28 protein-coding genes and 2 pseudogenes (2 of these 30 only partly in view) are annotated in these 57,671 nt (G+C 46.0%); 26 read left to right on the top strand and 4 right to left on the bottom strand.

Annotated features, from left to right (window positions below; translation table 11 throughout):
• Window positions 1–2,582, top strand: the 3' portion of a protein-coding gene (locus tag MH117_RS06750) for an ABC transporter permease (protein WP_239327918.1). 10 nt of this gene lie to the left of the window's left edge; only the last 2,582 of its 2,592 coding nucleotides appear in the window; its start codon lies off the left edge, out of view; it ends in the stop codon at window positions 2,580–2,582.
• Window positions 2,583–2,644: 62 nt separating this feature from the next.
• Here MH117_RS06750 and MH117_RS06745 read toward each other — a convergent pair whose 3' ends face one another.
• Window positions 2,645–3,652, bottom strand: coding sequence for an alpha/beta hydrolase family protein (locus MH117_RS06745; RefSeq protein WP_239327917.1), 1,008 nt, complete (start codon window positions 3,650–3,652; stop codon window positions 2,645–2,647).
• A gap of 640 nt (window positions 3,653–4,292) precedes the next feature.
• Window positions 4,293–4,874: an NAD(P)H-dependent oxidoreductase gene (locus MH117_RS06740; protein ID WP_239327916.1), complete on the bottom strand. Its 582-nt coding sequence runs from the start codon at window positions 4,872–4,874 to the stop codon at window positions 4,293–4,295.
• Window positions 4,875–5,022: 148 nt separating this feature from the next.
• Between MH117_RS06740 and MH117_RS06735 the strand changes: the two genes are divergently transcribed.
• The 13 genes from MH117_RS06735 to MH117_RS06675 all read left to right on the top strand — a co-directional run bounded on the left by MH117_RS06735 (window position 5,023) and on the right by MH117_RS06675 (window position 17,463).
• On the top strand, window positions 5,023–6,051 hold the full coding sequence (locus MH117_RS06735) for an AraC family transcriptional regulator (RefSeq protein WP_239327915.1): 1,029 nt from the start codon (window positions 5,023–5,025) through the stop codon (window positions 6,049–6,051).
• A gap of 58 nt (window positions 6,052–6,109) precedes the next feature.
• Window positions 6,110–6,508, top strand: coding sequence for an Rrf2 family transcriptional regulator (locus tag MH117_RS06730; protein WP_239327914.1), 399 nt, complete (start codon window positions 6,110–6,112; stop codon window positions 6,506–6,508).
• Between the two features lie 123 nt (window positions 6,509–6,631).
• The gene (locus MH117_RS06725; RefSeq protein WP_239327913.1) at window positions 6,632–7,555 is read left to right on the top strand and encodes an NAD(P)/FAD-dependent oxidoreductase; all 924 of its coding nucleotides are present in this window, start codon (window positions 6,632–6,634) and stop codon (window positions 7,553–7,555) included.
• 168 nt (window positions 7,556–7,723) lie between these two features.
• A complete protein-coding gene (gene trxA / locus MH117_RS06720) occupies window positions 7,724–8,044 on the top strand; it encodes a thioredoxin (RefSeq protein ID WP_239327912.1) in 321 nt (106 codons plus the stop codon).
• 244 nt (window positions 8,045–8,288) lie between these two features.
• Window positions 8,289–9,041: a class I SAM-dependent DNA methyltransferase gene (locus tag MH117_RS06715; RefSeq protein ID WP_239327911.1), complete on the top strand. Its 753-nt coding sequence runs from the start codon at window positions 8,289–8,291 to the stop codon at window positions 9,039–9,041.
• A gap of 339 nt (window positions 9,042–9,380) precedes the next feature.
• Window positions 9,381–10,697: a beta-propeller domain-containing protein gene (locus MH117_RS06710; RefSeq protein ID WP_239327910.1), complete on the top strand. Its 1,317-nt coding sequence runs from the start codon at window positions 9,381–9,383 to the stop codon at window positions 10,695–10,697.
• 175 nt (window positions 10,698–10,872) lie between these two features.
• Window positions 10,873–11,724 (top strand): metallophosphoesterase family protein, encoded by an 852-nt coding sequence (locus MH117_RS06705; RefSeq protein WP_239327909.1) that lies wholly within the window; start codon window positions 10,873–10,875, stop codon window positions 11,722–11,724.
• A 226-nt stretch (window positions 11,725–11,950) separates the two neighbouring features.
• Window positions 11,951–12,625 (top strand): hypothetical protein, encoded by a 675-nt coding sequence (locus tag MH117_RS06700; protein ID WP_239327908.1) that lies wholly within the window; start codon window positions 11,951–11,953, stop codon window positions 12,623–12,625.
• 92 nt (window positions 12,626–12,717) lie between these two features.
• On the top strand, window positions 12,718–13,062 hold the full coding sequence (locus tag MH117_RS06695; protein ID WP_239327907.1) for a hypothetical protein: 345 nt from the start codon (window positions 12,718–12,720) through the stop codon (window positions 13,060–13,062).
• Between the two features lie 30 nt (window positions 13,063–13,092).
• A complete protein-coding gene (locus tag MH117_RS06690) occupies window positions 13,093–14,385 on the top strand; it encodes a DUF1963 domain-containing protein (protein ID WP_239327906.1) in 1,293 nt (430 codons plus the stop codon).
• A 47-nt stretch (window positions 14,386–14,432) separates the two neighbouring features.
• Window positions 14,433–15,140 carry a DUF4274 domain-containing protein gene (locus MH117_RS06685; protein ID WP_239327905.1) on the top strand — a complete coding sequence of 236 codons (708 nt, stop codon included), beginning with the start codon at window positions 14,433–14,435 and terminating at the stop codon, window positions 15,138–15,140.
• An 84-nt stretch (window positions 15,141–15,224) separates the two neighbouring features.
• Window positions 15,225–16,892, top strand: a complete 1,668-nt coding sequence (locus tag MH117_RS06680; RefSeq protein ID WP_239327904.1) for a DUF6138 family protein — start codon at window positions 15,225–15,227, stop codon at window positions 16,890–16,892.
• A 127-nt stretch (window positions 16,893–17,019) separates the two neighbouring features.
• Window positions 17,020–17,463 (top strand): DMP19 family protein, encoded by a 444-nt coding sequence (locus tag MH117_RS06675; protein WP_239327903.1) that lies wholly within the window; start codon window positions 17,020–17,022, stop codon window positions 17,461–17,463.
• A 127-nt stretch (window positions 17,464–17,590) separates the two neighbouring features.
• Here the strand turns inward: MH117_RS06675 and MH117_RS06670 are convergent, their stop codons facing one another.
• On the bottom strand, window positions 17,591–18,145 hold the full coding sequence (locus MH117_RS06670; RefSeq protein ID WP_239327902.1) for an SMI1/KNR4 family protein: 555 nt from the start codon (window positions 18,143–18,145) through the stop codon (window positions 17,591–17,593).
• A 406-nt stretch (window positions 18,146–18,551) separates the two neighbouring features.
• On the opposite strand from MH117_RS06670, the gene MH117_RS06665 reads away from it, so the two are divergent.
• The 5 genes from MH117_RS06665 (at window position 18,552) to MH117_RS06645 (ending at window position 25,458) form a co-directional block, all read left to right on the top strand.
• Window positions 18,552–19,289: a hypothetical protein gene (locus tag MH117_RS06665; protein WP_239327901.1), complete on the top strand. Its 738-nt coding sequence runs from the start codon at window positions 18,552–18,554 to the stop codon at window positions 19,287–19,289.
• Window positions 19,290–19,495: 206 nt separating this feature from the next.
• A complete protein-coding gene (locus tag MH117_RS06660) occupies window positions 19,496–19,906 on the top strand; it encodes a BlaI/MecI/CopY family transcriptional regulator (RefSeq protein ID WP_239327900.1) in 411 nt (136 codons plus the stop codon).
• Window positions 19,906–21,816, top strand: coding sequence for a M56 family metallopeptidase (locus tag MH117_RS06655; RefSeq protein ID WP_239327899.1), 1,911 nt, complete (start codon window positions 19,906–19,908; stop codon window positions 21,814–21,816). Before MH117_RS06660 ends, MH117_RS06655 begins: the two co-directional genes overlap by 1 nt.
• 387 nt (window positions 21,817–22,203) lie before the next feature.
• A complete protein-coding gene (gene ppsA, locus MH117_RS06650) occupies window positions 22,204–24,819 on the top strand; it encodes a phosphoenolpyruvate synthase (protein WP_239327898.1) in 2,616 nt (871 codons plus the stop codon).
• Between the two features lie 36 nt (window positions 24,820–24,855).
• Window positions 24,856–25,458, top strand: coding sequence for a class I SAM-dependent methyltransferase (locus tag MH117_RS06645; RefSeq protein WP_239327897.1), 603 nt, complete (start codon window positions 24,856–24,858; stop codon window positions 25,456–25,458).
• A gap of 186 nt (window positions 25,459–25,644) precedes the next feature.
• Here the strand turns inward: MH117_RS06645 and MH117_RS06640 are convergent, their stop codons facing one another.
• Complete coding sequence (locus MH117_RS06640; RefSeq protein WP_239327896.1) at window positions 25,645–26,343, bottom strand: DUF4386 domain-containing protein; 699 nt, start codon at window positions 26,341–26,343, stop codon at window positions 25,645–25,647.
• A gap of 965 nt (window positions 26,344–27,308) precedes the next feature.
• Between MH117_RS06640 and MH117_RS06635 the strand changes: the two genes are divergently transcribed.
• The 7 genes and pseudogenes from MH117_RS06635 to MH117_RS06615 form a co-directional block, all read left to right on the top strand.
• Complete coding sequence (locus MH117_RS06635) at window positions 27,309–38,222, top strand: SDR family NAD(P)-dependent oxidoreductase (RefSeq protein WP_239327895.1); 10,914 nt, start codon at window positions 27,309–27,311, stop codon at window positions 38,220–38,222.
• Between the two features lie 16 nt (window positions 38,223–38,238).
• Window positions 38,239–39,054: a hotdog family protein gene (locus tag MH117_RS06630; protein ID WP_239327894.1), complete on the top strand. Its 816-nt coding sequence runs from the start codon at window positions 38,239–38,241 to the stop codon at window positions 39,052–39,054.
• 86 nt (window positions 39,055–39,140) lie between these two features.
• On the top strand, window positions 39,141–42,530 hold the full coding sequence (gene fabD / locus MH117_RS06625) for an ACP S-malonyltransferase (protein WP_275444554.1): 3,390 nt from the start codon (window positions 39,141–39,143) through the stop codon (window positions 42,528–42,530).
• 60 nt (window positions 42,531–42,590) lie between these two features.
• Window positions 42,591–47,489, top strand: a pseudogene (locus MH117_RS26805) (type I polyketide synthase); the annotation flags it as partial.
• 339 nt (window positions 47,490–47,828) lie between these two features.
• Window positions 47,829–49,412 (top strand): annotated as a pseudogene (locus tag MH117_RS26800) (type I polyketide synthase); the annotation flags it as partial.
• Window positions 49,392–51,167, top strand: a complete 1,776-nt coding sequence (locus MH117_RS26795; RefSeq protein WP_481857256.1) for a KR domain-containing protein — start codon at window positions 49,392–49,394, stop codon at window positions 51,165–51,167. The pseudogene MH117_RS26800 and the gene MH117_RS26795, both read left to right, overlap by 21 nt.
• Window positions 51,168–51,264: 97 nt before the next feature.
• Window positions 51,265–57,671, top strand: partial view of an SDR family NAD(P)-dependent oxidoreductase gene (locus MH117_RS06615; protein WP_239327891.1) — the beginning only. 10,168 nt of this gene lie beyond the right edge of the window; 6,407 of the gene's 16,575 nt are visible here — the first part of the coding sequence; the start codon lies at window positions 51,265–51,267; its stop codon lies off the right edge, out of view.

Here is a 57,671-nt window from a genome sequence, read left to right as displayed (position 1 = left end):
TCAATCGACTCACGATCAGACATCTGAAGCAAAATAAGAGGCGTACGTTGGTCACGATCATAGGTGTCATCATTTCGGTTGCCATGGTGACGGCTGTGGCAACGCTCGGCTTTTCTTTTTTGGATCTTATGCAAAGGCAGACCATCGCAGAGAGTGGAGAATGGCATGTCCTTTATAAAGATGTGAGCAAGGAACAACTCGCAGCTATTCAAAACGACGCTGCAACCAAAGTCGTCACGATCACCAAAGATCTGGGCTATGCCAGATTAGTAGGAGCAGACAACTCGACCAAGCCCTATTTGTTTATTCAGGCATACAACAAGCAAGGCTTCACGCAATTTCCAATTCAATTGAGCAAGGGGCGGCTACCCAGAACGGACAAGGAAATCGTGATTTCGGAAGCCATAGTGAAAAATGCAAAGGTAAAATATGAAATCGGTGATCATTTAACACTCCCAGTTGGTGAACGCTTCGAAAAGGGCAGCGATAAACCACTGGATCAATCTGAGCTATTGCGTCGTGAAGATGGAAAATTGAATGAATCCTTACAGCAAATCACAAACAGAGAACTTTCAGTGGTAGGTTTCATCAAACGTCCCGTCATGGAACCGGCGTGGGCCCCTGGGTATACGATCATAAGTTATATCGATGATACCAACATGAAGGCAACCGATCGAGTTAATGCGGCCGTCGCTCTGAAAACCCTTGATCGATCTTTGTTTGACCATGCAGATCAATTGGCGAAAATGAACGACATCGACTCTGTCGAATATAATCACGATTTGCTTCACTATTATGGCTTGTCAAAAAGCAAAGCCTCTAGCAGCACGATTATTTCCTTGGCGCTCATTATTATGGCAGTCATCATGATCGGCTCGATTTCGTTAATCTACAATGCGTTTGCGATATCTGTCTCGGAACGTTCCCGTCATCTAGGGATGCTTGCAAGCGTCGGTGCTACAAAGCGGCAGAAGCGGAACTCGGTGTTCTTTGAAGGTGTCATTATCGGATTAATTAGCATCCCCATCGGGATCCTATGCGGCCTTGCTGGGATAGGGATAACTTTCTTGTTCATTAATTCCATCATCCAAGGGGCACTGGGGACTACGGAAAAATTGACACTTATCATCACGCCAATGTCGCTCCTGATTGCCTGTGTTGTGTCGATGTTGACGATTTTCATTTCGACATTTGTCCCGGCAATAAAAGCTTCCAAAATCTTCGCGATTGACGCAATGCGCCAAACTGCCGATGTGAAACTTACACCGAAAGCCGTGAAAACGTCGAAGCTCATGCGCAAGTTCATCGGCATCGAAGCCGAGATTGGATTAAAAAATATTAAACGAAACAAGCGAAGATACCATGCCACCGTATTTTCACTCGTTATCAGTATCGTTTTGTTTTTAACTGTGTCCTTTTTTACCGCCAATCTAAAGCAATCTCTAGCACTCTCACAGGAAGGTGTTAATTACGACATTCAAATCTGGTACAGCAATTGGAAACCATTAGACGATTCGACAGTTCAATCGATTGCATCCCTGGACGATGTGAGCGAATACAATGTGATTGAATGGAACATGGTGAATGCCTGGTTTGATGAAGCAGCAATTGCTGATGAGCTGCGGAAGGCAGTTAAGCAGGATAGAAGTGCACTGAAGGAAGGGAAATACCTTTATGGCATAAAGATTAATGCAATGAACGATTCGAGTTTGCAAGCCTATGCCAAAGCGGTTGGCGCAAATTACGAACAGCTGACGAATCCAGATCATCCCGCCGCGATCGTTGTGGATACGATTCACTATAAAGACGAGACGTCTGGTAAATTTGTAAACACGAAAGCCATTCATGCAAAAACTGGTCAAAGCCTCAATTTGAGCTATATAAACGAAGAGACAAATAAAGAAACGCAATTAAATAAGGTAACCATCGCTGCGATGACGGATCAATTGCCTATGGGAATGCGTTCAGCAGAATTAGGGACCTTAGATATTATCGTATCCAAGCGTGTCAAGGAGCGACTCATGGACGAAAAGAGTATGTCATTCGTTCACTCTCAATTATTTTTAAAAAGCAAAAATCCTATGAAAACACAGCAGGAGATTGAAGAATTCAGAGCGTCTAACCTGTTCTTTTTAAATGAATACGAGTCCAGAGTAATGGAAGAACAAAGGATTTTGATCATGTCTGTCTTTTCGTATGGCTTTATTGTGTTAATTTCAGCTGTCTCAATCGCGAATATCTTCAATACGATCTCGACGAGCATAACGCTTCGCAAGCGGGAATTTGCGATGCTGAAATCGGTTGGCATGACGCCTAAAGGCTTTGCGAAGATGATGAACTACGAAAGCATTTTTTATGGGTTGAAGTCGCTGTTGTTTGGGCTTCCCATCAGCTTCGTTGTGATGTATCTGATTTACAGGGCATTGGCCAACAAATTCAGCTACGGATTTGTGTTTCCATGGATGAGCATTCTTTCTGTCATTGCTGCCGTTTTTGTTATTGTTAGTGCGGCTATGTTATATTCCAGTGCGAAAGTAAAAAAGGAAAACATTATTGATGCACTTAAGCAGGAGAGTATATAAATTGCAGGCTCACAAATTTGTGCAACCAGCCGTCGACCACAAATCGACGGCTGGCTATGATGTTATTCAGGAAGTTTCCTCAGAAACTGCTCGATCTCATCCATATACCCCGGTATCGTAATTTGTCTGGGAGCAAAAAGACTAATGAGGGTTGCCCGCAAATTCGAATTCGCTGTTTGCTTGGCAAGCATGGAGTGATCAGCGTCAGGGAAGACAGCTACACGCAGCAGTTCAGGTTTTACAACATTTCGATAAACCCGCTCTGTATCCTTCACATCGACATTTATATCATCTTCACCTAGCATCAATAATACAGGCGAGTTGAAGTTGCGAAGATCATCCGTAGCATCTGACAATAAATTTTTACCGGCGAATATCCATCTGTCTCTCGACATCAAGCTATTTTCACGTGCGATTTTGACATATTCTTCATAGGAGGCATGTTTCTCTAATAATTGTCGCACTTGTTGGTTATAAGCCAGTTTATCTTGAATTTCTGCTTCCGATTTTCCTTCAGCCAGCATTTCACTGCGTGTATTGTATTGACCTTGACTAATCCAGTTGATCGCCGGAGATAGAAGTAGGCTAAAAGCAAGCGTCTCCTGTTTGGCAAGCCTCGGAATGACCCAGCCCGCTTGACTCGCCCCCCACACCCCAATTTGCTTCTCATCAATCATTGGCTGCTCTTTTGCCCAAGCAATAGCCTGACGGGCTTCTTCCACACGGTCTTGTATGTTTTGATGCTCCCAATTGCCTTCCGAACCGTTAATGCCTCTTTTGTTAAGAGACAAAGAAGCATACCCAAGGGAAGCCAGCCGCTCCCATAGCGGCTTATAGCCATCATCATGAGAGGCGTCAATGGGGCCGTCACCATGAATAAACAATACTAATCCCAGCTTACTCGTGTAGTTTTTTGGCAGTACTAAGGTGCCGGTCAGTTTGCCTTGAGGCGTTTGGATTTCAACCGCTTGCTCAACCATGTTAAAGCTGTTTTGCATCATAATATAAAGTCCTGCACCGCCAACCAGCAGGAAGATGATTAATATAGAAATGGTAACTTTATGTTTCATATGATGGCTCCTTCGTTATGTGCTGATTACTATTTGTTACAATACCATGTAATTCCATTTTAATTCATTTAACACAAGATGCTGCACGAAGCAATTCTCATACAAATCCTTGGCACGTAGGTTAATCCCTACGACATCAAGGCAAGCAGATCTGAGTGTGGCTTGGTTTGCACTATATGCTGCGTCTACTGTCAAAATAGCTTTTCAACTTATGGAAGCTTTTGTTTTAAAAGAGATTTGAGCTTTGAATACCTCAACGATACACTTTAGGCCAGACCTAAGGTCAAGTAGTATTTGTCTTAATGATTAATTTTATAGAGAGGACATAGAAATGAACACGCTTGGATATGAGGTTAGGGGGATGTGCGGTATTAAAGGGAGGTGATACTTCTGCAAGAGTGGCGACAATCGAACAAATTTAATTCATGCATAAGGTATCAGTATTTTCAAGAAATCGAAAGGCATCTATCGTTCAGGAATGATACTTGCCTTTTTCATTCGCCAGTACTGTGGTATAAGGGGGAGCAAAAGGAGAATAAGGAAGCGATCGCAATATCGCTTCCTTATTGAATATGCACTTGAGATCTGAATTCAATCCTACGTAGATATTATTTAACGTAACTACATGACTATTGCCGTTTCAAGCTAATTGCGACCCGAGCTGACTCACTTTCGCCAGCCACTTCGCTCGCGCTTTATCTGATGATCCTCTGATCGGCCCCAACTCTGTAACCCGTACAGGCGATACTCCGCAAAATTTCAGTATGTTGCGTTTCATCACATTGTATTCTGCGTTTTTATATGCTAGCTTATTGTACCAGAGCGGAGTATCAGCAGTGACGATCAAACGCGATGACTTACCGGCTAAAAGCTTGTCCACTGCATAAGAATTTTCTCGATATTTGTAAGCAAAGCCAGGGAGAAAAATCCGATCGATAAATCCTTTAAGGATAGCCGGCATTACCCCCCACCATGTAGGATAAATAAATACGAGGTGATCCGCCCAGCGGATAAGGTCTTGCGCTTCTAGCAGATCTTTCTCTAATTCCGTTCTTTTTCGATATCCAAACTTTAAGTTCGGATCAAATTGGATCTTGCTCAACTCTATAGAGCGAACCTGAGCTTTACTGGCCACAGCCCCCTTCATATAGGCATCGGACAAAGCTGCGCAAAAGCTTTGTGGGTCGGGGTGTCCATTAATAACGAGAATTTTTGATTTCATAACCAGTTTCCTCCTGTTGTAACGAATTCATTTACGGTTTGCGATATAATATAATGCATGACTTCAATTAGAATAGTACGAATCGAAAGATAAATGTATCATCAAAAGCGCAATAAACTTGCTTATTTACGCAAAGGGAGAGTGGATATTGAAGAACCCGGGAGTTCCCATTACAGCGGTATATCCGATTATGAAGTCAATTGTTCATAAAGGATTTGATATAGAGGAATATTTTAGGTATTCTTCGTTTGACTGCAATTTATTGCAGGATACGGAGGCTCGTATTACTGAAGAGGAATTGGAGCGATTGATGATTGCTGCCGCAAATTACACGCAGGACAATCATTTTGGCTTGCACCAAGGACAAATCATAGAGCTTGCCGATATGGGCATTCTCGGTTATGTGATCCTTCACTCGAAAACCGTAGTTGATGCGCTGAGTGCTTATCAGAGATACAATGTGATTCTATGCAGCGTTTTCACTTTGAAATGGGAAATGGAGGGCGACGATGTCCTTATCTTTTTTTCTTTACAGCTTCCCGGTCACATTTCGCGTCATGTCGTAGAAGAGATGGCGAGTTCGCTGTATCATTTGATCAACAAGCTTAGTAACCAACACATCCTGTTGCATGAAATTCGGTTTGTACATGAGGCGTCGGCAGATTTACGACCCTATATGGAGGTATTCGGCAAAGAACCCTGTTTTGGCGGGAAAGATAATGTTCTGCGCATGAGTAAGGACGTGCTGAATTATCCGATTCTGTACTCTGACTCAAAACTGCTGGGTGTTTTTGAGAAAATGGCGCGAGAAACCAAAGATGAGCTGACCCAGTCAAGTCTGTTTTCAGATCGGGTAGTTCTGTGGATGAAAGAAAGTGTTCCTTCCTTTTTTCCGACCTTGCTGCAAGCAGCGGAATATTTCACAATAAGCATAAGAACACTCCAAAATAAACTAAAGGCTGAGCAAACATCCTATAATGAGTTATCTGTACAGGTACGCAAGGAACTGGCCATGAGTTATTTGCAAAAAAGAGAGTATTCCGTTGGCGATATCGCCTATTTGCTGCATTTTTCGGAGCCAAGTGCATTTCAAAGCGCTTTTAAGAAGTGGACGGGTTTAACACCAGGACAATATCGTAACCAAATACGTGTACTAGATAAAAAGAGTATAACTTGACACCTAATCGAATTCGGAGATATTATAGATACAATAAGTCTTTAAATGAGGTGTAACCGTGAAATTTACTAAAGCAACCAATTACGCTTTGCACACCATGCTTGCGCTTAATGAGGCTTCTCAGGTTAAGCCGATAGGTGTTCAGCAGTTAGCAGAATTACAAGGTGTTTCACCAACCTATTTATCCAAAATTTTAACAAGGCTTGTGAAAGCAGGGATGATCGAGTCCGTATCTGGGGTCAACGGAGGTTATCGCTTATCTCGCAAGAAAGACGATATTACGTTTTTGGATATAATCCATGCGATCGAGGGCAACGCATCTTTATTTGAATGTGATTTTGTCCACGGCGACGAATGCACGATTCAAGCTGTAATGAAGGAAGCGGAAGAGAAGATGGAAAGCCATCTTAAAAATACAAAGTTAACAGATCTGATTCAAAAGCAAGCGAAAGTTTAAGCTCACGTTATTTTATGCGGAAAGGAGGTATAGTCGGTTGCACACTGCTGCGTAGTACAAGATTTTTTTAATTCAATTAAAGATATAATAAGTCTGTAATATCTATATAAGGGGGTTGTGTATATGATTTACGATTGCGCCATTATTGGTGGTGGACCAGCCGGGTTGAATGCAGCCCTCATCCTTGGAAGAGCAAGGAGAAAGGTGGCTATTATGGACAACAATCAACCCAGAAATGCTGTTACACATGCGTCTCACGGCTTTATTACGAGGGACGGCGTAACGCCAGCCGAGTTTCGCAGAATTGCGCTTGAGGAGGTAAAGTGCTATCCGTTAGTGGATCATCTGCAATCCGAAGTTGTGTCCGTTGACACTACCCCATTCGGGTTTGAGTTAGTTGATTCTGTTGGCCACCGTCTGCAAGCACGAAAGCTAATCTTGGCTACAGGTGTAAAGGAGATATATCCAGAGATTGAAGGCTTTTATCCGCTTTACGGGAAGAGCTTGTTCAATTGTCCCTATTGCGACGGATGGGAACTCCAAGATCAAGCGCTTGTTGTTGTTTCTGAATTTTCAAACCTGTTCCATATGGCCAAATTGCTGCTCAATTGGAGCAAGGATTTGGTTGTCTGTACGAACGGAAAGGCATCTCTGACGGATAAGCATAAACAGCAGCTTCAATCAAAAGGGATTGTGGTCATGGAGCAAGCGATTGCAGCTTTCATCGGCCAGAATGGGCGGCTTGAACATGTTCGCTTTGCAGACGGCACTCAAATTCCAAGAGCTGGTGGCTTTGTGACTCCTACCTTTGTGCAAAGCGCCCCGTTTGCAGAACGATTAGGCTGTGAAATGTTGGCCGGGGGTGGGATTAAAACGGATGAAAAGGGGAGGTCCGCAATACCTGGATTATATATCGCTGGAGATACTTCTTACGTAGCTCCCTCACAAGTGGTTTTTGCTGCAGCAGACGGCAGCCAAACGGCTATGAGTGTGAATTTGGATTTGACGGAAGAGTATTTTACTAGTAGTAGTTTACCCCATGTCTAATTGTGGATATAAAATGCCTTTAATATCTCATAAAAGTTGAATTAGGCATATACGTCCTATGCGCTTTCGATTTCAAACGTGTTAATTAAAGGAGGTGGTGAGATCCAGAATGGATAGTTAGCTGTTATTTTACGTGTGTGAAAAGTATTGAAATGGAGGGAAATACACATGACGATTTGTCACTCTACGGATTCAACCTTTAAAAGTGATTTGCAAAATGATGGTTTTACATTGGTTAATTTTTGGGCGCCTTGGTGTGGGCCCTGCCGCGCTTTTGCACCTATACTCGAGGGTTTCGATCAGGAGTATCGCAAATCAGTGAGGGTATTGAAAGTCAATGTAGATGAACACCCGGATATTTCTTCTCATTATGGGGTTATGAGTCTGCCAACTACGATTCTTTTTAAAGATGGTGAGCCGATCGATAAAATGATTGGGGCTGTTCCCATTGATAAATTAAAACAGTTCATAATAAATAAAATGAATTAAACAACGCAGAACACCAAACGAAAGCCGCCCACACAATCGGCGGCTTTCACTAGTTGAGCAGCGAAATTCTAAGAGCAGATCAAATGAATGAAAATGTTAGCTAAAACAGCACAATCTGTGGATAAACTTGTCACAGATCAGGAGAAATCAATAGCACCTTTATAGTACACTATAAGGAGTCCGCAATAGAAGCTGCTGTTATCGTTATATCTTTTCAGAATACTTATAATTGGTGGGTGATACTATGATAATTGAGCACAATAATCTCGAAGAATATCTAGACCCGATAAATTATGATCTAGAATTTGGTGGTGAGATTAAAAAATATCATTTTTATATTGAACTTGCTAAATCGAACCCAGGAGAAGTTCTAGAGCTTGCATGTGGTACAGGATTAACAACAATACCTTTATCACAGTCTGGAATAAATATGACGGGTGTTGATATTGCGACCACGATGCTAGAATACGCACGGATTAAAGCAAAAGGTTTGTCTGCCGTTTTTCTTGATGGGGATGCGCGGACATTTAAATCAGAGAAGCGTTTTTCCATGATTTATTTAACAGGAAATGCTTTTCAGGCCTTTCTAAGCGATGAAGATCAAATTTGCTTGCTCAAAACCGTTTATACGCATTTAGAACCCAACGGGGTATTTGCCTTTGAAACACGTAACCCGCTGGGAACGGACTTATCAAGCCAAGAAGAAACGACTTGGGGACAATTTATAGATAAGGATGGACATCATGTGAAGGTATCTGGAACGCAATCCTATGATGAAACAAATCATATTATGCACTGGGTCACCTTCCGTGATTGGGGACATAAGAAATCTACTTCCCGAATTGCCTGTCGTTTTACCGATAATGACACTCTTAAGTCTATGTTGACAAGCAACGGATTCTGTATCGAAAGCCAATATTCGGAATGGGATAAAACTCCGTTTTCTACTTTTTCTTCATCTATCATTACTGTCTGTAGGAAGGTATCACATAAATAGATTTATCGTCGTAGAAACGAATTACGAATTACTACTTCCTTTTGATGTGGTTATAAGCGTTTATAACTGAATTGTTTACCTTGATAGCCGATCCTTCGTATAGGGTCGGCTATTAAAGTAGCATGAGGTCTTTAGTCTTTTTGGTAATTTACACCTGTCGCTTCCAGACCTTTCAAGTGTATTATGAAAAGATAGAATTAGCTCAGTTATCTATTTACATTGATGGGGCAGTTGGCGAGTTATATCTATAATCAAAGGCATGGCGTGAAAGCATGTGATCGTGCCAATACGGGCATAAGCACTGCTTGCCTATTAACTTACATAAGGAGAATGTTCTTAATGACCTGGTTGAACAAAGAAATAGCAGAGCGTTGGCGGATTGAAGGAAAACGGTACGCCTCCGAAATTAATAAATACGTACAGATCGGCATGGAACAGGGTTGGTCGGAAAATTTAGAGACTCCGAAAGAAGATCAACGCAGCAGTTTCGCAACCAAGATCGTCGAGATGATTCGTGCGGCTAATCGTGCCGGAGAAACAAAGATATTGCGGGAGGAAATACCGCCTTCATCCTGGCCGATTACGTCCAAGTTTGAGGATCAATTGCAGCCGGTAAAACCTTTAGCTTTTTTGAAGGACGGGAGTTTGCTGGTGCATGCTGGAGGTTCAGGTCTACGTAGCACCGTGTACATGGTGAACGGAGAAAACCTTGATTTAGTTCCTGGAGTGAGCCACGCCGGAGGCTCACGGGACGGCGCTTACGTTGCGCTTGTTAATGAGCAGGGATTTCGGGTAGTCAGCAACATGGCTGCCGACTCAGAAGGAGAGGAAGTTACCGCTTACTCTTGGCAGGATGTGCAGCGCAATCTTAAAGAATCAATATCAGACCTTAAATCCTTGGCCGATGAGGAGCACCCCGAGAGCGTGATAGAGGAAGTCATTCCTTTTAACGAGGGAAGAAGTTTGCTGCTCGTAAGCAGATATGGAATTTATTTGCTGGGTGTCGGTGGAGAAGCCGAACTGCTTCATCCTGCACTCTCAGAGTTGAAAGAGTTCGAGATCGAGGACACGATCGTAGATATGGTTCATGGTGACGTATCCCCTGACGGGCGGTGGTTGGCGTACGGATCGCAGGGCAGCGAGCATTTGCTGAAGGATATGCGAAGCGGTGAAGTGTTTGTTTTTGAACCGACATCCAGCTATCCGCATTTTGCCCGCTTTTCCAAGGATAACGGAGAGGTGTGGTACAACGCTTGCCATTTTTATAATGGGTCGACGTTTAAGGTACCACTCAATAGGGTCGAAGAGGGATTTCCTGATGGCGCTGCAGAAGAATGGCCCGAAATGAACGAGGAGATGCGGGTTTATGCCGCTGCTGCTTTAAAAGAGGGACACATTCTAGGTGATGCCTACGGCTATCTTAAATTGATCGATGGAGAAGGACATGAAATCTGGCGTTATTTTGTGGGCAGTACGATCTTCGGGATGACGGTAAGCGCTGACGAAAAGATACTGGCGGTCGGGACGTACGGAGGCATGCTCCATCTCCTGAGACTGGATAGCAGTGAGAAGAGCGAGTACAGTATTGGAACAGCACCAATTCTGGAAACAGACCGCTGGCTGCTGTGGCAAAATCAGGAGCCGCTGCGTTGGTAGGCTAGCTTGCATGACATTTTAAAAATATACATTGATAATACGAAAAGCAAGCTTCGTATTCTTGTTAAATCGACGATTTAATGTGTTCATTCCATTTTCCGCCGATTCTTTTACATAGATCAGGACGGAAATATACTATCTGCCATAGGATAAAGACGAAATAAGGAGTGCCACGATGAACAAACGTGCCGGAGGACAAGCGCCCTTAAAGGTAATTTGTATTGCAAAGGAACCGATCGAACAGCTTGCCTACACCACCGCCTCATCGGGGAGCCAAGGCGTATCTTACGACTATTTGCCGATATACCTAGGAGAAATACTAGGACTTCCAGCCCAGTTAGATGCCTTGATCGTGACTTCTGATCTTCAGGGCATAGCAGGTCATGGACCCCGCGAGGAACAATCCCCCAAGCTAGTTGGTGAGGAACTGCCTGAAATAGTGGCATTGCTATTGGAAAGTATCCTGCCTCAATATGAGCCTGAACGAGTCGGTGTGCTGCTGTGCGGCGACTTATATGGCGATCCGGTTAAAAGAGGAGCGAGCGGAGATCCGCTTCCAGTATGGGAGGCCTTCCATCAGCATTTCGGTACCGTGCTTGGCGTGGCAGGCAATCACGATTTATTTACGGCGGAGGGAGCGGACTGGCTGAAGGCCGCTTCAGGCGTGAATTTATTTGCCGAGCCTAAAATAGCCACATATTGTGGCATGACCGTTGCCGGACTGGGTGGCGTTATCGGAAGAGCAGACAAGCCGAACCGTATGCCAGAAGAGAAGTACTTGGACACGTTACAAAAGCTGCTTCACCGTGGTCCTCAGGTACTCATGCTTCATCAGGGGCCCGACTTCCCTAGTCAAGGGCTTCCCGGCCACGCAGGAATGCGGCGGATGGTGGAAGCTTTTCCTCCAATGATAATCTGCTGCGGACACGTACATTGGGATCAGGCGATTGCAGAGTTAGACAACGGCACTCAGGTGATCAATGCAGATGGGCGTGTGCTCATATTCACCGCTGCTGAAATGGATTAGGTAACTGTAAGTGTAAGGTTTGCAGTGGTTAAACATAGCTAGACCGATTAGCAGACAAACGACCTAGAGAGGCGAAGATGGCTATTCTGCGGAGAAGCTTGCGTTCTATTTCGGGGAATATCTCTAGCCCTCTACGAGGAGAGTTAGTCATTTAGCCAGCTATCCTGATAGCGTGGATTAATTGGGTTACAAAACTGCGCTTACTTGCGAAAAGGAGAATGTACATATGGATAAGCAGTCGTACGCAAGATATCTACTCCGTCTTATGGATGAGGAAGTAGATTCCGATGATGCAGTCATCGAAGATAATGAGCTATATGGATATTTTCAAATGTACATGCCTAGTGGAGAAGGTGTAGAAGCTACCTTTGCGCCACTTGAAGATGGAGATGCCTATTTACAGCGGATTAAACGGATGTATGAACTGCTAGATCCAGAGGATTTCAACGGAGACACAGTGCCCGGCTATTTCAACAGCAAAACTGGAGATGTGCCTCAAGATGTGCTGATAAGATATGGTGAGCAGCTTATTAAAGGGCTGAAGGAGCTGCTTGATGAGTTTGAAGATTTGGATGGTGTGGCAGATGCTGCGGCATACCTGTCAGGAATAAAAGAAGTTCAGCTTCTACCGCATGGGAAAATAAACACGATCCGCCAAGCACATGATCCTCATGTGTACGAGGCGCTATTTGAAGTTGTGAGTGAGCACAAGGATTACGATGCACCGATTGAAATTCTGGATGAGGCCTATTACTCGATTGCCTGCGATTATTGGATCTCTTATTATTTGCAATGGCACCGTTACAGACTTAAGGGCGACCCATTCGACGCGTATTTCGAGCTGTATCGACTAGGGTATTTCGCAACCTTTTCAGAGCACAAGCTGTATATCGGATCGTGAACGGAAGTTGTATGTTGATGCGTGATAATATGTGACAAAAAAGAGTTGAAAGAGGCGAGGCTGCGTTGATAACACCGAATGAGATCTCAACTATGATTCGTGCTGACGGATTTTTTGAGCGTGTTTTCGAAAAAGAAGTGGATTGGGATGCAGAATTAGATGCTAGAGATTCTTCTGCATTCGATGAGGCATGGAACTCTAGCTACAAAACAGTACATGATTTAGATCCATCTGAGAATGAAATTATTAGGAATATTAGGGAGTTTACATTCAAGCAAACGTTTCGGCTCACGCAAAATCCCGAGCTGGCTGGTTATGTGTCTGATGACCTTGGCCTCATTGCCAAAGCTTTCGACAGCAATCATGATCATGAATTTATCAATAGCTTATGGGAGTCCTATCTTCAAGGGAGATTCCCGAAATTATGTAGTAAATGAACGTTCTATGTGACGGAGGTAACTTAGGCAATGATTGAACGGATTCCATGTAAAACGGAAGGCTGCGGCGCGACGATTCTGCCAACCACGGCGGCCAAAACAGGCGGGTTCTGTATGCCCTGCCATCAGGAGCAGGAACGGCAAAAACGGCAAGCGTATATTGAACAGCATCGGAGAACGGTGGATTTGTATGAAGATTTGACGGGCCGAGTGGACATTTTGAAGATCATGCATGAGCCGAGGCGGTATGACCCGCTGATTCAGTATGTTCCTTACCCGTTAAGTAAAGAGCAGGTATATGTATCAATAACGGCTGAAGAGGCAGGTCAAATGCTGAGGTATGCGGTGGAGCTATTGGATGCGGGCAATGAGGATGGAGCAGAGCAAATCCTATTATCGCTCGTATGTTACCGCAATGATGATATTTCAGGAGTTCTGCCCAAGCTAATAGAGCGTGATATGTATCATTCCTCGATCTTATTTAAGGATGTGCCGCCCGAGATCCGTAACCGGCTGCTGCAGCAGGTGAAATGGGACGATGATAACCGCAATCATCTCCTGCTCATATTAAGCTGGATTGGTGACGCTGAGGTTGTGAGACAGTTTGAGGAATGGCGGCTGAATCCGCCAAAGTGGGCGGAACAGTTATTCGTCAATCCTGACATGTATGCATTAGAGGGGGGATGGGAGCTTGCATCGAATGGGGAAAGACGCGAATTAATCAGTAATTTGTGTTATGCGATTCGGGCAACGGATGAACAACAGGATTGTACAGGAGAAACGCCTGATGCTCATTTCCTTAAAACGAGCAATTCGAATTGCCCATGGTGCGAGAGGAAGCTGACTGTTTTCATAGATGCTGACACCACTCATCCATCTTTGGCCTATCTCGGCCTGTCTATAGAACGCCTGCAAGTGGCATCATGCGAGCAATGCGGATGCTTCAACACCATTTACATGGAGCTCGATCATCAGGGTGTGCCGACTTGGAGCCAGTATAACGAGAAGCCCGATTATTTGCCTGGTTTGGATGATGAGGACAGCAGCGCTGCAGCAGCCTCAGCTAAGCTTAGCCTAGCATCCGAGCCGCAATCTCCGTACTTTGCTGCGAGTTGGGCATTGACTCAGCTGGATTCGCAAATCGGGGGGCATCCAAGTTGGGTACAGGATGCCGAATATCCGCTTTGCCCTTGCTGTGCCACAAGAATGCGGTTTATCGGTCAACTGGACTGGGCGGATTTCGACCAGTATGGTGAAGGCATTTTTTATATGTTTATTTGTACAGAGGATAGGTTGACGGCGACATTGTATCAGCAAAGCTGATTCATACATGCTCAATTCCCTGTCTTATAACAAGGGAGGATCTATTAGTGAATTGGAAGGAAGTCAGCAAGACGAAAGACCTCAATGTCGTTCGAACGGCTGCTGCCGAACTGGATGTGAATGAACGGGACGAGCGGGGCAGAACGCCGCTGATGCTGTTTCTGACGAATCGAATGCCTGTTCATGCAATCGAGGTATTGATTGAACAGGGGGCTGCGCTTGAGCTGGAGGACAAGCTTGGGGATACGGCATTGAAAAAAGCGATCAAGTTCAAGCAACCTGATGCGATAATGAAGCTAATCGAGGCAGGTGCCAAGCTCGACTCGCCGCGGGGCATCTTAGCCACCGCTTGGAATGCAGCTCGCGGCGACAACAGACTCGCTGATCTGCTGCTTGATACAAAGGGAGCGGTTCGTCTAACGTTGACGGCGCAAGAAGAGGAGACCGTTGATGAGATTTTATATGAGGAATCTCTGAGTATGATGAGTAAGAAGATTCGTCTCTTAGATTCTCCCGTACTGCTTCATGCTGTCGTGAATGGCTACAACTGGGACGATGGGTCGGAACCAATGTTGGCCGCCTTTCAGAATCCCGCTATCCTGGAGATCACTCTACTGGACATGTACGAGCTGCTGGAAGGGGATTACTGGCTGGAGAAGGATGAGTCGAAGCTCCAGAAATCAACAGAGGGGATGCGTTGGAAGGAACTTGCTGTAGGGTTGAAGGGGAGATTGGAGCAGACCTTAGCGAACTGAGGCCAGTTTTCATGTCGACATGTATGGTGGACAGCAGTGTAGAAGGTGAACATATATTTATGTTTTGAGCAGGAGGAGAAACCATTGAATCGAGCTGTTGAAGCATTTCTGAATGATGTATGGGAGGAAATTAATTCGATTTACGCAAAAGAAAGCAAAAGGCTCAACGAGTTTAAGGATAAAAGAAGTTTACAGGCTGGGGTCAAGGATTATCTTCGAATCGCATGGAGAAAAGGCAAGTTTACCTGGGCCGCGGGGAACATTCATATCGATGACTACAAGCCGTTATCCTGGAGTGACAATTCATATAAAGTCAAAGCAGGTGCATACATCACGGAGTTAACCGATGAACTTCTCATTGAGGAATTCTTTCCTGCTTTGTGCGATCGTGTAGAGCGACTGTTCCACTCTGAGGAGTTGGGAGCGCGTTTTTTTGATTATAAGTTTGAAGTTGTATTGGAGTTTGAATGGGAACAGTCGAAATTATCACTTAACGAACAGTTCATAAATGAGCCAAAGTTAAATCAACTGAAACAGACACTAGAGCAGTTTATTCAAACAAAGGTGTTATCTGATCCCCCTGTGCAACCCGCACAAGATGACTATTTCTTTTTTGCCAGCCATTTGATTAATCCTGATCTCATGAAGCAGGAAGTAAAAGAGATCGAACCATTGATCCGAAGACTGAATGACAAGCTGAAGGAGAACCAGAAACGCAAGCGGGATTGGAGCCACCGATATACTTATACCTTCAAACGTTGGTCAGAGGATCACTTTTTACCGCAGCATTTTAACCAAACCGGTTATTATAGTAACGAATGGGTGCTGAAGGAGGAAGCGATTCGTTCTTCCGCAGATGCTGAAGAATTGGAGTTCTTTATTTATGCAGCCCTACAGATTGGCTTAACCGAGCCAGATAATCGGCTGAAGTATCTGGAACTTGCGGCGCAATTGGGTTCCAAGCGAGCAGCAGATTATTTGAAAATAGGCAGCGGTAAATTTGCGAGCACCTATCGGGGAGAGAAAGTAGAGGCCCGCAACAATGACGTAACGAAGACGATCGACATCCGGATTCTCTCTGAAGAGGAAGCGGCTTACGGTGAAGCGCTCGATTATATCATCGATCTATTGCGGCAGGAATTTCCCAAAGAATACAACCTTAAGCTGAAAAGCAGCCAAAAGCATGTGCTTCCGTATAAAAAGCTGGCGAAGTCCAAGCTGCATCGTTTTTTTGCCAATGCACTCAGCTATCCGGCGTTGTTCCCCAAAGTTGCAGAATATGCGGATACGGCAATGGAGGAGTTCGCATGGTACGGTGATGTGGAGCCGAGCGAGAAATCGGCTATGCCGGGCACTTATGCCGTATTAGGTCTTGGCTTATTCAGCGAGGATTATTTCCCGTTGGTATCCCGTTATATGGGCATGGTGGATACGGAGCACCAAATGGTGCAGGACGGCTATCCACAGGCATTTATAGAGGCGCATGGCGTCAAGGCAGAGCATATGCCAGTGATCGTCTCCATGCTCCTGGGAGGCATTGATGAGGGGACAAAGGTAAAAAATCTGACTATCGACCGCCCTGAGCTTGCCGAGGCGCTTATCGAAGCATTGAAAGACAAAGAGAATTATCAATGTGAGATGGTTGTGTGCCGAGTCTTTGGAAGCGTGAAGAAGCTGGAGGGAGCGGTACGAAAAGCTAAAGCACCGCTAAAAGAAAGGCTGGAGCAATTGCTCGCGCTCTCACGCTGTTAACGCATTTGAAATAATTTAAGCGAAAAGATAAATAATTAGGATGGCCGCGACTTTTTGCTTATAGATGATGAAGTGTATAAATGATGTTATGAATAAACGAAGATATGCACATAATGGGGGAAATAAAATGGAAGAGACGGATATCTGCGACACATGGTTCAATTTTGCCATGGCCTTTGTGGATAAGAAGAATGAATCCGGCTGGGACGCTTTGACCTCGGAGGAACAAGAGATTGCTGCCTTGTGGCTGCTGGAAGCTGACCTCTATAACGGCGGGTTTATTCAGTTTTTCTGCAATTGGGGACAAGCGGCATATCTCCATGCGATTCGAGCGTTACAAGCAATTGGAGCGGTGCATGCACTCGAAATCATTCAGACCGGATATTCCTGTATCGAACGTTTGTCTGGAGACAAGCGCCTTGCACAGCTATGGGATATTCCGAAGTACCTTACTGAGGAAGAGATCGAACGGCTGGATAAGCTGGATGAGCAATATTGGGAAGACCAGGACCATATCGCGGAAATGGCACATCGATATTACGTGGAGACGTTAGGTATCCACACCCCGTAGAAGAGAAGATTGCGAATGCCGCTGCAAAGTGGCTTTTCCATTACTAAAAAAGAAGAGTCCGCGTTCATCGAACGTGGGCTCTTTTCGTTGCTTGACCAATACGTCTTTAATGCGTACTAAAAAATCCTTACTCATATAGCAAATCTTCTACTGAAATCGTCCCCTTGCATAGTTCAATAAAGGTACCTGCAATATGTACTGCGTCCTCGTAACCTAGATTTCCCGAGTGAGTCACGAGAATAGGATATTCGGTCTGCTCCTGATCACTGCGCATATCCCAAGCATAATGATGCCCGCACCCATCCATGGCAAAGGAGACCGCCCCCGGCATATATTGTGGAAATTCATAAGCCAGAAGCATGACTCTTAACTCATCGGCGCTAAAAAACTGAAAATGCCGCTCACCATTTGCGAATTCGCCGCCATTGGAATAACGAAGTAGATCAAGATATGTGGCAGGCAGACGCTTTCTTGGAATGGACCATTTTGACGGATCAAAAGGCTGGAATAATTGATGCATGGGATCAGACTTAGGAAAGGGATTGCGTTGTCTCCCCGAAATTTCTATTATTTCGTCCTTGGATAACGGTTTGTTCCAATTGTCCAGAACGTGTTCCAATTCTTGTTCTGTCACTCCGGGAAGCTCTTGATAACGCACTTCGAATACGGATTTCCAGTTCATTCCGTCATACCTCCTTTGAAATCTTGCTGAATGATTACGTATTCATATTAGATTCATCTCAATTATCCTGTTACATTAACCAGCCTCAATCTTACCTCAACATGTCCTACTATATAGGGAGATATCGATAATTGTCCACTGTGGATCACCGCCCGTGTCAGAACAATTTGCTCCAATCTATCTACTGTATTAGACAGATATTCATTTCGAAATATACAACTTAAAAAAATTAACCAGGAATGAGAGACACCTTCGCATTACCCGTGTTGTATGTAGGAGGCGAAATACTGGAAAGCAGTGCAAAAAAGAATAGTGTTGACATTATAAAACTACAGTTGTAGTATTAACTTATAACTACGTCTGTAGTTCAAATATTGCAGAACGATTAGGAGAGGAGTAGTACAACATGAAAACAGCAACAAAAGTAGCAGTCGCAGCACTAAGCAGTATGTTATTACTAGGTTCGACGGTGAATTTGATGGCCGAAGCGAAACCGAACGAGAATGTCCCAAAAGTCGCTGTTAATAAAACAGCCAAGTCATCAAAAGCAATACCTGCGGAGGACAAAAAGTTTATTGAAAATGAGGTCAAGCGAGTAAAGGAACTGGTCAAAGCGTCGGGTGATACATATGTCTTGTATTATAAATACAAGGCGTTAAATAGCGGACTAGATATTAGCTATTGGGGGCTCACACACGAATACACATCTTACGAGGATTACTTGAAAAAAGCTTCTATTTTAAAGGGATCCATTTTGCAGCAGCCTTCAAACCTTCCAGAGGGATATACGTTTTCCAAAGCCATAATTGAAGGTCCAACAGGTGGAAAGTTCATTGAAGCGCTAAGAGCCGAGGGTCAAAAGAGTGGAAAACCTATCTTCACGAAAAAGTTGGATTGGAAAGAGGCAGCAACGATCAGTCTTAAGTACACAAACGGAACAGATACGCTGACCTTTTCAAAGTATACGGTAGATGCAAAGGGAAGTAAGAAAAAAGGATATTTTGACGATGACCTCCCGGCGAAAGTTTTTCCAAAATACGTTTATTGGCAGGATGGCGGCAAATTTGGCTACAGCATTTCAACTTCATCAGATATAGCCAGGAAACAGAAAATTGAAATACTGAAAGCAGCAATAAAGAAATAATATTTCATTATTGGACATCCCTAAAAAGTGGCTTGTGAACTCACGTGCTGACCATCATTCCCGCAGTGGTAAGTATTATGTATGCATGTAACCGCAATGAGAACAAAGGAGATGCACAAAACGTATTGACATGATCAAACTACAATTGTAGCATTAATTATAACTACATACGTAGTCTGATTAAATTGACTTTGGAGGTTACATGCATGAAACAAATACCACCTATTACGGATGCTGAGCTGGAAATTATGCGCGTGTTGTGGATAAATCCTGATTGCCCTTCCAGCGAGGTCGTCAAGCACATGACGGATCGGATGGGATGGAGCCCGAATACAACAAGGACGCTTCTCAGTCGTCTAGTACAGAAAGAAGCGGCGGGTGCAAAGTTAGAAAAGGGTTCGAAACGTGCTCAATTATTTTATCCACTTCTCAGTGAGCAAGACTACCTGAGATCTGAAACCAAATCCTTTATGAAAAAGCTGTATGGCGGGGCATTAAAGCCGATGTTGGCTAACTTTTTGGAGGATAAAAAGCTGAACAGGCAAGAGATCGAGGATCTGAAGGCATTATTTGATGATAATGACAGTGGCGGTGAGCGAGAAGAGAGAGATAGCTGATGAGTCTTACATTACAAGGGAGTTTAATGTCAGTTTTTGGCTGGGTAATTCGTGGATCGATCATGGCCGGCATCTTGGTCTTGCTTGTCCTGATCCTGAAATTTCTTCTGAAAAACAAGCTTGAAGCAAGATGGATATATTTGTTGTGGCTACCTGTGGCTATCCGTTTACTGCTTCCGTGGGCACCGGAGTCTTCGCTTAGCCTCTACAATGTCTTTTCATTGGAGAGCATGTCGCCCGGTATTCAGCAGCAAGGTCAAATTTCGCCGTTGTGGTACAAATTGTGGAAGGGATCAGTGGACATGGGCGAACCAACAGCTCATGTAGTACATTCTTTTAACGCAGAGAAAAGCATCCATATAAGGGGATCCGTGCAAGTATCAGTTCCGTCGTATGAATCGGGAATCGTGCAGGAAAGGCATTTCTGGTGGAGCGGGTTCAAGCAACTGGATTTCATAAATATGCTGATGTGGGTTTGGCTTGTAGGTGTTTTGCTGTTTGCTGCGAAAACGGTATTCGATCAAGTTCGCTTGAAACAAGCCCTGCGTGCAGGCCGACATATCGAAATGCCTTATTTATCATCCGTGTTTCAGGAGACAAAACAATTATTGGGCGTGCAGCGCAAAGTGCAGTTTGTAGCCAGCGAGCTTATTCCTGGGCCAGCCGTGGTCGGTTTTCGCAAGCCTGCGATCGTCATTTCGCCAAGTCTACTCGTTACGCTGCAAAAGGATCAGCTTCAGTATATTCTGGCGCATGAGTTCGCCCACATTAGGCGACGAGATGTACTGGTGAATTGGATCGTGCACAGCATCCTGATACTCCACTGGTTTAATCCACTATTATGGCTTGCCGTATATAAAGCAAGACAGGATCAGGAGATGGCCTGCGATGCATGCGTGCTGGATCAGATGAGTCCACAGCAAAACAGTGCATACGGGCAAACGATCATCCATGTGCTGGAGCATTTTTCAGGAAACCATCATAAGCCGGGACTTGCTGGTTTATCTGCTACGCATAAACAAATGAAAAGGAGACTTATAATGATCAAACATTTTAATAAAAAATCATATCGCCTGTCCATTCTGGGGATCACGATGATACTCGCGCTTGGCAGTGTGACGTTAGTTAACGCAAAGGAAAGCAATGCTGGGAGTGAGCTACAAGCAGCCTCCGTTCAATTGAAACAGGATACCAAAGCCGCTGTGAACAGTCAGCCAGAGATTATTTATCCGGAAGGGGATATAGACCGCACGCTTTACAAGAAAGAAGTGGAAAAAAATCTTGAAAAAGCCGCAGCAGCAGCTAAGGCTCTAACCGGAGAGGAAAAAAAGTTTATCGAGGATGAAACTAAGAGAGTGAAGGAATTGCCAAAAGAAACAGGTGTTTCTTATGTTATGTACCATAAATATAAGGACTTGAATAGTGGATTTGATCTTAGCTTTTGGGGAGGCGTGTCACTTGAATACACTTCCTACGAGGACTATTTAAAAAATGCGTCTGTTTTGAAGGGGCCTCTCGTGCAGGAACCTAATAATCTTCCAAAGGGATATACGTTCTCCAAAGCAAGGATTGATGGTCCAACAGCAACAGAGGGCAAGTTCATTGATGACCTAAGAGCCGAGGGCAAAAAGAGTGGCAAACCTCTCTATACGAAAAAGATGGAGTGGAACGAGGCTGCAACCCTCCGTTTAGAGTACACGAATGGGAAAGACACGTTAACTATTTCTAGATATATGCTAGACACAGGAGAAACTGATAAAAAGGGATTCTTCGAGGATAACTTCCCTAAGCATATATATCCAAAATATGTTTTCTGGAATACCGACCAATTTGAATATAGTATTTCAACCTCATCGGATATGAGCAGGGAACAGAAGATCGAAATTCTGAAAGCAGCCGTAGAGAAATAATATTTTTGATCCAGATATAGGTCTTGAACTATAAGCCCATACAGTCCTGAAAATAGGGTTGTATGGGTTATTTTATTTGAACAAGGACTAATATACCTCTCACCAAGCTCATTACGGGGTTAAAAAATAAGATTGCAAACTTCGAATAAATAGAGTTAGACTCTATCCATCGTTTAATGTGACTTAAGATAGCGAGAAATCAAAAAAGAACCTGGATCGTTTAATCAGGTTCTTTAATATTGCATATCAACATACACAATGTTATAATCAAATCACGATTTTAAAAATAAATAAGACATAATTAATGCATCTTACAATCTAATTGTATCATGCTGGTAAACTCATGTCAAATGTTTTTCTCAATTTAATGGTTAGGAGAGATATTGAATGAGTTCTTTGGTGCTCGATCTTCAAGAAATAGATAAAACGCAGCTATTGCTCGTTGGCGGAAAAGGTTTAAATCTGGGGGGATTGTCAAAAATTAAAGGAATAAAAGTACCAGAAGGATTTTGTGTTACAACAATGGGATATCAAAGAGCTCTCGAACAAAACGAAGCGTATTATGCTTTGCTCAATCGACTAACCATACTGAAAGCAGAAGATCGAAATGAGATTGGTGAAATCAGCAGGCAAATTCGACAAATCATAATGGAAGTAGAAGTTCCTTCCGATGTTATGGATGCAGTTACTCATTATCTCTCCCGGTTAGGAGAAGAACATGCTTACGCAGTGCGTTCTAGTGCGACTGCTGAAGATTTGCCTCATGCCTCTTTTGCTGGTCAACAAGACTCCTATTTAAATATCATCGGCAAAAAAGCAATCATGCAGCATATCAGCAAGTGTTGGGCGTCCCTATTTACGGATCGCGCAGTAATCTACCGTATGCAAAATGGATTTGATCACAGTCAAGTGTATTTATCCATAATCGTTCAAAGAATGGTTTTCCCACAGGCTTCAGGAATTTTATTTACCGCTGATCCGATTACTTCTAACCGGAAGCTGCTTTCAATCGATGCCAGTTATGGACTTGGAGAAGCATTGGTCGCTGGCTTGGTATCTGCCGATTGTTATAAAGTACAGGAAGGTAAAATCGTTGATAAGAGGATAGCAACTAAAAAATTGGCTATCTATGGCCGAAAAGAAGGCGGTACTGAGACAAAGCAGATCGATCCTGATCAGCAGACGACTCAAACACTTACGGAGCCACAAATATTACAGTTGGCACGCATTGGAAGACAGATCGAAGCTTATTTTGATTGTCCGCAAGATATTGAGTGGTGTTTGGTTGATGATACCTTTTATATTGTCCAGAGCCGGCCAATCACGACTTTATATCCAATCCCTGAAGCGAATGATCAAGAAGGTCACGTCTACGTATCAGTCGGTCATCAACAAATGATGACCGAACCCTTGAAACCATTAGGAATGTCTATATTTCAGTTAACATCTTTTGGACCCAGGTTTAAAGCTGGTGGAAGGTTATTTGTTGATGTTACACCTATGTTGGCTTCACCTGATAGCCGAGACAATTTATTGAATTCCCTGGGACAATCGGATCCGCTCATTAAAGACGTACTTGTGACTCTAATAGAGCGAGGAGATTTTATAAAATCGGTATCAAATGATAAAAAAGAACCACGTCTCAGTAATATCAATAAACGTAAGTCGCCTGCGGGTCTTCAAGCACAAATCGAAAATGATCCAACAATTGTTTCTGAATTGATTAAGAGTAGTCAAGTTTCGATAGAAGAGCTAATACAAAACATCCAAACGAAATCAGGATCAGATTTATTTGATTTTATTCTAGAAGATATTCAGCAATTAAAGAAGATTTTGTTTGACCCACAAAGCTTGGGTGTAATTATGGCGGCTATGGATGCTTCAACATGGATCAATGAAAACATGAACAAGTGGTTAGGTGAAAAAAACGCAGCAGATACGATTTCTCAATCCGTACAAAGCAATATTACTTCGGAAATGGGTCTGGCGCTATTGAATGTCGCAGATGTGATTCGTCCTTATCCAGAAATTATCCATTATTTACAACATGTAAAAGACGATAACTTTTTGGACGAACTGGTTGCGTTTGACGGTGGCCAGGAAACGCAAGCCGCTATCTATGCTTATCTCAATAAATACGGGATGCGATGTAGCGGAGAAATTGATATAACTAAAACTCGTTGGAGCGAAAAGCCAATTACACTGATCCCCATGATTCTTAGTAATATCAAAAACCATGAGCCAAATGCTGGTGATCGAAAATTTGAGCAAGGGCTACAGGAAGCTGCGCAAAAAGAACAAGAGTTATTAGAGCGATTGAAGCAATTACCGGCTGGTGAACAAAAAGCCAACGAAACAAAACAAATGATCGATCTGATCCGTAACTTCAGCGGGTATAGGGAATATCCAAAATATAGTATGGTTAATCGCTACTTCGCATACAAGCGGGCTCTATTGAAAGAAGCCGAACAACTCGTTCAAGCGGGCGTTATTCATAAACAAGAAGATATATATTTTCTCACTTTTGAAGAACTTCAAGAAGTCGTACGCACCAATAAACTAGATCACCAGATCATCAGCAACCGAGAAGACGAGTACAAATTATTTGTAAAACTAACTCCACCACGTGTTATCACGTCTGATGGTGAAATCATTGCAGGTGAGTACAAGCGAGAAAATGTCCCAGCCGATGCGATTGTAGGTCTACCTGTTTCTTCCGGAGTTATAGAGGGACGAGCGCGTGTCATCTTAAACATGGAAGATGCTGATCTGGCGGATGGGGATATATTAGTCACCGCGTTTACTGATCCTAGCTGGACACCATTGTTTGTATCCATAAAAGGACTAGTCACAGAAGTTGGTGGACTGATGACCCATGGAGCAGTTATCGCACGTGAATATGGCTTACCAGCAATTGTCGGAGTGGAGAATGCTACCAAACTAATAAAAGATGGGCAGCGAATTCGCGTGCATGGAACAGAAGGGTATATCGAAATAATATAGATAATAGGGTGGTTACCGCAGATTGGAGAGATAATAATGGGAAATACAGATAAGTTTGAAATGATAGCTCATAGTTACGACACTTCTGAAAGAATTCAAATTGCAAAGATATCATCGGATGCCATTCGTGAGTATGTAGTTGATGCTAATCGTAAGAATGCGATTGATTTTGGGTGTGGAACTGGTCTTGTCGGCATGAACTTGTTAAACGATTTTAATTCTATACTTTTTCTGGATACTTCACAAAACATGATTAATCAAATAAAGCAAAAAATTTCTGATTTTAATATTCAGAATGTAGATACATTATGCTTTGATTTTGAAAAGGGCGTATTATCGGATTTGCGTGCTGACTATATTTTTATGGTTCAGGTTCTGCTCCATATTAATGATGTAGAATTCGTTTTATCAAAACTATTTGATGTTCTCAATGAAGGGGGACATGTGCTAATCGTAGATTTTAATAAAAATGAAAAAGTAGTATCAGATTTTGTTCATAATGGATTTAATCAAGCAAAACTGACTGACATTATGACTAAAATAGGGTACAAAAATATTCAATCCAAAACTTTTTATCATGGAAGTAAAATATTCATGGGACAAGATGCATCTATGTTTATTCTTGATGCTCAAAAGTAAACTTGTGGGCGGAAAATATCCCGTTACTAGATACGTGAAACGATTAAGATAACGAGATCAGCAAAAGGCCACCCGTGAAGGGTGGCCTTTAAACTTTCCGCTATGGATAGCGCGGAGAACCGTACAATAAATAACGGCGGAATATGTGGTGAAACGGCTCATTCATTTCTAACAACGATATGTTTATCAGTAAGATACAGAATCCTGTGTCGGCCGATTGAATCCTTTAATGATTAGCCATATAGCCAAAACCAATTGTTGAAAGGCTATCGGAATGTTCAATATCATATAGGCTTCATCCAGACCGATGAACCGAATCATAAATAATAAGCTTGCCAAGACGGACAATGTAGACCCGATAAGGCCCGAAACTGACAACCAACGTGGAACCAATTTGGTTTGGTAAAATATGCAGTTATACAAGAACATAGCTAAAACGAATGTCAGTGTCGTTGCCACATGGTTCACCAAATCACGGCCTTCCCGTAACAATCCACCAAGGGTCTGAAAATACGACTCATTCAGAGTTCCAACTTTTGCAAATTCATGGCTTAATGTCAAAAGCAGCAGAAGAATGATTACACCAATAATAATGAACACACCCGCAATGATGCCGAAAGCAACAGATCCAAGAGCTAAACCTTTATTATACGTGCTTAAAATCGGATACATCAAAATAGGAATACCTACATAGGCAGCAATCATTAACAACTGGAAAAATGAACCTGTAATCACTTGGTTTTCATTTAAAGAAGATTTAACAAGGTAGTCTGCTCCATCTATAACAGGAACAACACTAAATATACCTGTAAGCAACCCGACTAATAATAACACTCCCGTAATTAAGGCAGACCTTTTACCCGGGTTTGCACGCTTCGTCAACATACTTAACCTCCTTATTGTACCTAACCTTTGCGGCATTTTCAGAACCTGCAATTGATGCCCCAGCTACTGCAAAAAAATGATCCCTGTTCCGAATCGATATAGTAGCTTTTTATTTTTACTTTACGGGGCTGAAACTGCCTTTAGTACATGAATTGGCATCACCTGTTTACGTTTTGAACAATATCTTATTGGCGAATGTTTCCCGTCGTCCTCGCTATGATCCATCAGTCCAAACTCACCCTGCTGTTGGTATTTCTCATCCATATACTGTCCCCTTATAATTTTGACCGATGGTTTATTCTAGTGTTCTTTCTTTTGATGGTTCTTCACAACACAACGTCCTTAGAGATGTTATGTTTTTATGAATTTATGATGTGTTATGTTCTTTCGTAGTGTTATAAATCAGGCATGTTAATTATATGTAAACATAATGGATAGTTAGATTAATAAGTTCAACGACTATTCATAGATTTGCCGTAAAGAATTCATAAATAGTGTTATTACAGCATCGCAGATATTTACTTTTGGCGGATATTGATGGATAATAATACTAGATTTCCCGCACTTTTAACTGTTAGTGTTAATGAGAATTATCGCTAACCTCCTGCTTCAACAAACTTCTATACGACACATTCAACATCAGGTGAATTTTCAATTTGACGTATTTCATTTAACGACATGAATGTGGTAGCAGATCTGATATCTCTTCATCATCCTGAACACAACACCTAGAGCGTTAATAGACACCCCAATGCCCGTTTTTGTGAACACACTGGGATTTTTAATCGATGCTGCGGTACGTTAAAAAGCCGGTGTGGGACATAGTTGTTTGTATTGTAGTGTGTAATTGATTACAGACGACCTGGGAAGGGTCTGCCCTTAATAAATGAATATTAGATGATGAAGAAAGAGGAGATTCTCCTCTTTTTTTGTGTTCACAAACTAATAAAAGTGGAGTGAGAGAAATGACTATGACGCCGAAGCAAGACATAGCCATCATCGGAATTGCTGGTCGTTTTCCGGGAGCGGCTAGTGTTCAGGAGTTTTGGGAAAATCTGCAGTCAGGCATCAATAGTATTACTCTGATTCCGAACGAGCGCTGGAACTGGCAGGATGTATACGGCGATCCGCAAAAGGAAAAGAACAAGACAAACAGCAAATGGGGCGGATTTATTGCCGATATTAACAAGTTTGATCCACTCTTTTTTGGCATTTCACCTAAAGAAGCGAACTATATAGATCCGCAGCACCGCATCTTTCTGGAAACGGTATGGCAGGTAATCGAAAACGCCGGTTACCGGGCGAACAGCCTGTCTGGCAAGAAGGTCGGCGTCTATGCCGGAGTTTCAAAAAATGATTATGCGGAGCTGCTTAACACCGAAGATATTAGTGCATTTGTTTCTACTGGGACTGTACATTCAATTTTGGCAAATCGTGTGTCCCATTTTTTTGATTTTCGGGGACCGAGTGAAGCGATCGATACCGCATGTTCCAGCTCGCTAGTCGCACTGCACCATGCATGTCGGGATATCCGGGAAGGAGAATGTGAGGCGGCGATCGTCGGCGGGGTTAATGCGCTGCTGAGTCCACGCATGTATATTTCCCACGCCAAGTCTGGGATGCTGTCAGCGGATGGTCAATGTAAGACATTCGATACTTCTGCAGATGGATATGTTAGGGGAGAAGGTGTGGCAGCGATGTTCCTCAAGCCGCTCACTCAAGCACGAAAGGATCGTGATAACGTTCTAGGTATTATTAAATCATCAGCGATCAACCATGGGGGACGCTCTAATTTCCTGACAGCACCGAGCGTGGATGCTCAATCAGAGGTCGTCTACAGCGCTCTACGGCATGCCAATGTTGATCCCAGAAATATTTCTTACATCGAAGCACATGGGACTGGCACACCTCTAGGAGACCCGATCGAAATCAACGCATTGAAGAAAGCATATACACAGTATTTTGAAGAAAAGGGATTTGAACCTGATGAGAACAGCTGCGGATTAGGATCGGTGAAGACGTATATCGGACATTTGGAAAGCGCGGCAGGCATGGCTTCAATCTTTAAAGTGCTGCTCGCAATGCAGCATGGCTTACTGCCTGGCTTATTCAACCATAAAGAAACAAATCCTTACATATCGCTCGTGCAATCACCGTTCTTTCTGGTTACCGCTCCAACAACATGGAAGAGACGCCGGATCAATGGCAAGACGCTGTCACGACAAGCTGGAGTGAGCGGATTTGGCATGGGTGGAGTCAATGCGCATGTGATATTGGAGGAGCCATCACCTCCCTTAAAACAGCGTAGAAAGGGGACAAGCCATGAACGAATGATCCTGCTTTCTGCAAAAAAAAGGCGACTTCAGGCGACGGTCCAGCAGCTTGTGACCTTTTTGCGAAGTAAGGCTGGACAAGCGGTAAGCTTGGATGATTTGGCATTTACACTCATGTTCGGACGAGATGAATTCGAGGAACGCCTGGCTGTTATTGCAGAGTCTACGACGCAGGTTCTAAACGAGTTGGAACGGTTCTTACGTGGGGACACGACAGGATGTGTTCATGGCATTGCTGTCGTAAAAAAGGATAAAGCTCTAATCGTTCCTAACAAAACGGATAGTTCGTCAATCCTCGCAGAGCAGTGGGTAAGGGGCGAACCGCTTGCATGGGCAGAGGAAATCTACGACGGTCGCCGCATTGTGCTCCCAGGGTATCTGTTCGAGCGTATTCCTTGTTGGTTTGAACAGAAATCAGTTGGGCCTGCTGATTCAGATTCAGTAAAGACAAGGGCAGTGGATGAGGAACCATCATTTGGATCGTCTGTCGTTACTTCTGTATACCCAGTAGCACCGATTCGGCTCACCATTTCGAATCGCGATCCGCTCGTGCAGGATCATCTCGTACATGGACAAAAGGTAATGCCTGGAGTAGGGTATCTTGACTTGATTGCACGAACCTTGGAACAGAAAGCAGGAGCTGTCTGGACCTTTGCAGATATATATTGGTTGAAGCCACTCGTATTAGAAAAGGAATCACGTAATGTGGAACTGACTGTCGAAGCGAGGGGAAACGGGGAATTTGTGCAGTTTCATACTGGCAACGACCAGAATTGCCAAGGCATGATGCTTGCCGGCACAGTTGATATGACAGATAAACGAATTGATTTGCAGGCCATTCGGAAGCGCTGCGTAACGGAACTAGTGCAGGATGAGCTGTATGATCTTTTTTTCGAACATGGCTTGGGTTACGGAGCTTCATTCCGGGTAATAGGCAAACTCTGTTATTGTCGCGGAGAGGCACTTGCCGAGATAGTCACATCAAGTTCGGAACGAATTCGAGCAGGACTGCTTGACGGTGCCCTCCAAGCTGCGGTGGGCTTAAGCGTATGTAATCAAACGGCTTCACAAGCGCAATATGTGCCGTACTTTGCGGAAACATTCCAATTCTACAGCACCTTGGAAACGGTCAGGTTCTATTATGTAAAGCAGCATGCAGAGCATAAAAAGGGATCGCTCCGGTTCGATCTATATTATTGTGATGAGCAAGGACATGTGCTTGGTATAGTGAAAAATTTCACGAAAAGACCTTTAACATCTATCCAAACTCAAAAAATATTAGAGACTCCAACGGTGCAGCCCATGCTGTTCTATACATCTGATTGGCGTCAGGAAGTATGTGCTCCGGAAGTAGAAGTAAAAGGATTACTTCTCGTGAACGGTTCTGAGCAGTTGGAAGAGCAGATGTTGACGGAGCTTGCCGACAAAGTTCCATTTCTGCATTTGAAAATTAAGCCCCATGACCACGAGGCCTGTCTGGAGGCGTTTCTTGCACTGAAAGAAAGCGGATTTCCGCTGCGGCAAATGATTGTGCCGGCGGAGAGTCCTGGTGCGGAAGATTTAAAAATGCTGCTCTTATTGGCACAAGTCGTAATCAAGTCTAAGTTCAAACAGGCGATTAAAATGGTCTATGCCAGTGAACTTGTGCGTGAGAAACAATTGCCCGCGCTGCTATCTGCTGGCGGGTTTGCCCGTACACTGAAATATGAATATCCGCGCCTCCGGCTAGAGATTGTAACCTTTGACCAGAGCTTCAACAGCTGCGGCCACGCGCTTTTAGAGGAGCTGTTCACATCATCCGAGGCTCCGCTGCATGAAGTAAAGTATGAATCCGGCTTGCGGCATGCACGAATCATGTCTGCAATACAGGGCGATTCAATGCCAGAGAAGACGCTTCTAAAACGTGGCGGAGTTTATCTCATTGCAGGCGGGGCAGGCGGACTCGGCCGCATTTTTTCTTCCTACTTAGCAGAGACCCAACAGGCATCGATCGTTCTGCTTGGCCGCAGACCGCTAACGGAACAGATTAAAGCACAGCTTGCTCAGTTGGAGCGCTTGGGCAGCACGGGCGAATATATCCCGGTGGATTTAGGGAACGAAGCTCAGGTCACAGAGACAGTACAAATGATTCGTTTGAAATACGGTAAGATTGATGGCGTATTGCACGGAGGCGGCATGATCAATGATGGTTTTATTCTGCGTAAAACCGCCGATTCGTTTGAAAATGTAGTAAGGCCAAAACTAGCAGGCACGATTCATCTTGATCGCGCTACGGCTGGTGATGAATTGGACTTTTTCGTTATGTTCTCGTCTATAGCGGCATTGATGCCAAACCAAGGACAAGGCGACTATGCCTCCGGCAACAGCTTTATGGATGGGTATGCAAACTATCGCCGTCAGCTCGTAGCATCTCGGCAGCGAAGTGGTCTCACGATTTCCATTAATTGGCCACTTTGGGCAAACGGCGGGATGCAGGTGGAACCGGAAGAGCGGGAACATCTCTGGAACGTGTTTGGAATGCAGCCGCTTGCAGCGAGTCGTGGCTTGCAGCTGTTCGAACAAGCACTTGGGTTGGCACGTCGTAAAGGTTATTCACACATAGTCGGCATTGAAGGGGATCAGATAAAAATTAACCGTCATTTTGGAATTTTTCAAGACAACAAAACAGAGCAGAAACTTGATTTTACTCACTTGGTTACACGCGACTTATTTACGATCCTAGCGCAAGTGCTGCACCTGCCGTTCGATGAGATCGGTGCGAAACAGCCACTGCATGAACTGGGAGTCGATTCGATGTCATTGTTGGCTATTTCCAAGCTAATTACCGAGAGTCTAGGCGTTGATTTTAAGCCGACTCTACTCTTTGAATATGGGACGCCGCAGCAAATTGTAGATTTCCTGCTGCAGGACAAGCATCGTGCAACGATTGCTGAACAGTACGGCAAGCTTGGAGCCTTAGCTCCGCTCTATCGGAGTACTGGGCTCATCGATCTGCATAAGGTTCAACGGGATCGATCCTTGTTTCAGCGTCGGTACGACAACACGGAGTTTTATCAGCTGGATCATGTTGTGGATAACAAGTATAACGTACCGGGCGCCTGCTATGCGGAAATGGCGAGGCAAGCTGGGGCACTGTTACTGCCGAGCAAGAAGGTGAACAAACTGCTCAACTGCTATTGGGCCAAGCAGCTTTCCTCGGCAGGAGAGCCTTTTGATGTCTATATTCAATTGATGCAAAAAGGCAGCCGTACTACTTATGAAATATACAGTATGGAGAAATCGGAATCCGTTGTTCATGCAACAGGAGAACTGCAATATGCCGAGTTTGATTCGTCAGCAGTAAACAATGAATTCCTTGATTTGATAGCAATCAGACAGCGATGCACGACAAGCTGGACACGCGAACAGGTGTATCAGCAAATTCATGCCGAAGGTCTTATCGTTGGGGAAAGCTTTATGCCGATGCAAGAAATCGTGTTAAGTGAGAGTGAGGCTTTGTCAACACTAAAGCTCCCGGAGAACATCGATGGAACATATGATGATTACCTGCTCCATCCGACCATGTTAACCGGCGTGTTTCAGACAGCTCTGATAAACAATCGCTATCATGGCGATGATGATCGGGACTTTATTCCTGTAGGCATCGATTGTGTGGAGATGATAGGTATAATCCCTCGCCAATGTCATGTGTATTGCGAGATGAACCTTAAAACAAAAGATAATCCGGATATCAAAAAATTTAATCTGAAGGTATGTGGGGAAGACGGGGTTGTGGCAGCACGCTTGACCAACTTTTCGATTAAAGTGGTAAAGTACGATAAATCAGCTGCGCAGCAGACGGATGAAAGAATTTTGGACGAGTTGCGAGTTGGGAAAGACATGCAGGATGGACTTGCGATAAAGTCAGGTCAGGGGAAAGGGAACATGAAGGAATCTGAATTACCAATTGATGGTCAGATTGGAGCAGAGATGCTAAAGGAACATGCGGCACAATTCCTTCGTAAGCTCGTGGCGGATTCAATAGGACTAGAGCAGACAATGATCGTGCCAGACGAGCCATTCGAGTCATACGGCATCAACTCCATCTTGATTCTGGAGTTGAACAAACAGCTTGAGGATGCGTTTGATGCCGGCTTGTCCAAAACGCTGTTTTTCGAATATCGTAATTTAGCAGAATTAATCGACTACTTCGTAGACGAGCATGCAGATATGCTGCGCGATAAGCTGCTCATCCCCACAGAGACACCAAGTGACCTAATTGCTCCGCCAGAATCCTCTCCAGAAATAAGCAATCTTGTCGTGGATGTATGCGACAATCCGTTGGCAGCAGGTGAAGTCATCTCACAAGTGACCATAAAGCCTGAGGCACTTGCTGTGGCCCATGCCGAAAGGCATGCTCCGGCTTCGCGCGATATTGCGATTATTGGACTGGCTGGGCGATATCCACAAGCGGAATCGCTCGCTGAATTCTGGGACAATCTGCGGTCCGGCAGGGATTGTACCGAAGAGATCCCGCTCGATCGCTTTGATCGTTCGCATTATTACAATCCCGATAAGCAGCACGGCAAACTGTATAGCAAGTGGGGCAGCTTCCTGCAAGACGTTGATGTATTCGATCCGATGTTCTTTAACATTCCCCCACGCGAAGCTGAATTGATGGATCCGCAGGAACGATTATTTCTGGAAGTCGTTTGGCATGCGCTTGAAGATGCAGGGTATACGAGACAAAGTCTTTCCGATGACACGGTAGGCGTGTTTGTGGGTGCGATGTGGCAGCCTTATCAGGAGCTTGCAGCAATAGCACAGTCACATGGCGAGCACGTAAGTCCTAGTGGATACTTGTACAGTATTGCCAATCGAGTCTCCTATTTCTGCAACTTCAATGGTCCGAGCTTAACCGTGGATACAGCTTGTTCGGCTTCGCTCACAGCTCTCCACTTAGCTTGTCAAAGCCTTATAACGGATGAAAGCAGCATCGCCATTGCAGGCGGCGTTAATGTATCAATTGGTGCGGGCAAGTACTTGTTTTTGAGTCAATACAGATTTCTGTCGACAGACGGCAAGTGCCGGAGTTTCGGCGCCGATGGTGACGGTTATGTTCCTGGAGAAGGCGTAGGCGCGGTCCTTCTGAAACGATTGGAAAACGCGATCAAAGATGGCGATCATATCTATGGAGTTATCAAAGCGACCGCGGTGAACCATGGTGGGAAGACCAACGGCTATACTGTACCGAATCCAACCGAGCAAGCAGACGTCATCCTGAAAACGCTGGAGCGCTCGAATATGGACCCGCGGAAGATAAGTTACATTGAGGCTCACGGCACCGGAACGGCGCTTGGAGACCCCATTGAGATTAGTGGTTTGACGCATGCATTTGCCAAATATACGAAGGACAAGCAGTTCTGTGCGATCGGCTCCCTTAAGTCGAATATCGGCCATTTGGAAGCCAGTGCAGGTATTGCCGGCTTGACTAAAGTCCTGCTGCAGCTTAAGCACAAGCAGATCGCACCGTCTCTCCATTCGGACCCCCTAAACCCAAATATTGATTTTGCCAATACTCCATTCATCGTTTCACGTGAACTTAGCGATTGGAAGCGGCCGGACATAAAGATTGATGGTGAGATAAAGCAAATCCCTCGTATCGCGGGCATTTCGTCATTCGGTGCCGGGGGAGCAAATGCCCATGCGATTGTCTGTGAATACATGGCAGAGGACACGAAGCCGAAGCTTGATATAATGGTGACTTCGTTTATTTTTCTGCTCTCAGCCAGACATACCGACCGCCTGCAAATGCAGGCAAAACAACTGGTGGAGGCCATTTACAGTGGCATATATACAGACGCCGACCTTCCCGCCATCTCATTTACTTTGCTAACTGGCCGGGAACCGATGGAGGAGCGGTTAGCTTTGCTTGCTGGATCGCTTCAAGAACTGACTTCGAAGCTGCAAGACTTTTTGACTGGCAGCAAAGGGGGCTCTGTATACCGGGGACAGGCTAAAGAATACAAAGAAGCTTTGAGTCTTCTAACCCATGATGAGGATATGCAGATTGTCATCAAGTCATGGTCCGCCAAAAAGAAATACGACAAGCTTCTCGGCTTATGGGTGAAAGGGATGTCCATCGATTGGCGATTCCTGTTTATGAATTACCAGCCGCGGCGTATTTCACTGCCTGGCTATCCTTTCGCCAAGGAGAGATACCGATTTCCGACGGAATGCGGATCGCTACCGCAGCAGCCACTTTATGGAGCGTCACCCAATACGATAAATGAATTAGCTCTACATCAATCTGATCCGATGCGACAGAAGGTGTTTGTCACAAAAGAATGGGAGCTGTGCGAGATTAGAGCACCTCGCCGTGTGCACGGCATGGTGGCCATTCTGGCGACGCCGGAGTTGCGCGCACTGTCCGCAGAGCTTGCGAATCTTCTACCCCACAGTCGATTGTTTGATGTGCGTCATGTGTCAGAAGAATTCGATTGGTCTGCTTTTGACGGGCTGATCGATCTAGCGGGCTGCACACAGGATTGTCATGATTCGTCCGATTGGATGCGGTGGCTGCAGCTCTTGATTGACCAGAAACATCGGGAGGGGCTGATGCTTCTGGGCGTTACTCAAGACCTTGAACGGTTTGGTGATCACGATGAAGTCAATTTGACAGGAGCAATGCGAGCAGGGTTGTATCGCATGCTGCAATGTGAGTATTCCCACTTGCGTTCAAGACATTTGGATATAGAGGGATCGAGTGACGAGACGACACTTGCTCGACTGATCGTGCAGGAATATTTGGCTGATAGCGGTGAAATGGAAATCTGTTATCGAAATTCCCGACGCTACCGTCCTGTGCTTCGTGAACGAGAAAAAGGTGGGCTTCAAGGGGAGCGCTTGTCTTTCCCCGAGCATCACGTGCTGTGGATTACGGGAGGAACGAGAGGTATCGGACTCTTATGTGCCCAGCATTTTGTCAAGCACTACGGTGTCAAGCGGCTGGTATTGACTGGGCGTGAGAGTCTGCCTCCGCGAGAGCAATGGAATATGTATACTGAGCAGCATACCTCCGCTGCTCGAAAAATTCGGGCGATTTTAGCGCTGGAAGAGGACGGAGCAGCAGTGGAAGTGTTATCTGTTCCGCTTTCAGATGCGCGGGCACTCGCACAGAGCTTGCAGCAAATTCATCAGCGCTTTGGTCCTGTCGGGGGCGTGCTGCATTGTGCAGGCTCGCTGGATAAGGACAATCCAGCGTTCATCCGCAAAACCATGAACGGGATCAACCAAGTGCTGGAGCCAAAAATAACAGGTATTAATCATTTAATTTCCTGTTTCCGGGAAGAACCTTTGCAATTTTTTGTAGCATTCTCTTCTGTGTCAGCTCTGCTTCCTTCGTTGGCAGCGGGATTGAGCGACTATGCAGTCGGCAACACCTATATGGACTATGTCGCCGCAGCGAGAAGTAAGGAACTGCCCATCGTCAGCTTGCAGTGGCCGAGTTGGCAGGAAACAGGCATGGGGGAAATTCGGAACAAGGCATATGATCTAACGGGCCTTGTCCCCATCACGAATCAGGAGGGTCTCGAATTTCTGGACTATGTGCTTGCTAAAAAAATCGGACCGGTCCTTATGCCGGCTATCGTCAATCCAGCAGTTTGGAAACCAACGACACTATTGCAGCTAGACAGAGCGGATCGTGGCAGGCCAGCTGCCAAACTTTGCTCACCCCCTGAAATAAAAGCAGTCAGCGGTAGGGGACAAGCCAATACACGGACTATCATGGAGAACCTGTCATGGAAGCAGGGGATCGGTAATGGAGAGGGACGTTCAGCCGAGATTTGGCTCGTTGGTTTGTTTGCCAAGGAATTAAAGATGGATCCGTCTCTTCTCGATACGGACACAGAGATTCATGAATATGGAATAGACTCCATCATTCAAGCACAGCTGCTGCAAAAGATCGGACAGACTCTAGAGCAGCAGCTCGATCCGTCTCTCTTGATGGAGTATCACACCATTAGAGCACTGGCGAGCTACTTGGAACGAAGCTATAAGGATGCACTGAATGCTGTGTTGATCACATTACACAACGATGCTTCTATGCCGGCTAAGATGGCACAAGCCCTCGAGACAGCTGGTCAGTTTTTGCAATCGGATGCTGCTTGTGAGCATGGGCAAGCAGTCTCTTGGATACAGGACAAGCAGAAGCATAGAAGCTCGGATATTGCAGTCGTAGGCATGAGCTGCCGGCTACCTGGAGCGGATTCGCCTGAGCAGTACTGGAAGCTGTTGACCGAAGGACGATCCGCAATCCGTCAAGTACCCTATTCACGCTGGGAGTATTCGACGAACTACTATGCGGGGCTGCTTGACGATATCACCAAGTTTGATATGTCTTTCTTCCGAATTTCCGAACAAGACGCGAAGGTGATGGACCCGCAAGCTCTGCTTCTGTTGGAGGAAGCCCTTAAGCTATGGCATCAGGCGGGATACGATTATGAGGAGGTCAAAGGCCGAGCGATCGGCGTATATCTCGGTGCCCGCAGCAACTACATGCAGAGTGAACTGGATCTGCTTAGCGCAGCCAACCCTATTCTTGCCGTCGGGCAAAACTATTTAGCGGCCAACATATCGCAATTTTTTGATCTGCGGGGACCGAGTGCCGTAGTGGATACTGCATGCTCATCAGCTCTGGTTGCGATGAATATGGCCGTGCAGGCACTTCAAGGCGGAGACATTGAGGCCGCCGTCGTAGGTGGCGCTAACCTGCTGTCAACTGATGCCACCCACCGAATGTTCAAGCTGCGCGGCATTTTGAACGAACAGCCCCAGTTCCATCTATTCGATAACCGAGCTTCGGGAGTCATTCCCGGTGAAGGCGCAGGCTTGGTGCTGCTGAAGACAGTGGAGCAGGCGCTTAGAGATGGGGATCGAATTTACGGGGTTATCAAAGGAATAGCGATCAATAATAATGGCAGAACGGCTGGTATATCTATCCCCAATCTAGAAGGACAACAGCATGTCCTGGAAGCAGCATTGACCAAAAGCGGTTTGCGGCCAGAGCAAGTCTCTTATATCGAGACAAATGGTTCGGGCACAATCGCGACAGATATTCTGGAGTTGAAGACCATATATTCGGCTTACCGTTCCGACTCTTCGGCGCCGCTCGGTCTCGGGTCCATGAAACCGAATATCGGACACCCTCTTTTTGCCGAAGGTATTGCGGGCTTTATAAAAGTAGTATTAATGCTTCATCATCGACAGCATGTACCTTTCCTATCCGGAGAAGGAACGTTAACGCACTTTGACCTGAGCGGCAGCCCATTCAAATTTTGCCGTGATCCGGCTCCATGGAACATGGAAGCTCGTATTGCAGCCATCAATTGCTTTGGAGATGGGGGAACTAACGCCCATGTAATTATTGGGGACTGGGAAGAGGCGCTACAAAGGATGAGTATAAGGTCTCCGAAGCCACTTCCTTTGCTGCAGCCCAAAGATATTCGCTGCCAGAATTCCGCTCGATCTGTGTGGAGCGGAGGCAATGTATGGAGACAGATGTAAGGAATGAGGTGCCTTCATGAAAGAACAGTTTCTAATTCGAATGGACCATCCGATTGTCAAACATCATAAGTATGAAGGGCAAGGCTCGCTTCCCGTTAGCTCGTATTTTGATCTCATCTTCCAGTTGTTTCGCGAGCAGGGATATGATTTTACACGGCTTGAGCTCCGTAATCTTACCGTCTATGCCCCATTTCTCATCAGAAATGACAAGGATGTTCTATTATGTATTCAATCCCGAGAGACAGAAGCGGGATCTTGGGACATTCGAATTGAAAGCGACGAAGAAACAAGTGGAAAACGGCTTAATAAGCGCCTGTTGTTGATCACGGCGCGAATGTATATGCGTGAGAGCTTGGTGTTTCATGAAAGATTGGATATTGCCCGAATTCAACTTGAAACCAACCAGGAAGAGCGCCTAGCTGCATATTACGAAAAATGTCGCCAGCAGAACTTGTTTCATGAAGGAATTATGCTTGTGGAAGGGATAAGATATGAAGGAGAGAACGGTGAATGCTGCTTGAGGGTTGTGCTGGGGAAAGAAGCACTCCCCGGTGCCGCCGGGTTCATGTTCCATCCTGCACTGATTGAAGGCGCGATTATCGGGAGCGGAGTATGGTTCCCGCAAGCAATGGATGGGGAGCAGAAACTGTTCATACCACTGTATTGCGAATCCTTCCGCGCAGCTAGGACAATGGACAAGGAATGCTGGATTAGAATCGCCAAGCCGGTAGAACGCAAACCTAAGCTGCATCTCACGACGCTCGAGTTTTTTGCTTCCAATGGAAGCAAGATTTCGGAGCTTGTTCATTATTGGAGCACAGCGCAGGCTTAAGATAAGATCGCCTCAAGAAGTATAGTCGCTTGCTGAGACTGGAAGCTATTTCATGATGAAGGAAGCTGGCGTAAGAAGGAGCAATCATGGTGAGACAACCTATCATATTTATGTATTCGGGTCAGGGATCACAATACTATCAGATGGGACGGACGTTGTTTCAAGAGAATGCAATATTTCGATCTCACATGCAGCGTATGGATAACCAATTACAAGAATGGATTGGCGAATCGATTCTGAACGAGCTGTACCATCCAGAAAAAAGCCGCAGCACACCCTTCGATCGTACCCTGTACACACATTGCGCCATTTTTATGGTGGAGCATGCCTTGACCGAATTGTTGAAAACGAGCGGATTGCAGCCTGACATTGTGGTTGGGTCGAGTCTGGGGGAATTTTCCGCTGCGGTAGCAGCTGGAGTTATTAGTGTTGAAGACGCGCTCCATGCGGTTGCCGTTCAAGCAATGCAATTGGAATCTTTGTGTTTACCAGGCAGTATGCTTGCGATATTACATGATCGCGCATGGTACAACTCCGACTCTGTTCTGCGCGAGAATTGTGAAATCAGCTCAATCAATAACGATGCCCATTTTGTTGTGGCGGGAGCCCGAGAATCAATAAAAAAAGTAGAGCAACATGTCAAAGCTCAAGGCATTTTATGCCAGAATATTCCTGTTACCCAAGGCTTTCATTCTTCCATGCTCGATCCGGCGGAAGCTGAGTATATCGGCTTTTTAAGAAGATTTAAGTTTCAGAATCCACAAATTCCATTTATATCAAGCGTTTATGGCAGACAGATCGATCAATTGGAGCAGGACTATTTATGGAAAGCCGTGCGTATGCCGATTCTGTTTACCAACGCAATCTCTTTTCTGCAGAAACATATAAGGCGTGGCGTTTATTTGGACTTGGGTCCTTCGGGAACACTTGCTGCCCTGATGAAACGCTCGATAAACATCGCTGAGACTGAAATCATTCTGCCTGTGCTAACGCCTTTTCAGCATGAGACGTCAAATGTAAGCCGTATAGTGGCCCAGTATTCAAGCAATAACAAGGTTACGGTGACCAAGGAGGAGAAACCGATGCTTGCTTATGTGTTTCCGGGACAAGGATCTCAAGGGAAAGGAATGGGAGGGGAATTGTTCGATCGATTTCCTGAAATTACGAACCAAGCGGATGAAATACTCGGTTATTCGATAAAAGAGTTGTGCCTGCAAGATCCGCAAGGGAAATTGAATCAGACGGACTACACCCAGCCTGCTCTTTATACCGTAAATGCATTGATGTTTTTGAAAGCGAAAGAGGACTCAGGGGTCAAACCCGATCTGCTTGCAGGACATAGCTTGGGTGAGTATAATGCTTTATTTGCAGCGGGTGCTTTTGATTTCCCTACCGGACTGAAGCTGGTGAAAAAAAGGGGGGAGCTGATGAGTCGCGCTGCGGGTGGCGGAATGGCAGCTGTAATCGGCTTAGACGGCGAGACGGTCAGCCGCGTGCTCAAACAGCATCCTCAGTTGGATTTCATTGACATCGCAAACTACAATTCCCCCAAACAAATCGTAATTGCAGGCAGGAAAGAAGACATTGAACGAGCCCAGCCAGTGTTTGAGCAAATTAAAGGGGCGAGATGCATCCCATTAAAAGTAAGTGGGGCTTTTCATTCGCGCTATATGGCGGAGGCGAGAGATCAATTCGAGCAGTATATTGAATCTTTCGAGTTTATGGCTCCAAACATTCCCGTTATTGCTAATGTCACTGCCCGACCATACCGGCCATCTGAACTCAAATTAAATTTGATTAAACAAATTACGCATTCCGTTAAATGGTGCGAAATCGTTCAAGTGCTCATGGGCTTTGCATCTATTGAGATTAAGGAAATAGGTCCCGGTATTGTATTGTCCGGTCTGACCAGCAAAATTCGTCAGGAAGCCGAACCGATTGTCATTGACTTGGAGCAAGAATGTCAGCCGATCATAGAGTATCCAGCTCCGCATACTCAAAATAATCGTGATGAGCTAAATGGTGAAGCTTATCAAGAGGTTGGCATACAGGCCAAGGTTCCAGCAGTGATAAAGCATTTTATCAATGAAGAGGCGACAGTGCCTCATTCACTCGCATACGGGATTACGGCAGAATCACTGGGGTCTGAACAGTTCAGGAAAACTTACAATCTTAAATATGCTTATTTGACAGGGGGCATGTACAAAGGAATTGCTTCCAAGGAGCTAGTGGTTCGAATGGGAAAGTCAGGCATGATGGGCTTCCTTGGCACCGGGGGAATGAAGTTGGATGAAGTAGAACGAGACATTCAGTACATACAAAGAGAGCTGTATCAAGGGCAAACCTATGGCATGAATTTACTGCATAGTCCGTATCACCCGGAAAGGGAGGAAAGTAACGTCGATCTCTATATGAAATACGGTGTGAATCTGATCGAAGCGTCCGCTTACATGACGATTACCCCATCACTTATTAAATATAGAGCCATGGGACTATCCAGCAATTTGGACGGAAGTGTCTCGATCAAACATAGAATCATCGGCAAAGTCTCCAGACCGGAAGTAGCGGAAATCTTCTTAAGTCCAGCACCTGAGTATATGGTGGAGCGTCTCATCGACCAGCACAAAATAACGAGAGAACAAGCAAACCTGCTGCGGCAAGTGCCAATGGCAGACGACTTATGTCTAGAAGCGGATTCAGGCGGACATACCGACGGAGGAGTGGCCAATGTTTTGCTGCCAGCGATTCTAATGCTTCGTGACGAGATCTGCAGAAAGTATGGGTATCGTCAAAAAGTGGGGATCGGCGCCGCAGGTGGAATTGGGATGCCTGCAGCCGCTGCAGCGGCCTTTATCTTGGGTGCTGATTTTATTGTAACGGGCTCGATTAATCAGTGCACGGTAGAGGCAGGGACCAGCGATGCTGTCAAAGATTTGCTGCTGCAAATGAATATTCAGGATACGGCCTATGCCCCGGCGGGAGATATGTTTGAAATGGGAGCGAAGGTCCAGGTTTTGCGCAAAGGGGTGTTTTTCCCCGCGAGAGCAAATAAACTACATGAGCTGTACCGCCAATATAACGCAATCGATGAAATTCCCGAAAAAGAGAAACAACAGCTTCAAGAGAAATACTTCAAGATGAGCTTTGAGGAAGTGTACCAGAAAGTCAAAGCACATCATTCTGCTCAGGAAATCGAAAAGGCGGAACAAAATCCGAAGCACAAGATGGCTTTAATATTCAAATGGTATTTTGTTTATTCGACACGAATTGCTTTACAGGGTACACCAGGCTGCCAAGTTGATTATCAGATTCACTGCGGTCCTGCATTGGGGGCATTTAATCAATGGGTAAAAGGTACATCGTTTGAACACTGGCGCAATCGTCATGTCGATGAGATCGCGGTAAAATTAATGACTGAGACGGCCGATGTCTTGAACCGGAGGACCCGAAGTTTGCACCGATCCCTGATTCACTAATCGAGATTATTGATATACAAGGTTGTTCTTGAACAGGCAGTATAAGCAAACGGAGGGCCTATGATGATGGATAACTGGATGAGGATCGAGCAAGTCCTGCATATGGTAAGGGATGGACAGATGTCTTCAGAGGAAGGGTTTCGGATCATTCAAGCAATTAAGCGGCGGGTAAACGAGCATGTTGCTGAAACGACTGTAAGAGTGGAAACACCTGAGCAGCACATTTACAGCGAGGAATGGACGCCGCAAGTGGAGGATCATCCTTATTTAGACAGTATATGTCAAAAAATTATTGGCATCGCTTCCGCAGTTTTGTTTGTAGACAAGAACAATCTCGATCTCGATGCAGACAAAAGCGAATATGGCTTTGACTCCATTACGATTACAGAATTCATAAACCGTATCAATTCGTATTACAATTTGGAGATTTCCCCGCCCGTGTTTTATGAGCATATCACTTTCCGTTCGTTGTGCAGCTATTTGCTTGATCAATCCAAGCGCAGCATGACCCCTGCCCAGATGTACAAAAATGCGGATACTTTAGCAGCCGATCCCCAACGACCTTTGTGCAACCCGTCATTTGAAGCGGAACGAATCCGGCCAGAATGTATTGATGCAGACGACTGCACAGGGCTGGATCCCATTGCCATTGTTGGTATTGCAGGCGTAATGCCGCAATCGGATAACCTAAATCAATGGTGGGATCATCTGATAGCTGGCAATAACCTCATTACCGAGATTCCTCTAGATCGATGGGACTGGAAGGACTACTTCGGTGACACCGTTAAACAATCGAATGTTACGAATGTGAAGTGGGGCGGATTCATGAAAGAGGCAGATACATTCGATGCCTCTTTTTTTGGCATTTCTCCCCGTGAGGCGGAGCTTATGGACCCGCGACAAAGAATTTATTTAGAGACAGTATGGAAGGCGATTGAGGATGCGGGCTATAAAGCCTCGGACTTATCGGGCAGCAAGATCGGATTATTCGTCGGGGTCGGAAGCTCCGATTATTATGACCTGCTAAATCAACATAATGTGGAGGTTCAGGCTCATACGCCAACCGGTGTGTTCCAATCGATTCTTTGCAACCGCATCTCGTATTTACTTAATTTTCACGGGCCTAGCGAACCGGTGGATACTGCTTGCTCCGCGTCTTTAGTAGCTGTTCATCGAGCTATCGAAGCGATCCGGAGCGGCGATTGCGATCAAGCAATTGCGGGCGGCATCAATGTCATCGCCAGTCCGAATTTATACATTGCGCTTAGCAAGGCAGGCATGCTGTCCGAAGATGGACGGTGCAAGACGTTCGACCAGCAGGCTAACGGTTATGTCAGAAGTGAAGGCAGCGGGGCCGTGCTGTTAAAGCCGCTGCGGAAGGCAGAGGATGATGGCGACCATATCTATGCCGTCATCCGTGCAACGTCTATCAATCACGGCGGATACGCCAATTCACTGACGACGCCGAGTCCGAATGCGCAGGCGAGCTTAATTGTCGATGCCTGGCGGAAATCCGGCATCGATCCCGCTACCGTCGGATATATCGAAACCCATGGAACAGGAACACCACTTGGCGATCCGATAGAAATTAATGGGCTGAAAAAGGCATTCGATGAGTTGTATCGGGAATGGGGCAGATTGCCCGCAGAACAGCCCCATTGCGCGCTTGGAGCGGTGAAGTCCAATATGGGTCACCTGGAACCTGCCGCTGGCATTGCGGGATTGCTCAAGGTGCTGTTATGCATGAAGCACGGCAAGCTTCCGGCCAATCTTCACGGTGGGCAGCTCAACCCATATATCGAGTTGCAAGACAGTCCGTTCTATATCTTGAATGAATCAAAGGAGTGGGATAAGCCTGGAAGGGACATCCCGCGACGTGCAGGTGTGAGCTCGTTTGGGTTTGGCGGTGTCAACGCTCACGTGGTGTTGGAAGAGTATTCCGAAATCGCCCACCGCGGGCAAAGGCAAATAAGCAATGATGCTGGAACTCAAGTCATTGTATTGTCAGCCAAGAACGAGGAGTGTCTCGACGCCTATGTAAAGAACATGCTTGCCTATTTGGACACGACAAATGAACCTCTGTCTGATATCGCCTACACCTTGCAATCAGGGCGCGAATCGATGCAAGAAAGACTCGCTGTCATTGTCACGACACTACAGGAATTAAAAGATTGTTGGTCGGATTATTTGAATGGAAACAAGAACAACGAGAGATTGCACCGAGGAAGAGTCAACAAAAATCGATCCGGCATCGGGTTATTAGTCGAAGGAGAGGAAGGGAAATCCTTTCTCCAATCGGTTTGGAAACAAGGGAAAGTCGATAAACTCGCTAAGTTGTGGGTTTCCGGCATTGACATCGAATGGGGCTTGCTTTATGCAGGCAGCCGGCCGAAGCGAGTTTCGCTTCCTACATATCCTTTTGCAAGAGAGCGATATTGGATTCCATTAGCGGTTGAATTACCAGGATTTAGTCGTGAGAAGAAAGACCCTCGTCTCAAAATGGCGACTGTCCTTCACCCGCTGCTGCATCGTAATACTTCGAATTTTGCGGAGCAGCGTTACAGCTCGATTTTTTCGGGAGAAGAGTTTTTCTTGCGTGATCATGTCGTCAACGACAGCAGAATACTGCCCGGTGTAGCCTATCTGGAGATGGCACGAGCGGCGGTTGAGCAAGCTGCTGGGATTGATGAAAGCGCCGCTGTCAAACTGAAACATATCGTCTGGAAGAGCCCTATTCGTGTCGAAGATACGCCTATACAAGTTCATATCCGATTATACCTGGAAGACAACGGTGAAATATGTTTTGAAGTATATAAGGAAGCGGATGGAAAAGAAGAACGGTTCATATTCAGTCAAGGCAGGGCCGTTATTAGCAATATAGAAAAAAAAGTAACAAGCATAACACGACAGCAAGTAGAGGCGCAGGAAGGATTAACTCGGTTTACGTCCGCACAATTTTATGAAACGTTACACAAGTTCGGGCTTATGTATGGAGCAAGCCATCAAGCGATTGAGTACGTCTGCGCCGGAACACAGCAAGCGCTGGCGAAGCTGTCGCTGCCGTCACATTTAGCCGATAGCCAACATCATTATGTACTTCATCCGAGCTTAATGGACGCTGCTTTGCAAGTTTCGGTTGCGTTGACATCGGGGCTGTCAGCGGAATCGCCGGATGGACAGCGACCTTCACTGCCGTTCGCGCTGGAAGAACTTGAAGTGTTCGCGCCGTGCACATCTTCGATGTGGGCGCATGTCCGCTATAGTGCAGGCAGCAGCCCAGACGATCGCGTACAGAAGCTGGATATCGAGATATACGATGAGGATACAGGCAGCATGTGCGTGCGCATGAACGGGTTTACCTCCAGGGTGCTGAATGGAGATGGAAGTGCGTCAGAATCAGAGAGAACGACGGGGACGATCATGCTTCAGCCTTGCTGGCAGGAGCAAAGGATTGACCATCCGACAGCGGTGCCAGAGTATGGCCTTCATGTCGTCTTGCTGTGCGAGGGACAGGAAGCATGGCAGGAACAAATGGCGCAGCATGCCGACACTGTCTGTATTCGTCTGCACAAGACAGTGGAAGAAAGTGCTATAGAGGAGCGCTTTCAATGCTATGGCCTTCAAGTGCTTGAACAGATCCAGTCATTGATTCGATCAAGACCTGATAAGCATGTCTTGCTTCAGCTAGTCATTCCTAATCACGGCGAACGGCAGCTGTTTGCTGGACTAGCCGGATTGCTGCATACTGCGCGCCTTGAGCATCCAAAGCTTATTGGACAACTGCTAGAAGTGGATCCCGATGAAGCAGCAACTGTTCTGACGGACCAATTGTTCGAAAGCAAACACTATCCGGCGGAAGTCCATATACGTTATTTCGAGGGCAAACGCTTGACAGCAGGCTGGATCGAAAGGGAAGTAGCAGAGCAAAATCTGGCTTACCCTTGGAAAGACCGAGGGATTTATTTAATTACCGGTGGGACGGGTGGACTGGGTCATATCTTTGCCGAAGAAGCTGCGCGTCAGGTGAAAGATGCGGTTCTGATTCTCACAGGTCGTTCACTGCTGACAGACGAGAAGCAGATGAAGCTGAGGGCACTGGAAGCGTTGGGTGCGAAGGTTGAATATCGTCAGGCCGACGTAACCGATCGTCAGGTGGTATTCAATCTGATCCGTGATATTCAGGACGATTATGGAGGATTAAACGGCATTATTCATGGAGCAGGCATTATCCAGGACCGATTTATTCTTCAGAAAAGTGCCGCTGAAACAGAGGATGTGCTTGCTCCTAAAGTATTGGGACTCGTTCATTTGGACAAAGCAAGCAAAAATATTCACTTGGATTTCTTCATTCTGTTCTCATCCGTAACAGCCGTGCTTGGCAATCCGGGTCAGGCAGATTATGCAATGGCTAATTCATTCATGGATCGATATGCAAAGTATCGGAGTGAGCTAGTTACTGCCGGCCGACGTCATGGTCATACGTTGTCGATCAATTGGCCCCTGTGGAAAGAAGGAGGCATGAGAATAGATGCACAGAGCGAGAAGTCGTTGGCGCTCAGAACCGGAATGCTTCCCATGAATACGCGAACGGGAATTCGTCTTTTATATGCAGGAATTGCGTTAGGCAACCATCAGATAGCTGCAGCTCACGGAGATATGCGAAAGCTGAGAACACAAGGGTTTGCGATACGTGCTGAGGTTGAATCGGCAGCAAACAGATACACTACAGTTGCTGAGAAGAGCTCGGAATCTGACCACATCATCACGGAATCAGGCGATAAAATCACAAATAAGCGGATGCTAATGGGAAAAGTATTAACTGCAATACTGCATATTGTCTCTGGCATTTTAAAAGTGAAGTTCGAGGATATCGATGTGGATGCCGAATTTGGCGAACACGGCTTTGATTCCATTATGCTAACGGAGCTCGCAAACAAATTGAACGAAGCCTATAAGCTGGAACTGACACCTACGATCTTTTTTGAATTTCCGGCAATTCGAAGCTTTATTGAATATTTAGTCAGCGAGCATGAAGATGCGCTGGCGAAGAAACTAGGAGCGGGAAACAGCACAGAGAATCAGGTGCAAATATCCGCGCAGTGCTGCCGATTTGCGGCAGATTCGATTTCAGTTGATGCAGAGGTTCCTATTCTGACTGATGAGCGGATGCATTCAGAGGCGGCGACGATGCGCAATGCAGATGATGGGGAGTTGGTTCCATGTCATTCAGTCACTGATTCGACAGGCAGAACATCGTGTCCTGGCGATGAATCGACGGATCGAGCAGCAATGACACAAGAGCCGATCGCTATTATCGGAATGAGCGGCAAATTCCCGATGGCGGAGGATATCGATGATTTATGGGCCAATCTTGTTGATGGCAAACACTGCATTTCTGAAATTCCAAAAGATCGCTGGGATTGGGAAGCGTATTACGGAGACCCAGTAGATGAAGTGAATCGAACGAACATCAAATGGGGCGGATTCATTGACGGAATCGATGAATTTGATCCCTTGTTTTTTGGCATTTCGCCGAAAGAAGCGGAATTCATGGACCCGCAGCAGCGTCTACTTATGACTTATGCTTGGAAAGCGATAGAGGATGCCGGATATTCAGCAAGGAGCTTGTCCGGAAGCAGCATGGGCATTTTTGTCGGAACTATGAGCAGTGATTATAGCCACATGCTTACCGCAGCGAAAGTGGGCATCGAGGGATATTCGTCAACAGGGAAGGTATCCTCTATTGGACCGAACCGAATGAGTTATTTTTTAAATGTTCACGGACCGAGCGAACCAATCGAAACCGCCTGCTCCAGTTCATTGATTGCAATTCACCGGGCCGTGAACGCCATCCACTGTGGAGATTGCGACACGGCAATCGTGGGTGGTGTGAACACGCTGCTGACACCGAGCGAATACATCAGCTTTAATAAAGCCGGGATGCTCAGCAAGGACGGAAAATGCAAAACGTTCTCGGCCCATGCAGATGGTTATGTGCGCGGTGAAGGGGTCGGTATGCTGATGCTCAAGAAGCTGAAAGCCGCGGAAATGGCGGGCGATCATATTTATGGCGTTATTAAGGGCACCAGCGAGAATCACGGAGGTCGCGCCAGCTCTTTAACTGCCCCGAATCCAAAAGCGCAGGCAGAGTTATTGAAACAAGCGTATAACAAAGCTAAAGTTGATCCGGCGACGATCAGTTATATCGAAGCCCACGGGACAGGTACGCAATTGGGTGATCCGATAGAGATCAATGGGTTGAAATCGGCTTTCAAGGAATTGAGCGAAGCATACGGCCATTCCGGGGCAGAAGGCTGCGCTTATTGCGGAATAGGATCAATCAAAGCCAATATTGGCCATTTGGAGCTGGCTGCCGGCATTGCGGGACTCATTAAAGTGTTATTGCAATTTAAACATCAAACACTGGTGAAAAATCTGCATCTTGATGTGGTCAATCCATATATTCAGCTGGAGAACAGCCCATTCTATCTTGTTCAGGAAACAACTGCATGGAAGCCTCTTTGTGATGCACTTGGCAGAGATATGCCAAGGCGGGCCGGCGTAAGCTCTTTTGGTTTTGGTGGGGCTAACGCTCATATCGTGCTTGAAGAATACATTTCGAAAGAGAACCATTCTGATTCTGTTCTTAAACTAGAGAATCCTGCAGTTATCGTATTTTCGGCCAGAACAAAAGAACGCTTAATGTCGCAGGCGAAGCAATTTCTTATTGCATTGGAAGAGAACAAGTATACGACTGCACAGTTAGTGGATATCGCATATACGCTGCAGGTCGGCCGCGACGCGATGGAATATCGTCTCGGTCTGTTCGTGAATTCCGTGGACGAACTTCAAGTGAAACTAATGAGGGTTGTGGAAGAAAAATTCAATATTGGATATCGAAATACTGAAGAAGTACGCGATATTGAAGAAGTATATCAAGGCAGAGTGAAACGTCTGACGGAAACAATCGACGGCACTGGCACCGGTGACATTGGCATAACAGAGGAAGAAACGGCAGCCGAGTGGATCCGTCATCGAAACTATTCGAACCTGTTGAAAGGCTGGGTAGAGGGTCTGCGCGTGGATTGGCACAAGCTGTATACTGGATGCCGGCCGCGCCGGATGAGTCTTCCCACGTATCCGTTTGCAAAGGAACGTTATTGGGTGCCACGAGCGGAGTCAAGTCCAATGAGTAGTGGACAAATTAAAAGCGCAGCAGAGAACATTCTGGTCTCGGCTGTGAAGCATGCGGATTCTGTTTCGAGTCCGCCTAATGTTGGCATACCGCAGACTAACCATACAGTCATGCTCACTCCGGTATGGCAAAAATACGATTGGACGAAGACAGCTCACGCTGATCCTTCTGTTTCAAACCAAATACTGCTGATCGGAGACCGAGAAACCTTACGGCATGAAATAAGGGAGTATTATCCGAATGCGCATGTTGTCGTAATCTCAACGAATCATACGGTGGATGACGTCACAAGACAATTGGAAGCACTCGGTACGATTGAACATATACTGTGGATTGCGCCCGATTTCAACAGCCTTGCCGTATCTGATGAACGTTTCATAGTGGGGCAAGAGGAAGGAGCCGTCCCAATATTCCGCCTCATGAAAAGCTTGCTGCGTCTTGGGTACGGAAACGCGAGGCTCGAATGGACGATGGCGACCATTCAGGCGACAGCAGTTCACAAGCATGAAACCATTGATCCGACACATGCCAGCATTTATGGGCTTGCACAATTGATGCGCCAGCAATTCCCGCATTGGAATATACGCCTCCTCGATTTAGAAGCGGATGCTCAGCCACCGCTCGCTGAGTTGGTGATGTCGCCAGTTGGCTCCGCTCAAGGAGTTCCTTCCGTGTACCGAAATGGAGAATGGTATTTTCAGGAGCTCATCCCAGTGACGAATCGCCGTACAAAACCGACCTTAATAAAACAGAGAGGCGTATATGTCGTGATTGGAGCAGCAGGTGATGCAGCTGAAATCTGGAGTGAATATATGATCCGAACGTACGAGGCTCGCTTAATCTGGATAGGCGTTAACGATTCCACGATGCAAGGCGGACTGAATCGCCTAGCCACACGGGGATATCGGATTGAATTTATTCCTGCGGATACTGAGAATGCTGCAGAATTATCCCGGGCGGTTCAGGAGATAAAGCTCCGGTATTCACACATTGACGGCGCAGTGATTATGGAAATATTACGATCAGGTGTAGCTCTAGCTCAAGAGGAAGTAGGGCGATTCCGGTCCCAATTGTTGGCTAATATTGCTGTTAGCATGGCCATCGCTCAGCTAATCGGGAGAGAACCACTCGATTTTGTTTTGTATCTTCGAACTGCGGGAAGTTCAGTTGAACAACTGGAGGACAGCAGCACTGCTGCGAGCGAAACATTCAAGAGGGCATTTGCCCACCGTCTCGCTTTGCAATGGCCATGTGCGATCAAGGTAATGAATTGGGGAAGTGAAAAACTTCCACCCCAGGAGGCGCAGCAACAGACAGCGGACAACTTGCAAGCTTTGGAGGTACTTCTTACACATTCGATCCATCAAATGACGATTATGGGTCCGTCGGGGTCCTTAAATAAGGCGAACATCAACTTGCAACAGACGATTGTTATGGTTTAAGTCGTAGTTCAAAAAGTTTGGCTTTTGATCTTTAATCACGAAGATACTCGGCATCGAATCTTGCTGAAAACGAATCCTGCCAATGGAGAGATGAGAGATGCAAAAATATGAAAGTGCTAAACATACGCATGAACAAATGAAAAAGATCCAAACGCTTCTCATCAGATTGTTATGGGGACAGCTCCAATCGGCTGGTATTTTTATTGAAAAGGAATCGTCATTCGCTCACTTGAAGGCCAAGGCAGGATTAATCAACATGTATGACAAGTGGTTTGAGGCGAGCACCGCTTTTTTAATGGAGCATCACTTTCTTGATCGTAAAGGTGACACATACAAGATACATGACTGCTCATTGGTCGATCTTGAAGCCTTATGGGAAGAATGGGATTGCCACAAGGCAAATTGGCTGGAGGATCCGAACCGCAAGGCTCGTATCGTGCTGATGGAGAACATGATTCGCGCCATACCGGATATTATTACCGGTAAGCTGCTCGCAACCGAAGTCATGTTTCCGAATTCTTCGATGGAGTTGGTCGAAGGCATCTATAAGCATAACGTCATTGCTGATTATTTTAATGAGATTATGGCGGAACGTGTTGTCGCTTATATAGTTAAGCAAAGGGATGTGAATCCAAGGGATCGCGTGCGCATCTTGGAGATCGGGGCTGGCACAGGGGGAACCAGCTCCATGCTGCTCCACAAGCTGAAGCCGTATCACGATGCCATTTCAGAATATTGTTACACGGACGTCTCCAAAGCTTTTCTAATGCATGGCGAGCGAGAATATGGTCCGGATAATTCCTTTTTAACTATTAAACATTTGGATATCGGCCAGCCTGTCGCTTTACAAGCTATCGATATAGGAGGATATGACCTGATCATAGCTGCCAATGTGCTGCACGCCACCAAAAACATCCGCCAAACGCTTCGCAATGCAAAGGCGATGCTAAAGGAAAAGGGCCTCATTTTACTTAATGAGTTGACGGACAATTCCTTGGCCAACCATTTGACCTTCAGTCTAATCGAGGGATGGTGGATGTACGAAGATCCCGCCATACGAATACCAGGTTGTCCAGGGCTATATCCGAAGGAATGGAAAAAAGCGTTGGAGATGGAAGGGTACCAAGCGGTTTCTTTCCCTGCAGCGGCTGCCCAAGAATTGGGTCAGCAAATCATAGTCGCTGAAAGCGACGGGATTATCAGACTTCCAGAGCACGCAAGTGCGGCTATCGAGCCCGCTGGACATGGAATGATGAGCACAGATAATTATAAACCGCTGAAAGTTACGGCTGAAGAACGAATTCAAGCAGGCAAAGTCGAGGTAACGGACACCATCATCGAGAATGTAGTGAAGGATGCGATAGCTGGAAAAATTTCTGAGTCGCTGAAAATAGATCGGGCTTTCATCGATGCAGAAGCCGCCTTCTCTGATTATGGTGTTGATTCCATTACCGGCGTCCAGCTTATACAAGCGGTCAATCAAATGTTGGACATAACACTGAAGACGACCGATTTGTTTGATTACGGATCGCTTGGCCGATTAACCAATTATATTGTGTCCAAGCATAGAGAAGTGATCGCCAAATCATTATCCGGAGCAGCAACGCCAAATGATTCTCAATCCATCGCAGGGCGCAATACGAAGTCTCCTTTATCTCGTGCCACCGTTCAAACTCTGTCAGCCCAGGTTCAGCAAGAAACGGGTAAGGAAGCAGAAACAGAACGGGAGGATATCGCCATCATTGGAATGAGCGGGCGCTTTGCAGGATCTGCGTCCGTGCATGAACTGTGGGAGCACCTTGTTAACGGGACGGATTTAGTTCAAGAAGTGACAAGATGGGATTTGTCTGAGCATTTTCCAGACAGCTCGGATTATTGCAGGTATGGAAGCTTTTTAGAAGATATCGATCAGTTTGATCCGTTGTTTTTTACGATTTCAGGGATTGAAGCGACATATATGGACCCTCAGCAGCGAATCTTTCTGGAAGAGGCATGGAAAGCGCTGGAGGATGCCGGCTATGCCGGTACAGCGGTTGAAGGAACGCGTTGCGGTGTATATATCGGCTCAGGGCAGATGGATTATCGCAACCTGATCGGTGATCATCCCCCTGCCCAAGCTTATTGGGGAAATGCCAACTCGATTACGCCAGCCCGGATTGCCTATTATTTAGATCTTCAAGGGCCTGCTATTGCCGTTGATACGGCATGCTCCAGTTCTCTGGTGGCGATCCATCTTGCTTGCCAAGGCCTGTGGGCTAAAGAAACAGAGATGGCTTTGGCCGGTGGCGTATTTGTGATGTCGACACCGGATTTTTATGTGTCTACGAATCGGGCGGGGATGTTCTCACGTCATGGGCGCTGCTATGCATTTGATCAGCGTGCCGATGGCTTCGTTCCCGGAGAGGGCGCTGGCGTCGTCGTGCTGAAGCGATTGCAGGATGCTGTCGCAGACAGGGATCAGATTTACGGCATTATTCGCGGAACGGGGATCAATCAAGACGGCGCGACGAATGGCATAACGGCGCCAAGCGCGAACTCGCAAGAACGTTTGCAGCAGTATGTATATGATTCATTCAACGTTAACCCTGAACATATTCAATTGATCGAAGCGCACGGAACTGGCACGCAGTTAGGTGATCCGATCGAGTACGAGGCGTTGTCGCGGACTTTTGGCAAATATACAAAGCAGGCAGGATTCTGCGCACTTGGCTCGATCAAGACGAATATCGGTCATTTAACCGCAGCGGCGGGCATTGCGGGTTTAATCAAAATATTACTCTGCTTAAAGCACAAACAAATGGTTCCATCTCTGCATTATAAAGCAAGTAATCCGAATATCGAGTTCAAGGACAGCCCGTTCTATGTCAATACAAACTTGCAAGATTGGAAAGTTGAGCCCGGGATCAAGCGAAGAGCGGCACTCAGTTCGTTTGGATTCAGCGGCACGAACGCCCATATGGTCATCGAAGAAGCACCGAAGCTGGATCGCAGCTTTACGCCAAAACCTGGTTACATCATCGTACTGTCGGCACAGACAACGGCACAACTTGCTGAACAGGCCCGGCAGTTAGCGGACTTTTGCGAGAAATCGGCAGAGATCAGCACTGAGAATGTGAGCTGGACTTTATGTATGGGAAGAAAGCATTGGAATTATCGGCTGGCGTGTGTAGCCCGCCACTCGGATGAGATTGTAGACCTATTAAAAAAGTGGCTGGACACTGGAGTGGAGCCGCGCGTTTATATTTCCAGCACTCAACAACACGAGAGTCTGGATACTACTACTTTGACACAATACGGGAACGACTGCATTCGTGCATGCAGTACAGGGCCTGACGAAGCAACTTATTTGGAACGATTGTCAACAATTGCAAGTTTGTATGCTCAAGGCTGCAACCTGACATTTGACGGTTTGTTCGCGGACGGAGGCTATTCGCGCATTTCACTGCCTACCTATCCATTTGCCAAGGAACGTTATTGGGTGCTTGATCCGAAACGGCGCAGGGGCAGCGCTAATAGCCCTCTGCCGTCTGCGGCGTCATTGCAAGCTGCGGCTGCAGGAAGGGGCCACTTGGATGATCAGGGTCAAGACATTTTGGCTGATATGATTCCGACAGCGGGTGAGGAGTCGGTTCGTTTACCGAATGTTGATGAAGAACAACTGCGGGCAGCAACTGTAAAGTATTTAATCAAGCTGTTGGCCTCCACCGTTCAAATACCCGAAAGCCGGATTGAAGCCGGGTCCCCGTTGGATAACTACGGAATCGATTCCATTATGATTGTGCACATGACGAACGAATTGGAACTGGTATTTGGCCCGCTTCCCAAAACTTTATTTTTCGAATATCACACCATCCGGGAATTGGAAGTTTATTTTGCGGAATCACACTGGGAAAAACTGAACGAGCTATGGGGAAAGCGCACGCAGAAAGCGTCTAATGCTAACCACAAGCCTGACACTTTATACAGAGATGATCTTGCACAAAGTACCGCTGCCAATAGGGCTGCTGCGCGCAGCTTATCCTCGCAGTCTCGGGCAGGAGAGAGCGTCGAACAAGTGAAAAACCGAACTGACATTGCGATTATCGGGCTTTCTGGACGCTATCCGGGTGCGCACAATATGAATCATTTTTGGGATAATTTAAGAAATGTGAAGGATTGCATTACGGAAATCCCACCAGAACGATGGGATTACAGGCTGCATTTTCAAGAAGGAAACGACAGCACTGGAAAAACGCAGAGCAAATGGGGAGGCTTTCTGGACGGTGTAGACCGATTTGATCCGTTGTTCTTCAACATCTCGCCGCGAGACGCGGAAATGATGGACCCGCAAGAACGCTTATTCTTGGAATGTGTGTATGAAGCAATTGAGGATGCGGGTTATACGCGGGAATCGCTGCGATCATATCTGGAACGTGATTGCGCCAAAGATGTGGGCGTATATGTAGGAGTCACATACGAAGAGTACCAACTATATGGGGCACAAGCGCAAGCGTTGGGCCAGCCGTATGCCTTGGTGGGGAGCCCAGCTTCGATTGCCAACCGGGTATCGTATTATTTTAATTTTCATGGACCTAGCGTTGCACTGGATACGATGTGTTCTTCTTCCCTTACTGCTCTGCATTATGCCTGTCAGAGCTTACAAAAAGGCGAGTGCGGGCTCGCTGTTGCTGGGGGCGTGAATGTATCGGTTCACCCGAATAAATACTTGATGCTGACGCAAGGAAGCTTTTTGTCAAGCAAGGGTAGGTGTGAAAGCTTCGGTAAAGAGGGAGACGGCTATGTGCCGGGCGAGGGTGTCGGTGCCGTGCTGCTCAAGCCGCTTGTAATGGCGGAGGCTGACGGGGATCACATTTACGGTGTGATAAAAGGAACGGCAGTGAATCATGGCGGCAAAACAAATGGCTATACAGTCCCTAATCCAAACGCGCAAGCAAGCGTGATCGAACGGGCACTGCAGGACGCTGGCGTCCATCCAAGAACGATCAGCTACTTGGAAGCTCACGGTACAGGAACTTTTTTGGGTGATCCCATTGAGATAGCGGGCTTAAGCAAAGCTTATAAGTCCTATACGCTGGATCAGCAGTTTTGCGCCATCGGATCAGTGAAATCCAACATCGGGCATTGCGAGAGCGCAGCAGGAATCGCGGGTGTAACGAAGGTGCTGCTGCAGCTTAAGCATCAACAGTTAGCGCCGTCTCTGCATGCAGGAACAATGAACCCGAACATCGATTTCAGTCAGACGCCTTTCCGCGTGCAGCAGGAGCTCGTTGAATGGACCAGGCCCGCTGTCGAAATAGACGGGCATTTGCAGGAATACCCACGAATCGCGGGCGTTTCTTCATTTGGTGCGGGTGGAGTCAATGCGCATGTGATTATTGAGGAATATATTACTGCGTCCCTACATGATGCTGCGGCTCCTACTCAGCAGCTAGCGATCATCGTATTGTCCGCGAAAAGTGAGGATCGGCTTATCGCCCGTGCGAAGCAGCTGCTCGCCGCAATGAAGGAAAATACTTATAATGACGCACATCTGCGCGATATCGCTTACACGCTGCAAGTCGGGCGTGAAGCAATGGACGAACGATTAGCTCTTATCGTCAGCTCTATCGATGAGCTGCGAGAGAATTTGCAGCATTATGTAGAAGGCAGAACAGAAATCGATAAGGTATTCCGTAGCCAAACGAAGCATAACAAAGCAGCATTGGACGTTTTTGACGCGGATGAAGAATTGCGTGAAGCCGTGGAAAAATGGATGGAACGTGGAAAGTACGCCAAGCTTCTTGATTTATGGGTGAAGGGATTACATGTGGATTGGCGTCGGCTGTATGCAGGGGATGAGGTCATCCCCCGCCGAGTAAGCCTGCCAACGTATCCTTTTGCAGGGGAGCGTTATTGGGTGCCGAAGTTGGAAGCAGGAGCTAAAGCAAATGGTGTGCAGGCAGTGGTAACACCGCCGCATATTCATCCGCTGCTGCATACGAATACCTCGGATCTCGCTCGGCAGCGGTTCAGCTCGACGTTTACAGGTGAAGAGTTCTTCTTCAGCGATCATGGGTCAACAGGACGTAAAATGCTTGCTGCAGCCACTTACCTGGAGATGGCCCGCGCTGCCGTGGAACAAGCGACTGGCTTGCGTGATGAAGCACAATTGGCGGTTACACTGCAGCATGTGCTCTGGCACGAAGCGGTAGTCGTGGAGCACGATCCTGTTCAGGTGCATATTGAACTATTTTGGGAAGACAATGGCGATATTGGCTATGAAATTTACGTTAAAGATGTAGGAAATGGCAACATGGTGATAGGCAGTCAAGGCCGTGCATCAATTAGTGATGCTGTCACAGCGGAAACCTTAAATCTGCCTGCGCTTCTGGCACAGTGCAATCAGCAAGTACGGTCGTCCTCCGAATGTGAAGAGATGCTGAACAAACATGGACTTTCCAATAAGGAAGGCAATAGCGAGGACGGGTTCCGAATCCAAATGATGCATGTTGGGGAAGGTCAAGC

This window comes from Paenibacillus sp. ACRRX, assembly GCF_022346885.1.
Taxonomy (GTDB): domain Bacteria; phylum Bacillota; class Bacilli; order Paenibacillales; family Paenibacillaceae; genus Paenibacillus_B.
This window is presented reverse-complemented; position numbering and strand designations above follow the sequence as displayed.

Excerpts from the sequence above, each read along its gene's own strand:
- MH117_RS06745 (WP_239327917.1), bottom strand. The coding sequence starts at position 3,652 with ATGAAACATAAAGTTACCATTTCTATATTAATCATCTTCCTGCTGGTT.
- MH117_RS06740 (WP_239327916.1), bottom strand. The coding sequence starts at position 4,874 with ATGAAATCAAAAATTCTCGTTATTAATGGACACCCCGACCCACAAAGC.
- MH117_RS06725 (WP_239327913.1), top strand. The coding sequence starts at position 6,632 with ATGATTTACGATTGCGCCATTATTGGTGGTGGACCAGCCGGGTTGAAT.
- trxA (WP_239327912.1), top strand. The coding sequence starts at position 7,724 with ATGACGATTTGTCACTCTACGGATTCAACCTTTAAAAGTGATTTGCAA.
- MH117_RS06715 (WP_239327911.1), top strand. The coding sequence starts at position 8,289 with ATGATAATTGAGCACAATAATCTCGAAGAATATCTAGACCCGATAAAT.
- MH117_RS06710 (WP_239327910.1), top strand. The coding sequence starts at position 9,381 with ATGACCTGGTTGAACAAAGAAATAGCAGAGCGTTGGCGGATTGAAGGA.
- MH117_RS06705 (WP_239327909.1), top strand. The coding sequence starts at position 10,873 with ATGAACAAACGTGCCGGAGGACAAGCGCCCTTAAAGGTAATTTGTATT.
- MH117_RS06700 (WP_239327908.1), top strand. The coding sequence starts at position 11,951 with ATGGATAAGCAGTCGTACGCAAGATATCTACTCCGTCTTATGGATGAG.
- MH117_RS06695 (WP_239327907.1), top strand. The coding sequence starts at position 12,718 with ATGATTCGTGCTGACGGATTTTTTGAGCGTGTTTTCGAAAAAGAAGTG.
- MH117_RS06690 (WP_239327906.1), top strand. The coding sequence starts at position 13,093 with ATGATTGAACGGATTCCATGTAAAACGGAAGGCTGCGGCGCGACGATT.
- MH117_RS06675 (WP_239327903.1), top strand. The coding sequence starts at position 17,020 with ATGGAAGAGACGGATATCTGCGACACATGGTTCAATTTTGCCATGGCC.
- MH117_RS06670 (WP_239327902.1), bottom strand. The coding sequence starts at position 18,145 with ATGAACTGGAAATCCGTATTCGAAGTGCGTTATCAAGAGCTTCCCGGA.
- MH117_RS06665 (WP_239327901.1), top strand. The coding sequence starts at position 18,552 with ATGAAAACAGCAACAAAAGTAGCAGTCGCAGCACTAAGCAGTATGTTA.
- MH117_RS06660 (WP_239327900.1), top strand. The coding sequence starts at position 19,496 with ATGAAACAAATACCACCTATTACGGATGCTGAGCTGGAAATTATGCGC.
- MH117_RS06655 (WP_239327899.1), top strand. The coding sequence starts at position 19,906 with ATGAGTCTTACATTACAAGGGAGTTTAATGTCAGTTTTTGGCTGGGTA.
- ppsA (WP_239327898.1), top strand. The coding sequence starts at position 22,204 with ATGAGTTCTTTGGTGCTCGATCTTCAAGAAATAGATAAAACGCAGCTA.
- MH117_RS06645 (WP_239327897.1), top strand. The coding sequence starts at position 24,856 with ATGGGAAATACAGATAAGTTTGAAATGATAGCTCATAGTTACGACACT.
- MH117_RS06640 (WP_239327896.1), bottom strand. The coding sequence starts at position 26,343 with ATGTTGACGAAGCGTGCAAACCCGGGTAAAAGGTCTGCCTTAATTACG.
- MH117_RS06635 (WP_239327895.1), top strand. The coding sequence starts at position 27,309 with ATGACTATGACGCCGAAGCAAGACATAGCCATCATCGGAATTGCTGGT.
- MH117_RS06630 (WP_239327894.1), top strand. The coding sequence starts at position 38,239 with ATGAAAGAACAGTTTCTAATTCGAATGGACCATCCGATTGTCAAACAT.
- fabD (WP_275444554.1), top strand. The coding sequence starts at position 39,141 with ATGGTGAGACAACCTATCATATTTATGTATTCGGGTCAGGGATCACAA.
- MH117_RS26795 (WP_481857256.1), top strand. The coding sequence starts at position 49,392 with ATGAGGGTTGTGGAAGAAAAATTCAATATTGGATATCGAAATACTGAA.